The sequence below is a fragment of the Candidatus Paraluminiphilus aquimaris genome, from assembly GCF_026230195.1.
GTDB classification, from domain to species: domain Bacteria; phylum Pseudomonadota; class Gammaproteobacteria; order Pseudomonadales; family Halieaceae; genus Luminiphilus; species Luminiphilus aquimaris.
In genome coordinates, this window is the sequence record NZ_CP036501.1 from 1 (window position 1) to 57,671 (window position 57,671).

49 protein-coding genes and 1 pseudogene (1 of these 50 running past the window's edge) are annotated in these 57,671 nt (G+C 52.4%); 29 read left to right on the plus strand and 21 right to left on the minus strand.

Annotated elements, in window-relative coordinates; all coding sequences use genetic code 11:
• Nucleotides 1-1,007: 1,007 nt before the first annotated feature.
• The 5 genes and pseudogenes from E0F26_RS00005 to E0F26_RS00025 form a co-directional block, all read right to left on the minus strand.
• A pseudogene (locus tag E0F26_RS00005) lies at nt 1,008-1,316 on the minus strand (retention module-containing protein); the annotation flags it as partial.
• Nucleotides 1,317-1,422: 106 nt separating this feature from the next.
• Nucleotides 1,423-2,037, minus strand: coding sequence for a response regulator transcription factor (locus E0F26_RS00010; RefSeq protein ID WP_279241993.1), 615 nt, complete (start codon nt 2,035-2,037; stop codon nt 1,423-1,425).
• Entirely contained in the window at nt 2,037-3,362 is a 1,326-nt protein-coding gene (locus tag E0F26_RS00015) for an HlyD family type I secretion periplasmic adaptor subunit (RefSeq protein WP_279241994.1), read from the minus strand. Before E0F26_RS00015 ends, E0F26_RS00010 begins: the two co-directional genes overlap by 1 nt.
• Nucleotides 3,355-5,520 carry a type I secretion system permease/ATPase gene (locus tag E0F26_RS00020; protein WP_279241995.1) on the minus strand — a complete coding sequence of 722 codons (2,166 nt, stop codon included), beginning with the start codon at nt 5,518-5,520 and terminating at the stop codon, nt 3,355-3,357. Before E0F26_RS00020 ends, E0F26_RS00015 begins: the two co-directional genes overlap by 8 nt.
• A 351-nt stretch (nt 5,521-5,871) precedes the next feature.
• A complete protein-coding gene (locus E0F26_RS00025) occupies nt 5,872-6,912 on the minus strand; it encodes a COX15/CtaA family protein (RefSeq protein ID WP_279241996.1) in 1,041 nt (346 codons plus the stop codon).
• 93 nt (nt 6,913-7,005) lie between these two features.
• On the opposite strand from E0F26_RS00025, the gene E0F26_RS00030 reads away from it, so the two are divergent.
• The gene (locus E0F26_RS00030; RefSeq protein ID WP_279241997.1) at nt 7,006-8,910 is read left to right on the plus strand and encodes an ATP-binding cassette domain-containing protein; all 1,905 of its coding nucleotides are present in this window, start codon (nt 7,006-7,008) and stop codon (nt 8,908-8,910) included.
• Nucleotides 8,911-8,940: 30 nt separating this feature from the next.
• Here E0F26_RS00030 and E0F26_RS00035 read toward each other — a convergent pair whose 3' ends face one another.
• Complete coding sequence (locus tag E0F26_RS00035; protein WP_279241998.1) at nt 8,941-10,125, minus strand: amino acid aminotransferase; 1,185 nt, start codon at nt 10,123-10,125, stop codon at nt 8,941-8,943.
• Between the two features lie 114 nt (nt 10,126-10,239).
• Between E0F26_RS00035 and cmoA the strand changes: the two genes are divergently transcribed.
• Nucleotides 10,240-10,980, plus strand: a complete 741-nt coding sequence (gene cmoA / locus E0F26_RS00040; protein WP_279241999.1) for a carboxy-S-adenosyl-L-methionine synthase CmoA — start codon at nt 10,240-10,242, stop codon at nt 10,978-10,980.
• Nucleotides 10,981-10,986: 6 nt separating this feature from the next.
• Nucleotides 10,987-11,976, plus strand: a complete 990-nt coding sequence (gene cmoB / locus E0F26_RS00045; protein ID WP_279242000.1) for a tRNA 5-methoxyuridine(34)/uridine 5-oxyacetic acid(34) synthase CmoB — start codon at nt 10,987-10,989, stop codon at nt 11,974-11,976.
• Between the two features lie 2 nt (nt 11,977-11,978).
• On the opposite strand, the gene E0F26_RS00050 is transcribed toward cmoB, so the two are convergent.
• Nucleotides 11,979-12,320 (minus strand): DUF1820 family protein, encoded by a 342-nt coding sequence (locus E0F26_RS00050; protein ID WP_279242001.1) that lies wholly within the window; start codon nt 12,318-12,320, stop codon nt 11,979-11,981.
• 130 nt (nt 12,321-12,450) lie between these two features.
• Here E0F26_RS00050 and miaB point away from each other — a divergent pair, with 130 nt between their 5' ends.
• From miaB to holA, 8 genes are all read left to right on the plus strand, one after another.
• Nucleotides 12,451-13,791: a tRNA (N6-isopentenyl adenosine(37)-C2)-methylthiotransferase MiaB gene (gene miaB / locus E0F26_RS00055; RefSeq protein WP_279242002.1), complete on the plus strand. Its 1,341-nt coding sequence runs from the start codon at nt 12,451-12,453 to the stop codon at nt 13,789-13,791.
• A gap of 61 nt (nt 13,792-13,852) precedes the next feature.
• Complete coding sequence (locus E0F26_RS00060; protein WP_279242003.1) at nt 13,853-14,890, plus strand: PhoH family protein; 1,038 nt, start codon at nt 13,853-13,855, stop codon at nt 14,888-14,890.
• Nucleotides 14,890-15,369, plus strand: coding sequence for an rRNA maturation RNase YbeY (gene ybeY / locus E0F26_RS00065; protein ID WP_279242004.1), 480 nt, complete (start codon nt 14,890-14,892; stop codon nt 15,367-15,369). The genes E0F26_RS00060 and ybeY overlap by 1 nt, the downstream gene beginning before the upstream one ends.
• Nucleotides 15,369-16,217: an HlyC/CorC family transporter gene (locus tag E0F26_RS00070; RefSeq protein WP_279242005.1), complete on the plus strand. Its 849-nt coding sequence runs from the start codon at nt 15,369-15,371 to the stop codon at nt 16,215-16,217. Before ybeY ends, E0F26_RS00070 begins: the two co-directional genes overlap by 1 nt.
• Before the next feature lie 6 nt (nt 16,218-16,223).
• A complete protein-coding gene (lnt, locus tag E0F26_RS00075) occupies nt 16,224-17,738 on the plus strand; it encodes an apolipoprotein N-acyltransferase (protein ID WP_279242006.1) in 1,515 nt (504 codons plus the stop codon).
• A 60-nt stretch (nt 17,739-17,798) separates the two neighbouring features.
• A complete protein-coding gene (gene leuS / locus E0F26_RS00080) occupies nt 17,799-20,255 on the plus strand; it encodes a leucine--tRNA ligase (RefSeq protein ID WP_279242007.1) in 2,457 nt (818 codons plus the stop codon).
• Nucleotides 20,239-20,775, plus strand: coding sequence for an LPS-assembly lipoprotein LptE (locus E0F26_RS00085; RefSeq protein ID WP_279242008.1), 537 nt, complete (start codon nt 20,239-20,241; stop codon nt 20,773-20,775). The genes leuS and E0F26_RS00085 overlap by 17 nt, the downstream gene beginning before the upstream one ends.
• Nucleotides 20,759-21,790 carry a DNA polymerase III subunit delta gene (gene holA / locus E0F26_RS00090; RefSeq protein WP_279242009.1) on the plus strand — a complete coding sequence of 344 codons (1,032 nt, stop codon included), beginning with the start codon at nt 20,759-20,761 and terminating at the stop codon, nt 21,788-21,790. The genes E0F26_RS00085 and holA overlap by 17 nt, the downstream gene beginning before the upstream one ends.
• Here holA and E0F26_RS00095 read toward each other — a convergent pair.
• Nucleotides 21,721-22,980, minus strand: a complete 1,260-nt coding sequence (locus tag E0F26_RS00095) for an MFS transporter (protein WP_279242010.1) — start codon at nt 22,978-22,980, stop codon at nt 21,721-21,723. The two genes, holA and E0F26_RS00095, sit on opposite strands and share 70 nt — an antisense overlap.
• A 109-nt stretch (nt 22,981-23,089) precedes the next feature.
• Between E0F26_RS00095 and imuA the strand changes: the two genes are divergently transcribed.
• Together imuA and E0F26_RS00105 are read left to right on the plus strand one after the other, a co-directional pair.
• On the plus strand, nt 23,090-23,830 hold the full coding sequence (imuA, locus tag E0F26_RS00100) for a translesion DNA synthesis-associated protein ImuA (RefSeq protein ID WP_279242011.1): 741 nt from the start codon (nt 23,090-23,092) through the stop codon (nt 23,828-23,830).
• A 157-nt stretch (nt 23,831-23,987) separates the two neighbouring features.
• The gene (locus tag E0F26_RS00105) at nt 23,988-24,725 is read left to right on the plus strand and encodes a sulfite exporter TauE/SafE family protein (RefSeq protein ID WP_279242012.1); all 738 of its coding nucleotides are present in this window, start codon (nt 23,988-23,990) and stop codon (nt 24,723-24,725) included.
• Between the two features lie 39 nt (nt 24,726-24,764).
• Here E0F26_RS00105 and E0F26_RS00110 read toward each other — a convergent pair whose 3' ends face one another.
• Nucleotides 24,765-26,642, minus strand: a complete 1,878-nt coding sequence (locus E0F26_RS00110; protein WP_279242013.1) for a DUF885 domain-containing protein — start codon at nt 26,640-26,642, stop codon at nt 24,765-24,767.
• A gap of 131 nt (nt 26,643-26,773) precedes the next feature.
• Between E0F26_RS00110 and E0F26_RS00115 the strand changes: the two genes are divergently transcribed.
• The 3 genes from E0F26_RS00115 to E0F26_RS00125 all read left to right on the plus strand — a co-directional run bounded on the left by E0F26_RS00115 (nt 26,774) and on the right by E0F26_RS00125 (nt 30,371).
• Nucleotides 26,774-28,297, plus strand: a complete 1,524-nt coding sequence (locus E0F26_RS00115) for an acyl-CoA carboxylase subunit beta (protein WP_279242014.1) — start codon at nt 26,774-26,776, stop codon at nt 28,295-28,297.
• Between the two features lie 199 nt (nt 28,298-28,496).
• Nucleotides 28,497-29,879: a Y-family DNA polymerase gene (locus tag E0F26_RS00120; RefSeq protein ID WP_279242015.1), complete on the plus strand. Its 1,383-nt coding sequence runs from the start codon at nt 28,497-28,499 to the stop codon at nt 29,877-29,879.
• Nucleotides 29,880-30,014: 135 nt separating this feature from the next.
• The gene (locus E0F26_RS00125) at nt 30,015-30,371 is read left to right on the plus strand and encodes a hypothetical protein (protein WP_279242016.1); all 357 of its coding nucleotides are present in this window, start codon (nt 30,015-30,017) and stop codon (nt 30,369-30,371) included.
• 70 nt (nt 30,372-30,441) lie between these two features.
• On the opposite strand, the gene E0F26_RS00130 is transcribed toward E0F26_RS00125, so the two are convergent.
• Nucleotides 30,442-30,954: a lipocalin family protein gene (locus E0F26_RS00130; protein ID WP_279242017.1), complete on the minus strand. Its 513-nt coding sequence runs from the start codon at nt 30,952-30,954 to the stop codon at nt 30,442-30,444.
• Nucleotides 30,955-31,064: 110 nt separating this feature from the next.
• On the opposite strand from E0F26_RS00130, the gene E0F26_RS00135 reads away from it, so the two are divergent.
• A complete protein-coding gene (locus E0F26_RS00135) occupies nt 31,065-34,145 on the plus strand; it encodes an error-prone DNA polymerase (protein WP_279242018.1) in 3,081 nt (1,026 codons plus the stop codon).
• Nucleotides 34,146-34,184: 39 nt separating this feature from the next.
• Here E0F26_RS00135 and E0F26_RS00140 read toward each other — a convergent pair whose 3' ends face one another.
• The 4 genes from E0F26_RS00140 to E0F26_RS00155 all read right to left on the minus strand — a co-directional run bounded on the left by E0F26_RS00140 (nt 34,185) and on the right by E0F26_RS00155 (nt 37,746).
• Nucleotides 34,185-34,643, minus strand: a complete 459-nt coding sequence (locus E0F26_RS00140; RefSeq protein ID WP_279242019.1) for a cupin domain-containing protein — start codon at nt 34,641-34,643, stop codon at nt 34,185-34,187.
• Between the two features lie 119 nt (nt 34,644-34,762).
• Entirely contained in the window at nt 34,763-34,957 is a 195-nt protein-coding gene (locus E0F26_RS00145) for a CPXCG motif-containing cysteine-rich protein (protein WP_279242020.1), read from the minus strand.
• Nucleotides 34,958-34,962: 5 nt separating this feature from the next.
• Nucleotides 34,963-36,480 carry a flavin-containing monooxygenase gene (locus E0F26_RS00150; protein ID WP_279242021.1) on the minus strand — a complete coding sequence of 506 codons (1,518 nt, stop codon included), beginning with the start codon at nt 36,478-36,480 and terminating at the stop codon, nt 34,963-34,965.
• A 39-nt stretch (nt 36,481-36,519) separates the two neighbouring features.
• Complete coding sequence (locus tag E0F26_RS00155; protein ID WP_279242022.1) at nt 36,520-37,746, minus strand: argininosuccinate synthase; 1,227 nt, start codon at nt 37,744-37,746, stop codon at nt 36,520-36,522.
• A 100-nt stretch (nt 37,747-37,846) separates the two neighbouring features.
• Here E0F26_RS00155 and pyrC point away from each other — a divergent pair, with 100 nt between their 5' ends.
• Together pyrC and rnt are read left to right on the plus strand one after the other, a co-directional pair.
• Entirely contained in the window at nt 37,847-38,887 is a 1,041-nt protein-coding gene (gene pyrC, locus E0F26_RS00160) for a dihydroorotase (RefSeq protein WP_279242023.1), read from the plus strand.
• Entirely contained in the window at nt 38,884-39,537 is a 654-nt protein-coding gene (rnt, locus tag E0F26_RS00165) for a ribonuclease T (protein ID WP_279242024.1), read from the plus strand. The genes pyrC and rnt overlap by 4 nt, the downstream gene beginning before the upstream one ends.
• 1 nt (nt 39,538) lies before the next feature.
• On the opposite strand, the gene E0F26_RS00170 is transcribed toward rnt, so the two are convergent.
• From E0F26_RS00170 to mpl, 4 genes are read right to left on the minus strand one after another with little or no spacing between them, the layout of a single operon-like run.
• Nucleotides 39,539-40,129, minus strand: coding sequence for an LON peptidase substrate-binding domain-containing protein (locus tag E0F26_RS00170; protein ID WP_279242025.1), 591 nt, complete (start codon nt 40,127-40,129; stop codon nt 39,539-39,541).
• Complete coding sequence (locus E0F26_RS00175; protein WP_279242026.1) at nt 40,122-40,394, minus strand: YkgJ family cysteine cluster protein; 273 nt, start codon at nt 40,392-40,394, stop codon at nt 40,122-40,124. The genes E0F26_RS00170 and E0F26_RS00175 overlap by 8 nt, the downstream gene beginning before the upstream one ends.
• A 10-nt stretch (nt 40,395-40,404) precedes the next feature.
• Nucleotides 40,405-42,984: an efflux RND transporter permease subunit gene (locus E0F26_RS00180; RefSeq protein WP_279242027.1), complete on the minus strand. Its 2,580-nt coding sequence runs from the start codon at nt 42,982-42,984 to the stop codon at nt 40,405-40,407.
• On the minus strand, nt 42,984-44,357 hold the full coding sequence (mpl, locus tag E0F26_RS00185; protein WP_279242028.1) for a UDP-N-acetylmuramate:L-alanyl-gamma-D-glutamyl-meso-diaminopimelate ligase: 1,374 nt from the start codon (nt 44,355-44,357) through the stop codon (nt 42,984-42,986). Before mpl ends, E0F26_RS00180 begins: the two co-directional genes overlap by 1 nt.
• Before the next feature lie 73 nt (nt 44,358-44,430).
• Here mpl and E0F26_RS00190 point away from each other — a divergent pair, with 73 nt between their 5' ends.
• A complete protein-coding gene (locus E0F26_RS00190; protein ID WP_279242029.1) occupies nt 44,431-45,702 on the plus strand; it encodes a 6-phosphofructokinase in 1,272 nt (423 codons plus the stop codon).
• A 7-nt stretch (nt 45,703-45,709) separates the two neighbouring features.
• Here the strand turns inward: E0F26_RS00190 and E0F26_RS00195 are convergent, their stop codons facing one another.
• Nucleotides 45,710-46,405: a M15 family metallopeptidase gene (locus tag E0F26_RS00195; RefSeq protein ID WP_279242030.1), complete on the minus strand. Its 696-nt coding sequence runs from the start codon at nt 46,403-46,405 to the stop codon at nt 45,710-45,712.
• Nucleotides 46,406-46,852: 447 nt separating this feature from the next.
• Between E0F26_RS00195 and dksA the strand changes: the two genes are divergently transcribed.
• From dksA to panC, 8 genes are all read left to right on the plus strand, one after another.
• Nucleotides 46,853-47,278 carry an RNA polymerase-binding protein DksA gene (dksA, locus tag E0F26_RS00200; RefSeq protein WP_420887708.1) on the plus strand — a complete coding sequence of 142 codons (426 nt, stop codon included), beginning with the start codon at nt 46,853-46,855 and terminating at the stop codon, nt 47,276-47,278.
• A gap of 26 nt (nt 47,279-47,304) precedes the next feature.
• On the plus strand, nt 47,305-48,138 hold the full coding sequence (gene gluQRS / locus E0F26_RS00205; protein ID WP_279242031.1) for a tRNA glutamyl-Q(34) synthetase GluQRS: 834 nt from the start codon (nt 47,305-47,307) through the stop codon (nt 48,136-48,138).
• Between the two features lie 93 nt (nt 48,139-48,231).
• Nucleotides 48,232-49,614, plus strand: a complete 1,383-nt coding sequence (locus tag E0F26_RS00210; RefSeq protein ID WP_279242032.1) for a sigma-54-dependent transcriptional regulator — start codon at nt 48,232-48,234, stop codon at nt 49,612-49,614.
• A 295-nt stretch (nt 49,615-49,909) separates the two neighbouring features.
• A complete protein-coding gene (pcnB, locus tag E0F26_RS00215; protein ID WP_279242033.1) occupies nt 49,910-51,169 on the plus strand; it encodes a polynucleotide adenylyltransferase PcnB in 1,260 nt (419 codons plus the stop codon).
• Nucleotides 51,166-51,663, plus strand: a complete 498-nt coding sequence (gene folK / locus E0F26_RS00220) for a 2-amino-4-hydroxy-6-hydroxymethyldihydropteridine diphosphokinase (protein WP_279242034.1) — start codon at nt 51,166-51,168, stop codon at nt 51,661-51,663. The genes pcnB and folK overlap by 4 nt, the downstream gene beginning before the upstream one ends.
• Before the next feature lie 18 nt (nt 51,664-51,681).
• A complete protein-coding gene (locus E0F26_RS00225; RefSeq protein ID WP_279242035.1) occupies nt 51,682-52,362 on the plus strand; it encodes a deoxynucleoside kinase in 681 nt (226 codons plus the stop codon).
• A 36-nt stretch (nt 52,363-52,398) separates the two neighbouring features.
• Nucleotides 52,399-53,193: a 3-methyl-2-oxobutanoate hydroxymethyltransferase gene (gene panB / locus E0F26_RS00230; RefSeq protein ID WP_279242036.1), complete on the plus strand. Its 795-nt coding sequence runs from the start codon at nt 52,399-52,401 to the stop codon at nt 53,191-53,193.
• A complete protein-coding gene (panC, locus tag E0F26_RS00235; protein WP_279242037.1) occupies nt 53,194-54,042 on the plus strand; it encodes a pantoate--beta-alanine ligase in 849 nt (282 codons plus the stop codon).
• A gap of 22 nt (nt 54,043-54,064) precedes the next feature.
• On the opposite strand, the gene E0F26_RS00240 is transcribed toward panC, so the two are convergent.
• Nucleotides 54,065-55,786: a sodium:solute symporter family protein gene (locus tag E0F26_RS00240; protein ID WP_279242038.1), complete on the minus strand. Its 1,722-nt coding sequence runs from the start codon at nt 55,784-55,786 to the stop codon at nt 54,065-54,067.
• A complete protein-coding gene (locus E0F26_RS00245; protein WP_279242039.1) occupies nt 55,786-56,058 on the minus strand; it encodes a DUF4212 domain-containing protein in 273 nt (90 codons plus the stop codon). Before E0F26_RS00245 ends, E0F26_RS00240 begins: the two co-directional genes overlap by 1 nt.
• Nucleotides 56,059-56,181: 123 nt before the next feature.
• Here E0F26_RS00245 and acs point away from each other — a divergent pair, with 123 nt between their 5' ends.
• Nucleotides 56,182-57,671, plus strand: partial view of an acetate--CoA ligase gene (gene acs, locus E0F26_RS00250; RefSeq protein ID WP_279242040.1) — the 5' portion only. The gene runs 445 nt beyond the window's last position; the window shows 1,490 of its 1,935 coding nt (coding positions 1-1,490); it begins with the start codon at nt 56,182-56,184; the stop codon falls past the right edge of the window.

Here is a 57,671-nt window from a genome sequence, read left to right on the forward strand (position 1 = left end):
TCGGGTTCAGGCTCGGGCTCAGGTTCGGGCTCAGGCTCGGGCTCGGGTTCTGGCTCTGGCTCTGGCTCTGGTTCAGGCTCCGGCTCCGGCTCTGGTTCCGGCTCGGGCTCCGGTTCTGGCTCAGGTTCAGGCTCCGGCTCGGGTTCTGGCTCAGGCTCCGGCTCCGGTTCTGGCTCAGGTTCCGGCTCGGGTTCAGGTTCAGGTTCCGGCTCTGGCTCGGGCTCGGGTTCGGGCTCGGGCTCGGGCTCAGGCTCAGGTTCGGGCTCTGGTTCTGGCTCTGGCTCTGGCTCTGGTTCTGGTTCCGGTTCAGGCTCGGGTTCGGGCTCAGGCTCTGGCTCGGGCTCAGGCTCCGGTTCTGGCTCGGGCTCCGGTTCTGGTTCCGGCTCCGGTTCGGGCTCGGGCTCTGGCTCAGGCTCGGGCTCGGGCTCTGGCTCAGGCTCGGGCTCGGGCTCGGGCTCGGGTTCAGGCTCGGGCTCGGGCTCAGGCTCGGGTTCCGGTTCAGGCTCCGGCTCCGGCTCCGGCTCAGGCTCGGGCTCGGGCTCGGGCTCAGGCTCTGGTTCGGGCTCGGGTTCCGGCTCGGGTTCCGGCTCGGGTTCCGGTTCAGGCTCTGGCTCAGGTTCTGGCTCGGGCTCCGGTTCAGGCTCGGGCTCGGGTTCCGGCTCAGGCTCTGGCTCGGGCTCGGGCTCAGGTTCCGGCTCAGGCTCGGGTTCTGGTTCTGGCTCGGGCTCCGGTTCGGGCTCCGGTTCGGGCTCAGGTTCAGGTTCCGGCTCAGGTTCAGGCTCGGGTTCCGGTTCTGGCTCAGGTTCAGGCTCGGGTTCTGGCTCCGGCTCAGGCTCGGGTTCTGGTTCGGGTGCCAGGACCAAAGCCTCAAGAGCGTCTATTAACGGCTTAGGTTGTGTATCTGTAGCTTCACCCAATTCAAGGCCGCGCTCCTGAAGGTCAAACAAAATTCGACCTAACCGAACAAAGGTATGCCCATTATTTGCAATTGCCCCTGCTCCGGGCGCGTCGAGGCCTTCGAGTAAATCGCTACCGGCCTCAACGGCCTCGAGTAGTGTCGCAACCGTTGCGTCCAAGACCTCGGCTTCGGAGCCTGCGACCCCGACACCAAAAAGCTCGTCATTGATTAAAAATTCATTATTTTCAGGTACAGAAAATGAGGTATCACCGACGCTCTCGATTTCCACCGAGGAACCCGACGCCGTTATGACAATATCGCCTTGTTGAACTTCGTCGCCTTCCCTCAAGGTACGCGCAACCCCATCCTCCGAGAGGACAGTCGCCTTGCCTGTAAGCGATGTAACGATCCCAGTCATATAGCATGACCCAAGGTTGATTCATTTCCGCAGACATACGATCCCATAGCGACATAGTCGACAATAGAGACCAAAGGGCAGAGTTTTGGGGTCATCATGGGGAGGTTCACGCGACACCACCACGCAGTAACAAGGCCAATTGAACTCGATCACGCACACTAAGCTTCTGGAAAACGGAGGTAAGGCGGGCTTTAACAGTTCTTTCCGAGATACTTAGGCGGGCTGCAATTTCTCGATTACTCAATCCATCGGCAACGGCATTCGCCACTTGACGCTCCCGCTTGGTGAGCTCATCCAAGGACACCGCATTACTGGAAGAAATCTGCGCAACCAAACCATCAGCGCTGGCCATCACCCTGCGCATGAGCGATGCCGGCAACCAAAAGCCGCCGTTTTTTACAGTGTTAGCAACAAGACGTAACTGAGTCGGCGCGGCTGCAACGTGGCAATAGCCCCGCGCGCCTCGAGCTAAAAGTGCAAATGCATCCTCGTCCTTGGGGAATGAAACCATACACACGATGGGAACCGACTCATTGGTAGCCACGATGCGATCGATAAACGTCAATGCTTGATCAAAGTCTAGCGTCGAAAAGTCCAGCCAGTAGGTAACCGAGGGCGTAATGCGGAGACCTGCAATGGAAGACCGCAGCACGAGTGTGCCAAGCGCCTCAGTCCAGCGAGCAGCAGGCTTCTCTGCAAGAGTTAATATCGTATTTGACATTAACGCTCCGATAACGCGCGTTGCTGAGCTCGAAGCACCGGCTTCATGAGGTAGGAAAGAACGGTTTTTCGACCAGTGAGGATATCGACATCCACTGTCATACCGGGAATGATGGGCTGCTCGGGTCCAAAATCGACGTTCTTAGTTCTTACCGTGACCTCATAATAGGGTTGGTCACTACTGTCGATTAGCGTATCTGCGCCAATCTGTTCGATGGTGCCTTCCATACCCCCGTAAACCACAAAATCATAAGCGGTAAATTTCACATTCGCTTCCTGACCCGGCGCAATAAACGCGATATCACGAGGCTTAATTCGAACCTCGAGAAGCAGCGTATCGTCGGCGGGAACAAGCTCGATAATGTCTCGTCCCGCGAGAACAACGCCACCAACAGTGTTGTAGTGCAGTTGCTTTATCGTTCCAGATACCGGTGCGATGACTTCCGTTCGGTTCACCCGGTCAGTGAGGCCCTCACCTGCCTGAGTGAGCGCTGCAATCCGGGTGTAGGTTTCGGCGAGTTTTTCACGCGTGGCATTCAAAAACTCAAGTCGAACCGTCTCGATCTTATTCGAGGCCTCTTGAACTGCCTCCTCTAATCGCCGAATACCAGCTCGGACTTGCCTTAACTCGCCACTCGCGCGGTTCAACTCACGTTCGAGCCTGAGTATTTCAACTTGAGATGCGGCGCCAGAAGCAATCAATGGTCTTGTCACCTCCAGCTCACTTCTTGCCAGGGACACCTCGGTCACAAGCTGATCGCGCTTAGCAATTAGCTCCAATAGCTCTTGATCCCGCTGCCGCTTTTGACGCCGCGCAATTAATTCCTTTGTCTCTAGCTCTGTGCGACTTGTTTGGAAAAGCTCCAGCTCCTCAGCGACCACCTCGGGCGCGAGTTCACGCATTGATTCGTCAAAAACAAAATCTCGCTGAGAAACAAGGGCATCCAAGCGCATAGCCCGAATTTCCAGCCCCTGTAACTCCGCCTGATTTTCGCCTAACGAGGCCTGAGAGCGTGTTCTGTCTAATTGCAGGAGTACCTGCCCGCGTTCGACAAACTCCCCCTCTGAGACAAAAATTTGCTGCACCACGCCACCATCTTGTGAACCAATAATTTGAACTTGGCTCGACGGAATAACCTTACCGGTACCTCGAGTGACCGTATCTATGCCCGCAAATGCGCTCCACACTAGCAGGCACGTCAGTGCTATCAGCACACCGTAAAGAAGCCGACGGGCTGTCGTTGGCTCTTGCTCAAGAATCGCCTCGTCGGAAAGCTCGCTCCAGTTGCGATGAGCAACTAATTTTGCGGCATCTTGATCAGGCATCTGCTCTCCCAATCTTTCCTTCCCGAAGAGCTGAAATCACAGCATCGCGTTGCCCGTCAGCGACGACCTTTCCCGAATCGACAACTAATATTCGGTCCGCCAGGGCCAATAATGCGTTTCGGTGAGTCACTACAATTAGGGTCCGTCCCTCCATGTAGGTCTTCAAGTTCTCAATAATCACGCGCTCCGTACTCTGGTCGGTACCGCCAGTCGGCTCGTCTAAGATCAGAATTGCTGGCTCAGTTACGAGGGCGCGAGCAACTGAAATACATTTTCGCTGACCGCCAGAAACGGAGTCACCTCGCTCAGAGATAGGCATATCGAAGCCCAATGGATGTCGATTTACCCAGTCGGCAATACCCGCGCGCTCAGCAGCCTTGATCAGCTGTGCATCTGAAATGCCTGGCCTTGCAAGCGCTATATTGTCTCTCAATGTCCCAGTGAATAACGTGACGTCCTGAGGCACGTAACCTACCGAACCTCTGTATTCACGCGGGTCCAGTTGTCGAATATCAACGCCATCAATTCGGATCTCTCCGTCGGTGGCCTCAAACAACCCAAGCGCCAGCTTGGCTATGGTCGATTTACCAGAACCCACGCGTCCCAGTAAGGCTATGTGTTCACCGGCAGAAAATTTAAAGGATGCCTTTTGCAGAGAGTTCAACCCTGAATTTGGGTACTTAAAGCTGACATTCTTAAATTCGAATGTCCCTTGGAATGAGTCCCTAGAAATAAACGCCTTCTCGTCTTGGTACTCACTGGGTGTGTCGAATAGGGCGGTCAAGGACTTCATTGCCACTTGCGCATTTTGAAATTGCGCAAGGAGCGATCCCAGTTTGGCAAAGGGGCCAACTGCTCTTATTGAAAGAAGCATGCAAGCAATCAACCCACCAAGCGTAAGCTTGCCAGCAGCAATCATGTAGACACCTATAACAATGACTGAAAGCTGAACAATGCGCTGTACTGTCGAACTACTTTGCGTCAGCCGAAGATTAAGGTTCCGAGCACTCAGGTTTTGGCTGGCCAAAAATCGAGTGGCCTCCTCCCACTGCCGCTGCATAATTGACTCAGCGCCCATTGCCTTGAGTGTTTCCAATCCCGACAAAGTCTCGATCAACGTTGCGTTACGTTGTGCTCCGGCCGCATAGCTTGTCTCGGTTAACTTTTCTAAGCGCGGACGAACCACCATGGCAATCGCCAGTAGAAGCACAATGCCGAAAAGAACCGGCAACAACATGGTGGGAGAAATCCAAGCAATTACCGCGACAAAAATAAGCGCAAAGGGGATATCAATTAGACCCGTCAAGGTTGCAGAGGTCGTAAAGTCTCGCAGAAACTCAAATGATCTCAGGTTGGCAGCAAACGAGCCGACGGACGCAGGCTTGTGTTCAAGCCGCAGTCCGAGGGTTTTTTCCAAAATACTGGCCGACAATGAAATATCGATTCGCCTCGCTGCGTAATCCAGAAAATACCCTCTCGATATTCGAAGAATAAGGTCCGCAATCAGCGCAACCACAACGCCGATGGTCAGAACCCATAGCGTCTCAAATGCGGCATTGGGGACGACTCTGTCATACACGTTCATTGTGAAAATCGGGACCGCCAGCGCTAGCAGGTTTACAAAGAAGGACGCAAATAAAATGTCTCTGTAGAGCGTCCTATGCTCCGCCATAACAGACCAGAACCAATGGTCTCGATGTACGCCTATTGCACCCAAAGACGACTCAGCCAATCTAAATTTGGGTCGCGCAAATAGTACCTTGTTAGTGACCTCCGCTTTCAGTTTCTCCAAGGAGATCGTAACCCCTTCGTCGCCCAACTCTGGTCGAAAAATTAAGGCGGAACCGTCCTCATCCAGCGATTCAAGTACCGCGCATTTATCCCCTTTTAGCAGTAGCAATGCGGGCAAAGCGGATGCAGGAATGTCATCGATATCTACAGACTGTAAACGGGCTCTGAGTCCCGCACGTCTTGCTGCGCGCACCAATAAATCGGGCGTGAAATCAGTCAGCCGAGTCGGTAGGCCAGCGGTAAGGGACTGGAGTGTTGCCGGTGCTCTGTGATGATGCGCGATTCGCTGTAAACACGTTACAAGCGCCTCACCTCCGCTTCTCGCAGAGCCCACTACCTCCTCACTTGCTGCGGCATCGTTCGCCAATCTTCCTCCCCTCGCTCAACCGCGGGTTGCTCCGAACAGGGTGGTGTAGAGCAAATCGCGATAGCCAGACACTTTAGGTCCGCTGAAATGACCGCCTATAGTGACCATTCATGGCGCTAAGTGTCTGTAAGGTAGGTCACTTTTCATGACCGAAACTAGGAGAAATGTGAGCTACCTATCACTTTTTAGGCGTCAAACTGACTCATTTGCTCGCTTTTAGACGATTTGGTAACGCGATCTACAGCAAACACCATTTGACCGCCGACAGTTTTTTGACACGAAGGCTTGCTGTCTTAGTAACACGTCTTGGCGATCTGCCTGCCGTGAGGATCACGACTGGCCGCAATCAGCTCATGAAATAGCGGAGGTCCGGAAGGTCGTTCGGTAACAATGCACCCAAAACAACACGGTCGTAAGAAGTACCACAGCACCGCTTTGGTGACCTGCGGCAATCGCGACATCGACATGTGACAGCACCGTGCTGATGCCAAGTACAATCTGCAGTGTGATGGCTCCGAGCAGAAGTACACCCGCTCTGCGCAATCGAGCGTCTGAATCGGCAAGCCAAGTCCGCAGCCCGAGCACAACCAGCGTAATCCCCGTGACATAAGCCAACATACGGTGGTTGAAGTGTATCGTTGTGACCTGCTCAAAAGACGAGATCCAGCCCCCTGAATACAGAGCGGGCGGGATAAAACTATCCCCCATCAGTGGCCACGTTGGAAACGATAGTCCTGCGTTTGTACCCGCTACAAAACCGCCACTTAAAATCATGACGTAAACCAATGCCACCACCGAAAAGACACCCAGACTCGCATCTTTTGTCGGTTCGCGATCAGGCGAGAACAACCCAATCGTTAACCAGACAATGTAGGCGTAAATAGCGATGGCGAGACCTAGGTGTGCCGTCAACCGATACTGTGACACATCAGGTCGATCGACAAGCCCACTCTTTACCATGTACCAACCCATCAAACCCTGACAGGCCCCAAGAAACAGGAGAAAAAACAAGTGCGGCTTAATTTCAGGCTTAACCTTGCCCATCCACAAAAAGATCATAAATGGCACAAAAAACAGCAAACCGATGAACCTGCCGAGCATACGGTGCAAATATTCAAACCAGAAGATTTGCTTAAACTCATCTAGCCCCATGCCTTGATTGACAAGTTGGTACTCGGGGAACAATTTGTATTGATCGAACAAGTAGAGCCAATCGGCGTGAGACAGCGGTGGAACAACACCCATGATCGGCCGCCAATCAACCATAGACAAACCAGACTCGGTCAGACGCGTTACACCACCTAATAAGATCATGCCGAAAATCGTTACTGCGCAGATCGCCAACCAGCGGCCTACGATCATGTCGTTACGATGTGAAATCACTGCAGTCATTCAATCCCCCAAAACAGCCGCATTAGTTTAACAAACTCAAGACGTGAATCGGGTACTAAAGTAGACTCACCGCGACACCAAGGATCCTATTTAATGGCACTTTTACGCTTAAGTGACGCCGAGTTACATTTCGGTACTCACGTTCTCCTCGATAAATTGAACCTCACTATTTCGAAAGGTGAGCGCCTGGGCCTGCTCGGAAGAAATGGCGTCGGCAAAACAACGCTGTTTAAAGTGCTTACCGGGGAGCAGCAACTGGATGACGGGGAGCGATGGATCGACCCCGCGATCAAGCTCTCACGTCTTGAGCAAGAGCTGCCAATTGAAGGTATGACGTCCGTATTTGATTGGGTGGCAGGAGGCCTATTGGAGCTCGGCGATCTACTGGTCCAATACCGAAGTCTACTGTCCTCGGACAGCGCGACGGCGCTAGACGAGCTCGCGGCGGTGCAACTTGCGCTCGATGCGAGTGACGGCTGGAATGTTCAAAATCGTGTCGAAACGACGCTGTCACAACTGGGTTTAAATGGCGAAGACAAGTTGGCCGACTTATCCGGGGGATGGCGGCGCCGTGTCGCACTCGCGCGTGCACTCGTGTCGGAACCCGATCTATTGCTCCTTGATGAACCGACCAACCACCTCGATATACCGACAATTGTGTGGCTAGAACAACAGTTACAGTCCTTTCGCGGCGCCATTATTCTTATTACCCACGATCGTCGGTTTCTTCAAACGATTGCCAACAGAATTGGCGAGCTCGACCGGGGGCAATTAAGCGTTTGGCCCGGTAACTACCGCGACTTTTTAAAACACCGCGCGGAACAGCTGGCGGCAGAAGAGACCGCAAATGCCCTGTTTGACAAGAGACTCGCGCAAGAAGAAGTCTGGATACGCCAGGGCATCAAAGCGCGACGAACCCGCAACGAAGGCCGTGTACGACGCTTAGAAGCGATGAGAGAAGAACGCGCGGGACGGCGCCAGCAAACGGGCACCGCCAATATCAGCGTCGGTGCAGGTGCGCTATCAGGCAAACTCGTAGCCGAAGCCAAAGACGCAGGGGTCGCATACAATGGCGAAGCTGTCATTCAGAACGTCAATACAATCATTCAACGCGGCGATCGGGTCGGCATTGTCGGTCGCAATGGTGCGGGTAAAACGACACTCATAAAAATGTTACTTGGCGAACTCGCGCCCGACTCGGGCAGCGTTAAAATCGGCTCGAAATTAGAGATAGCTTACTCAGATCAACTCCGCGGTCATCTCGATCCTGAGGGAACATTGATAGACAACATTTGTGGTGGTCAAGAATTTATCGAGATTAACGGCAAAAGAAAGCACGCCATTGGCTATCTTGGTGACTTCTTATTTTCGCCTGACCGAGTGAGGGCGCCAACCAAGGTGCTCTCTGGTGGCGAGCGCAACCGCGCTATTTTGGCAAAGCTGTTTACTCAACCCGCCAACTTATTAGTGCTCGATGAGCCCACTAATGACCTCGATATTGAAACGTTAGAACTGCTAGAAGAGGTATTGCTCGAATTCAAAGGCACGGTTCTTTTAGTCAGTCACGACAGAGACTTCATGGATCGCGTCGTTACCAGTTTGATGGTAATCAACGACAATGGCGAGATTGAGGAGCAGGCGGGTAATTTTTCCGACTGGGAAAGTCGAGGTGGAAAACTCGTCAGTAGCGTCTCAGATGTACGTACTTCTGACAGGCGAGTTGCGCTCGAGAAGACGTCAAAACCTTCTGCGAAGAATCAGTCAGAGCCTAAGACAGTTTCAAGAAAACTCAGTTATAAAGAAAAGCGAGAGCTTGAAGATCTCCCAGATCGAATAGCCCGACTGGAAACAGAACAGGCGCTACTCGAAGCGAGAACCGCGGATCCCTCATTTTTTTCGGGTGACAGTAATGAAGTAGCAGAGGTTCTGGACCGTCTCAGCGAAGCGTCGAACCTGCTCGATGACGCGTTGGAGCGCCTTATCGAGCTAGAGGGTTAACCTTCTCTCTGCCACGCTGCATGTCTCGGCCTAGAGAACCGAGGCAACGGCATCGATTACGATATCCATGTTTTGTTGGTTAAGCGCCGCAACGTTGATCCGTGACGAGTCCAGCATATAAAGGCCCCGCTCTTTACGCAGTCCACGCGCCTGCTCCACCGACAGACCTAAGAAAGAAAACATGCCCTTCTCTTTCGAAATGAAAGAAAAATCCTGATTGGTTTTCTCTGAGAGCTTTGCAGATAACTGTGTCCGCAAATCGATCATTCGCGCACAAATCTCCTGGAGCTCGAGTTCCCAAGATGCGCGTAATGTCGGATCGCTCAAAACCCGACCAGCCAGCAGCGCGCCATGAGCTGGCGGCATAGAGTAAACTCGACGCGCAGCACCCAAACCATGACTGTGGGTCGCCTCTGCTACTTGGGCATTTCTCCCAAAGAACAGTGCTACGCCTGTTCGCTCACGGTATAAACCTAAATTTTTCGAACATGACGCGGCAACAATCAGCTCACCCAGTCGGTTCGCCAGTAAGCGAAGTCCAGCAACGTCTGCCTCCAAGTCGGTACCCATCCCTTGATAAGCGAGATCTACCAGTACCGTGAAGCCTTGTGTCAGCGCCATGTCGGCAATGTGCCCCCACTGCTCCAAGGTTAAATCGGCCCCTGAGGGGTTATGGCAACATCCGTGCAGAAGCACCACGTCACCTTTTTTCGCCCCTTTTAAGTCACTTGCCATGCCATCAAAGTCAACACCATGCGATACCGGGTCGTAATACCGATACGTCTTAAACTTCAGCCCAACCGATCCCATCAACGGAATGTGTACTGGCCACGTCGGGTTGCTAATCCATACGGTCGCATCAGGTGCAGCGGCAGCGAGTACTTCCGAGGCAATACGAAGCGCGCCGCAACCGCCTGGGGTTTGAATCGCTGTTATGTTGGCGCCGTCCCCAGCAAGCACTTCCCCAAAGACAAGTGACTTCATTGCACTCAAATACGCGGCATCTCCCGCCGCCGGCAAATAGGCTTTCGTTATCTCATCGGCAACAAGTTGCTCTTGCGCTTGACGCACAGCCTGAAAAACAGGGCATACACCCGCTTCGTCCATGTAAATACCGACGGTTAAATCAATTTTGTTCGGGTTAGGGTCGGCACGACACTCGGCAGCAAGTCCAAGGATCGGATCGGGCGACAAAACGGATAATTGCTCTAACATCAAAAACTCTTTCGGAAAAAAAATACGGCGCGAGTATACGATATGGGTGTGGCGGCATAAATGCCTGATATCATTTCACGCTGAAATCCTAACCGTCCGAAATCCAGATCTGCCATGGCCTCCCACAGACGCGACAATCTTTTCGCTGAATTAAGAGCGGATACAACCCTGTTTAGCTTCAACGACTCGGTTGTAGATGTGTTCCCCGATATGATTCAGCGCTCGGTACCCGGATACTCCACTGTCGTCAGGATGACCGGCGTCCTCTCCGAACAGTATGCTCAGCCAGGTACGTGTATTTACGACATCGGCTGCTCTTTAGGGGAGTCAATCCGGTCTGCAGAGCGTGCATTGGCCGATAATGCAGCCGCTAACAAAACGTGCCGTTTTATTGGCATCGACAGCTCATCCGCCATGATTACACGCGCACGAGAGCAATCCTTGCAGGGCTCAGCGATTGAATGGATTCAATCTGACGCGCTGCTCACGCAGTTCGAAACCACCAGCGTCGTCATTCTTAACTTTACCCTTCAGTTCATTCCCATTGATGAGCGGCTGAGACTGTTAAAAGCTATTCGGCGCGCAATGGTACCCGGAGGACTGCTCATCCTCTCTGAGAAGCTTACTATGGCTGATCCAGCCATGGACGCCCTAATGATCGACTTACATCACGACTTTAAGCGCAGCCAAGGCTACAGTGACCTCGAAATCGCGCAGAAACGTGACGCCATCGACAATGTTCTAATCCCTGAAACAGCGCAGATTCATACCGCGCGGCTGGCCGATGCGGGCTTTTCTCGATCGAGCATATGGTTTCAATGCTTGAATTTTGCCTCCTTTATTGCGATTGCCTGATTATCGATGGACGTGCCTAATGAGTTGCTCGCAGATATAAAAGCCTTCACGGCGCGCTGGGACGACCCTAAGTTGTGCGCCTGGCTACAGACGCTGCCCGAGCAACTTGCGCAGTCCATGTCAGAGAAGCGCTTTGGCGACCTGAAACGCTGGCGAGAAGCCCTTTCTTCTCTTCCTGATATTGCGCCAGAGACAGTCAGTCTCAACGCTAATCATGTCGGCGTATCAGGCAACCTATCCGAGCACACGCGAAAAGAGCTGGAGGGCGCGCTTCGTGGTTTACATCCCTGGCGAAAAGGCCCCTTCTCACTGTTTGGTGTCGACATCGATACCGAATGGCGTTCAGACTTCAAGTGGGCTCGCCTGACAGATGCCATAACACCGCTGGCAGGTCGCCGAGTACTGGATGTCGGGTGTGGCAGTGGTTACCACTGCTGGCGCATGCGAGGCGCGGGCGCATCGGAGGTTATTGGTATCGATCCAACGCCTCTCTTTGTACTGCAGTTCAAGGCGATTCAAAAATACATTAACGAGCCAGCTGTGCACGTTCTCCCGCTAACACTCGAGCAGCTGCCCACTAAACTACAAGCTTTCGACACCGTGTTTTCAATGGGCGTACTTTATCATCGCCGATCTCCGATCGATCACCTGACCGACCTTCGCGATACCCTCGTTTCCGGCGGAGAGTTAGTTCTTGAGACACTTGTGGTGGAAGGTGATGAGCACAGGGTGTTCGTTCCGCCCGGGCGCTATGCACGGATGGGCAACGTCTGGTTTCTACCGAGCCCTAAAGCCCTAATGACTTGGCTTTCAAAGGTGGGTTTCGCGGACACAAAACTCGTTGATGTCAGCGCAACATCACAGGACGAACAACGTTCTACGGATTGGATGACCTTCCACTCTTTAGCAAACTTCTTAGACCCAATGGATCACACTAAAACCATTGAAGGCCACCCAGCACCTCGCCGCGCCATTATTACGGCTCGGCTCCCCTAGTCTCAGTCGTCTGAAGCACCGCCCGATGTAATCGCTGGGCTCATGGGGAAAGTGGCGACTTTGCCTGACTCACCGCCCTCACTAATCTTTGCCGCACCCTGCTTTTCGACTTCGTCAATCCGGATAATAGACTGCATGGGAATATAACTGCGCTTGACCCCCGCGAATTCAGATTTGAGCTTCTCCTCGCCAGGGTCAACAAGGATCGCGGATCGCTCACCAAACAACATTTCCTCGATTTCTACAAAGCCCCACATATCACTCTGATAAATGTGCTTCGCAAAGACTTCGAAGATTTCCTTTCCATTGTGGAAAATAATTTTATACACAGGCTGATTCGACATGCTGTTTCAGGTGTTTAGTGTGAGGCGCGCGATGCTACCACTTTTGCCAAAATTCGAAAGGGCTAGCGCCACGCCATTTCACAGTTAGACAGGTATAATAGCTGATTACCGACACATCGAGCATAAGTCTGTGAGCACAACAACACGATCAAAAGTCTTTATCCAGACCCATGGTTGCCAAATGAACGAATACGACTCTGCGCGAATGAGCGACTTATTGCGCGAGAGCCACGGCATGGAGCGAACGGATAACGCAGAAGAGGCCGATGTGCTTTTGCTGAACACCTGCAGCATTCGTGAAAAAGCGCAGGAAAAAGTATTTCATCAACTCGGCCGCTGGAAATCGATAAAAGCCAAGCGCCCCGATGTGGTCATTGGTGTCGGCGGCTGCGTCGCGAGCCAGGAGGGCGAGGCCATTAGCGAGCGAGCGCCCTATGTCGACTTAATATTTGGCCCTCAGACACTCCATCGACTGCCTGAGATGCTCGAAACGCGCAATGAGAAAGACAGTGCCGTAGTCGATATTTCGTTCCCGGAGATAGAAAAGTTCGATCGGCTACCTCAGCCGTCAAGCGACAGCGCAACAGCGTTCGTATCGATTATGGAAGGATGCAGTAAGTACTGCACATTTTGCGTCGTCCCTTACACACGAGGCGAAGAGGTATCGCGTCCAGTGGATGATGTCATTGCCGAGATTGCACACCTCGCATCGTCTGGGGTGAAAGAGGTCAATCTCTTGGGTCAAAACGTTAATGCTTATCGCGGCGAGAACCATCTTGGAGAGATCGTGGACTTTGCCGAGCTACTTGGGCTGGTTAATTTAGTCCCCGGTGTGGAGCGCATTCGGTATACCACGTCCCACCCCGTGGAATTTAGCGACGCGTTAATAGAAGCTTACCGCGATATTCCCGCGCTGGTTGACCATCTTCACCTGCCCGTGCAAAGCGGCTCAGATCGCATTTTAATGGCGATGAAGCGAGGCCATACCGCGATAGAATACAAGTCTAAGATACGCGCACTGCGGAAGATTCGTCCTAACATATCGTTATCTTCAGACTTCATCATTGGGTTCCCAGGGGAGACGGAGCAAGATTTCCACGCCACGATGAAGCTCATAGAAGAAGTGGGGTTCGATACATCCTTCAGCTTTATATACAGTGCAAGACCCGGTACTCCAGCGTCTGATCTGCAGGACGAGACACCGGAGGACGTTAAAAAGAAACGATTGCATCTCCTACAAAGCCGTATCAATCAGCAAGCGATGGAAATAAGTCGGCGTATGGTCGGAACGACTCAACGGATTCTCGTGACCGGCGTATCGAAGAAAGATCCTGGCCGGCTAGCTGGACGAACTGAAAACAACCGTGTGGTCAACTTTACCAGCCTTGACCACGATTTAATCGGCGAGTTCGCGACAGTCGATATTGTCGACGCGCTGCCAAACTCGCTTCACGGCGTGCTTGTGAGTTGACATGCGTCGCAAGCTCTGTATCTTCACTCAGCCATACGTTATATGAGCGGCCAAACAGTCCTTGGACATTGACCCGATACCTCCCGAGCCCGACAGTCGGGAGGACATAGTATCCTCCTCTTTCACGCTTGAACCTGAGAACGCGAAGCATGTTGCACTGCTTTGCGGGCACCTCAACACCCATTTCAAACTGATCGAAGATCGTCTTCGCGTTTCGATTAGCAATCGCGGAAACCAGATAAAGATCGGCGGCCCTGCTGCTGCGTGCGAGTCTGGGGAACGCCTCATTAGAAAACTCTACGTCGATGTCACTAAGGGTATTCGCTTGAGCCCAGAGGCCATTCACCTGCAGTTACAACAGGCTGATCTCGAGTTGCTAAAAGGTCAGGAAGAGACCAATGAGTCTGTTCTGATAAAAAGCATAAAGACCAAGCGCGGCACGGTTAAGCCGCGCGGTCACAGTCAGATCAGTTACGTTAAAGACATACAGCGCTACGATTTGAATTTCGGTGTCGGTCCTGCAGGAACAGGTAAAACATACCTAGCTGTAGCTTGTGCCGTGCAGGCGCTTCTTGATGAAGACGTGAAGCGTATTCTGCTTGTTCGCCCCGCAGTGGAAGCAGGTGAACGTTTGGGCTTTTTACCCGGCGACCTGACGCAAAAGGTCGATCCCTACCTGCGACCGCTCTACGACGCACTCTACGAGATGCTCGGTTTCGAAACGGTCGGTAAGTACATCGAGCGAAATATTATCGAAGTGGCGCCACTGGCGTTTATGCGCGGCCGCACGCTCAACAACGCCTTTATCATTCTCGATGAGGCACAAAATACCACTCGCGAGCAAATGAAGATGTTTCTGACTCGCTTGGGTTTCGGGTCAACAGCGGTCATTACCGGAGACGCAACCCAAATTGATCTACCCCGCGGCCAACCCTCCGGCTTGGTTCATGCAACGCAGGTTCTAGATGGCGTCGATGGTGTCTCCTTTACCTGGTTCAATAAAAAAGATGTGGTCCGCCATCCCTTGGTTCAGCGCGTCGTTAACGCTTACGAAGAGCACGATGCAATCATGGGAAACAACGCTCAGGAGCAGCGCTAATGAAGCTCTCTGTACATCTCGACTGCAACCATAACGAGGCGCCAGAGCAACAAGCATTCGAAAAGTGGGTCGCTACCGCACTGTCGGGCGATCACGTTCATTGGCGATCTACAGAGGCAGCTGAAGTCAGTATTCAAGTGGTCGATACCGATGAGATGATCCGCTTTAATCACCAGTACCGGGGTAAAAATACAGACACTAACGTTCTGTCGTTTCCTGTTGATTCGGAAATGCAACAAAGAACAGGCTTACTCGGTGACCTGATTATTTGTGGTGAGGTTGTCGCTCGTGAAGCGCGCGAGCAGTCAAAGTTGACGCAGCATCATTGGGCGCACATGACGATTCATGGAACCCTCCACTTATTGGGCTACGACCACATCGCGGATGAAGACGCCGACGTGATGGAGGCGCTTGAAATAGGCTATCTGGCACAGCTATCAATTCCCAACCCCTACACCTCTTCTGAAACCAACATCTGATGAATAGTAACGACACACGTAATAACGAAACTGAAGAGCGCTCCTGGCTGGATCGATTGACTCAGATGGTCACGGGGACTCCCTACACGCGCGCTGACCTAGAAGGGTTGCTGCAATTAGCCGTGGACAACGAAGTTATCGATGATGATGCGCGAAATATTATGGAAGGCGCTCTCACTGTCGGGGAGATGCAAGCCCGAGACGCGATGATTCCGCGGGCACAAATGATTGTTATTCGCGAAGGTGCAACCCTCGATGAAGTGTTGCCACAAATTATTCATACGGGCCACTCACGCTACCCCGTAGTGGGTGAAGGAACCGACGATGTGCAGGGAATCCTCCTCGCCAAAGACTTATTACCGTTCGTACTAAACCCCAACACTGAGTTTGATATTGCGGCGCTGCTTCGCCCGGCCGTAATTGTTCCGGAGAGCAAGCGACTAAATGTACTGCTCAGAGAGTTTCGTCAGGCACGTAACCACATGGCCATCGTTATCGATGAATACGGTGGCGTCGCTGGGCTTGTCACCATTGAAGACGTGCTCGAAGAGATCGTTGGTGAAATTGAGGATGAGACCGACTCAGATGAAGAGGTTCAAATTCGCAAGCTCACTGAGGATAGTTTTTTTGTCCAAGCCTTAACCCCTGTAGAGGAGTTTAATGAGGCATTTGGTGTCGATTTCAGTGACGAGGAGTTCGACACTATTGGTGGCCTCGTTCTTCAAGCCTTTGGTCGCCTACCTACGCGCAACGAAACCGTAACCTTTGAAGGCCTTGAGTTTCGCGTCATTAACGCAGATCAGCGCAAACTGAACAGTCTGCGCGTGACCCTAATGAACGAGCGTTAACTTAGGGTGCGCTGGAGTAAAGTACAGCGCGCAACCTACAGCCTCACAGCGGGGCTGATTTTCACGTTGGGTCTTGCGCCCTTTGACCTCAAAATAGCTTCCCTGCTCAGCCTCGCCATGCTTTACGGGGCCCTGGTTAATCAAACGGCCAAGGAAGGCGCATTAATGGGGTGGCTGTACGGCGCTGGGTTCTTTGGTGCGGGCGTGTCTTGGGTTTTTGTAAGCATTCATGTTTACGGCGGTGCACCGACCTCACTCGCCTTACTACTGACCTTTATCTTCTGCGGCGGACTCGCCGTACTACCAGCCGTACAGGCTGCTATTTTCTGCCACTTACAGCCGAAGAACGTCGTTCAACGAGGTCTCTTTTTTGCCGGCTTATGGGTTACCTTTGAGTGGATCAGAACCTGGCTCTTAACCGGCTTTCCTTGGCTATTTGCTGGCTATGCCAGCATCGATACGCCACTCGCAGGATGGGCTCCTGTTGTAGGTGTATTGGGTGTTTCCTTACTCATTGCGCTCAGTGCTGCAGGCTTAGCCGAAATCTATTTAACGCAGGCTCGACGCACAGCCTTCATCTGGCTTTCTTGGTCTTTCTCGCTCTTGCTCGTTGGCGCGCTACTTGAGCAAATAAACTGGACAACCCGTACTGGCAATAAGGCGGAGGCTGTCGTTTACCAGCCTAACACCTCACTATCCGATAAGTGGGACCCCAACAATACTCAGGCAATTCTCGAGGATTACCTGACACATGCCCAACTTCACACTCCCGACACAGATTTACTTATTTGGCCAGAAGGCGCGTTGCCCTTCTACTTGGATCAAGCGCCGAATTACATCGCTCGTCTGAATCAGCTCGGTGAAATCAATGACGCGTCCATTGTTCTGGGCGTTGCAACCCGTGAGGGATCGCAGCGCTTTAACAGCATCGTGACGCTTGGCAATGCGGCGGATGAATATCGAAAGCAAAAACTCGTCCCATTTGGTGAGTTTGTGCCCCTCGAATCCCAACTGAGAGGGCTTATCGACTTTTTTGATCTACCAATGTCTAATTTTTCACGTGGCAGCAAAGACCAAGGTAGTCTGATGACGGGCATCGGTGAACTCGCGCCCTTTATCTGTTACGAAGTGGTCTATCCTGACTTTGTTGCAAAGCGGTCGAGGACCAGTCAAATACTTGTCACCATCTCCAACGACGCTTGGTTTGGAACCAGCCATGGACCTCATCAACATTTTCAAATGGTCCGCTTCCGCTCACTTGAGCTGCAGAAACCAACAATACGCGGTGCCAACAACGGAATCACTGCCGTCGTCTTGCCCTCGGGCGAAGTAGATAAGGCACTCCCACAGTTCGAGAAAGGCAATCTGATTCTGAGCGTTGAGCCGCACGAGGGCCTTACCCCGTTTGCTCGCTGGGGGAGCGGTCCTGTAATCCTATTAAGTCTTTTGCTTTTACTGCCTAGCATCACGAGTGTCGCAGCAAGCGTTGCCAGAAAAATTGGCATAAAAGCTCAGCGCTAATCGCCTCTATCCTGATAGACTACGGTCGCAATCATAATCACCAACGTCTGCGTCAAATTAATGAATCCAAGCGAATACCAACCAGAGATCCTCGAGACCGAGATTCAGTCATCGTGGCTGACCGAAAAAGCCTTTTCAGTAGACGTCGACACGAGTCGTGACAAGTTTTACTGCTTAGCTATGTTTCCCTACCCCAGTGGGAAACTCCACATGGGGCACGTACGCAATTACACGATTGCTGATGTAATTGCGCGCTATCAGCGCATGATGGGGAAGAACGTGCTGCAGCCCATGGGTTGGGATGCATTTGGACTGCCCGCCGAAAACGCAGCGATCCAAAAAAAGGTCGCACCGGCCGCCTGGACCAAGAGCAACATCGCAGAGATGCGACGGCAACTTCAGCGGCTGGGTTTCGCCTACGATTGGGACCGTGAATTAGCCACGTGTACGCCCGAATACTATCGGTGGGAACAATGGTTTTTCACACGACTTTATGAAAAGGGTCTCGTCTACAAGAAAATGGCCACGGTCAACTGGGATCCTGTCGATCAAACAGTGCTTGCAAACGAGCAAGTGATCGACGGTCGCGGATGGCGATCAGGCGCCGAGGTTGAGCGCAGAGAGATCCCCCAATGGTTTATTCGCATCACCGATTACGCTGAAGAATTATTGGATAACCTAGACAAGCTGGAGGGTTGGCCTGAGCCAGTTCGACTCATGCAACGCAACTGGATTGGCAAGAGTCGCGGGGTCGAGTTGAGCTTCGAGCTCGATACGCCCATTGCAGGGCTGGATAAGATCGACGTCTACACAACCCGCCCCGACACCCTCTTTGGCGTGAGTTATGTCAGCCTTGCAGCGGAGCACCCCATCAGCCTTGCGCTTGGTAAAGATAATCCGGCACTTGCGACCTTTATTGGTGACTGCAAGAAAGCCTCTGTTGCCGCAGCTGATATGGCGCGGGCAGAAAAGCTCGGTATGGATACGGGAATACGTGCGAGCCACCCTCTGACTGGGGAAGCGATCCCTGTCTGGATCGCAAACTATGTATTGATGGACTACGGCTCGGGCGCCGTCATGGCTGTTCCAGCGCATGATGAGCGAGACTGGGAATTCGCTCGGCAATACGCGTTACCGCTTATTAGCGTGATCAATGACGAGGGCGGACAACCTGCTGATGTAACGACCGCGGCCTATATTGAGCGCGGAACACTGACGAATTCGGGCACTTACGATGGCCTCGCCTTCGAAGACGCCTTCGAAAAAATAGCCAGCGCACTCGAAGAAAAGTCATTGGGCAAAGTGACCACACAATATCGTTTACGTGATTGGGGTGTGTCTCGACAACGTTATTGGGGCACGCCGATCCCCATGTTGAATCTCGAGGGCGGGGGTGAGGTACCCATTCCTGCGGACCGGCTGCCCTCGCTTCTCCCGGAGGATGTCGTCATGGATGGCGTGGCGTCACCCATAAAGACCGATCCCAACTGGCGTAAATTTGAGATCGACGGCGCCACATGCGAGCGTGAGACCGACACGTTCGATACCTTTATGCAGTCATCCTGGTACTACGCGCGATTTACCTGCCCTGACTATGATCAAGGAATGCTGGACTCGGACGCCGCGAATTACTGGCTTCCCGTCGATCAGTATGTCGGCGGTATTGAGCACGCGATATTGCACCTTCTTTACGCTCGCTTCTTCCACAAGCTTATGCGCGATGAAGGGCTGCTCAGCTCTGACGAGCCCTTCGAGCGTTTGTTAACACAAGGCATGGTGCTCAAAGACGGCGCGAAGATGTCAAAATCAAAGGGAAACACCGTCGATCCCCAAGAGCTCATAGATCGCTACGGTGCAGATACCGTCAGACTATTTAGCATGTTTGCGGCGCCACCCGAGCAGTCGCTTGAGTGGTCGGATGCTGGTGTGGACGGCTCTCATCGCTTTCTCAAGCGATTATGGCGCTTAGTGCAAGAAGCAGAGTCTGGCGCCGCCCAAACTCTGGAAGCGGCGACGCTCGATAAGGCACAGAAAGCCCTGCGTCGAAAAACACACGAAACGATTGCTAAAGTCAGCGATGACTACGGACGACGACAAACGTTTAATACGGCTGTCGCTGCAGTGATGGAGCTCTGTAACGAAGTGAGCCGACACGATGGACGATCTGCCGAAGACGCGATAGTGATCCACGAGGCGTTATCTTCGGCCGTCCTGTTGTTGGCGCCGATTGTTCCGCACATTAGCCAAGCGCTTTATCAGACATTAACAGGTGAGCACCTACTTGATGCGACGTGGCCAGTGGTTGATGAGTCGGCACTGACTCGAGATGAAATAGACATCGTGGTGCAGGTGAATGGTAAGGTCAGAGCCAAAATCGCTGTTGCCGCCGATGCAGACAAAGACGCGGTGCAGGAAATAGCGTTAGCTCATGAGAATGTCCAACGCTTCATTGAGGGCGTTAGCATCAGGAAAATCATTGTTGTTCCGGGAAAGCTTGTCAATGTGGTTGCTAACTAGGTTACCTCTGCGCGGTAGAGCGCTAGCAGGTATGCTGCTTGCGCTCGTGCTGACAAGCTGTGGCTTCGAGCTACGCGGCCAAAATGCGCGCGCTGAGACCCTTGGGCTGTATCCTATTTCTGTTGTCAGCTCCGCACCAAATAGTGAATTTGCATCGCAGCTACGTACATCACTACTTAGGTTAGGCGCGCGCGTCGTCGGCCCATCTGAGGCGACGCTCATTTTGCAGGTGGGCACAGAGCGCTTTGAACAAAGAAACCTGTCACTGACCGCAAGAGCACGGGCCGCAGAGCTCGAAATTAGAGCAAGCGTTACATTTTCGCTGCAGCTGGGCGAGCGCTGGCTAGTCGAAGGTGAAACCCTCACGGTGGTGGATCAAATGCTAAACGATCCTCTCAATGTGGTCGGTAAGACGGAGGAGCTAAGACTTCTGCAGGCTGAGCTTCGGACGACCTTGGTTGAGGCGCTGACGCGCCGCATTGATTACAGACTCGCGGCCGATAATGCAGATAAGGCCTGAGCAACTCGACCAATTCTTAAAGCAAGGCTTATCGTCTTGTTACCTCGTCACAGGTGCCGAACCCCTGATCGTCCAAGAGTGCGCAGACGCCATTCGCGTTGCGGCAAGAGGCCAAGGCTGTATCGACCGTGAGCGCTTCGATACAACCGATAAAGCTGCTTGGCAAAATCTATTGCAAAGTGCGAGCGCCATGTCGCTATTCTCGGACCGTAAATTAATCGAGGTTCAAGTTGAGAGCGGCAAGCCGGGTACCGAGGGCAGTAAAGCCATTCAGGAATATCTCACGATGGAGTCTGATGATGTCCTACTCATCGTCGCCGGAAAAATTGATAAGCAATCCCAACGCGCTAAATGGTATACCGCGTTAGATCAGCGTGGAGCCATTATTACCGTATGGCCCGTGGGACGGCGTGAAATGCCGTCATGGATTCAGGCGCGACTCAAGCTACGCGGTATGTCGGCCGATCGCGACGCAGTCGCCCTATTGTCCGAACGAGTCGAGGGAAATCTACTCGCAGCTGCACAGGAAATCGAAAAGCTGAGCCTCCTTGCCAGTGACGATCACTTATCGGTTGAACACGTTGCTGAATCGGTGGGCGATAGCGCTCGCTACAATACATTTGGCATGGTCGATACGGCGCTCTCTGGCGATGCACGCGGCGCCCTAAGAGCACTGCGAGGACTGCAAGCCGAGGGCAACGCCGCACCTGTCATCTTATGGCCAGTCTCGAAAGAGTTAAGGCTACTAATCGATGCGGAATCTGCCGTGCGAAAAGGAACCTCACCCGCCAATGCCCTCGACCGTTTAGGCGTCTGGCGCAGTCGAATAAATCTATTGCAGTCAGCGCTAGCAAGGCACAACAGAGAGTCGCTTGAAGTCTGTTTATCACTCAACTTTGCCGCGGATGGAAGCGCCAAAGGCTATATGCCCGGTAACTGCTGGGACTACCTTGAGTCGCTCATTGTAACCTTAGCTACCGGCGCATCTTCGGTCATGCCCCGACGCCGCCGATAGAGTCCTATAAGACTCAAAACTCCGAAAAAAGCGGCAAAGGCAAAAGCGACAACAAAACCCAGCCACTCCGCCACAGCACCGTGAATTGCTGCACCCACAGCAGGGGCTGCCATCATGGTCATCGACCATAAGCTCATGACGCGGCCATGATACGGCGGATCGATCACGAGTTGCGCTAGAGTCTGACACGCAGTTCCCGCCAGAGTTGTCGATAAACTGAGCAAACCCACTAAAACAAATAGACTTGATAGATCCGTTATCCAGAAAAGATTAGAGAGCAAACCCGCTGCAAAAAGCATGGCCATGACGCTCATATTATATAAGTACCGAATATCAGCCCTCAGACGGCTCATGAGAAAGCCACCCAAAACAGCCCCACCTCCCGCGGCCGCGGTCAGCCAAGCCAGCTCCGCAGCACCGCCGGCGATGAGGCGCCCAGATACCGCGGGTAAGAGTTCGATAAAACTGCGCCCTAGAAACCCATTGATCGATGTCAGCGCGAGAATAATGACAAGGGGGGCAGCGCTGAAGACATAGCGGAGTCCGTCGACAAACTCGCTGTTTACACTGCCATGTGCTCGTTTTTGGCGTGTCCCCACGCCGCCTAGGGATTTTAGGATAAAACCCGAGGCTGCAAATATGAGGACAGGCGTTGACCACGCCCACGTAGCACCGGCACGGGCAATAATTGTCGCGCAAATAGCCGGACCTAAAATACGGGCAATGTTAAATGACATGGCGGTCAGCCCGACTGCACTGGGAAGTGCCTCGCGCGGCACTAACAGCGGTACCAGAGCGAGACGCATAGGGCTGTGCATTGCCGATACGGAGCCCAGTGCCGTAGCAAGAATCAGTAGCACCGATAAGTTGAGCATCCCGAAATAGGTGGCCAGCGCACCACTCATAGCAATCGCTCCATGAATGAGCATTGACCATATCAAGCCGTATCTGGGGTTTATGCGATCTGACTGAACACCGAAATAAGGCGATAGCAGGAGCGCCGGCGCAAGCATGAGGGCGCTTACAATTCCCACCCACAGTGCCGACTGTGTCAGCTCCCAAGCGTTCCATCCCAGGAGGAAACGCAACATCCAACTACCCAAGCCTGAACACCAACTGGCTGGGTAATAGCGTCTAAAGCGCGGTGCATTTAACGCAGAATGCTTCACCTGTCGCTTTTCACGACACACAAATGGCGCCTCTCTTGCTTTTCAGCCGCAATGGAACTACTGTTTATTTATACAGTATTTTTACTGGTGCTTTTCCGAAAAGCATCACATCTACTTTGCGGAGCTCATCATGACCTATTCCATCGAACAGATCATTAATCGTCCTGACACCTGGCAGGGCATCGACAACCACACAAACTCCCGCGTTATCTTAACCACCAAACCTACCAATACAGATTGGCATAATAGGCAGAGTGTACCAACGGGTTTTGCATCTCTCGATGAAGAATTACAACTAAACGGCTGGCCAAAGCATGGCGCTGTCGAGGTCTTAAGCGATCACGACGGCACTGAGTGCATGGGGTTATTTCTGCCAACCATGGAGCGACTTTCCAGTGAAAAACGCTGGCAAGCATTTATTAATTCGCCACACACACCGTATGCACCCTTGTTACGCGCGCACAACATTCCCTCAGAACAGATACTGATGGTGCACCCCAAACACCGGGATGAAACGTTGTGGGCAGCAGAGCAAGCTGTTCGAAGTACAACTTGCAGCACCGTTTTTGTGTGGTTAGGGAGCACTCACTATCGTTATGCTGAAATACGAAAGCTACAACTCGCAGCTGCGAGTACCGATACGCTGCTGTTCTTATTTAGGTCAAGTGATGCGCTAACCGATGCCACACCCGTCTCACTTAGACTGCATATCAATGCGTATCGTGAAGTCACCGTCGTTAAGCAACGTGGCGGCAAGCGCGAAGTTGAAATACAGCTACCTGAAAACCACCTTCTAAAGATCAAGACAGTGCAATCTCATAGCAAAGCCGTAGCGACTAAGACCGGCACATTCCTAACCCCTGTCGCTTAGGGTATCCCTTTACTTTCCCCTCCCCGGGCTCGGCTCCCCTCCGAGCTTCCGGGGCAACCTTCTTCTGATATCACCGCGATAGGCGGATACTCTTTTACGACATCAAAACAGTCATCGCCTGCGTTATGCTTGATGCATACCTTAACGTAGCAATCTAATGCCGGACTTACCTATCAGCCTAGACGTTCTGTATGTCCTGATCACAACCAGCTTTATTGCGTCGTTATTGACCGCATCGTTGGGTATCGGGGGTGGCACACTCGTTTTGGCCGTACTGGTCGTTACCGTTCCCATTACAGCGGTCGTACCCCTGCATAGTGTCGTTCAGCTTGGATCAAACTCCGGCAGAACGGTCATGACACGACATCACATATCAAGACAACTTTTCTGGCCACTGGTTATTGGCGCTTTTATTGGCACCCTGCTCGCCGCACCACTTTCCGCCTTCTGGTTAACGGATATGCAGTTAACGCTGCTCCTCGCCACCTTTACCCTTGTTGTTACCTGGGTCCCGATCCCTGCCGTAAAAACACATAGCACGCGCCGCAACTTGGTTTTTAGTACGACGGTAAGCTTCGTGGGTGTTTTTGTGAGCGCCACCGGCCCCTTGATCGCTGCATTTCTTAGGCATCAAGCAGCCAATCGAAAAGAACTTGTGGCGACCATGGCGGCCAGTGTATCTACCATGAACTTTCTTCGGATCGTTCTCTTTAGCACCCTGGGATTCATCTGGAGCGAGTGGCTACTCCCCCTCGCTCTAATGATTGCTGCGGGCTTTGGTGGAACGCTCATAGGCCTGCAGCTTCTTGGTCGACTCCCCGAGCAGTTATTTCAAACTCTTCTTAAACTTCTTTTGACCGTGCTGGCTCTATTGATGATTGTTCGAGTTCTTTAATCCGACCCAAGAACAGTGCCTGTTTGAACACAGGGAGTGCTATATCTCTGTCAGTTGGGAAGCCACCATTGCATCGATATTATCCGCCAACTTACTCAGTGGCACCGGTCCGCTCCCCAATACGGTGTCATGAAACAATCGTATATCGAATTGATCACCGAGACGCTCTTTGGCACCCTCGCGCAGTTCAACAATACGCAGCTTCCCAATCATATAAGCCGTGGCCTGACCCGGCATCGCAATGTAGCGCTCGATCGCTTTTATGCAGTCATACTCAGCGTTCGGCGTATTCTCGACCAGATAGTCGATGGCCTCTTCACGGCTCCAACGCTTGCTATGTATACCTGTATCCACCACCAGTCGCGCGGCGCGCCATAGCTCCATAGCGAGCTGCCCAAACCGTGAATAGGGGTCCTCATAGAACCCCATCTCATAGGCGAGCTGCTCCGTGTACAGACCCCAACCTTCAGAAAATGCGGTGAAGCTCAAGTAACGCTGAATATCTGGAACACCTTTGAGCTCAGCCGTAATAGCCCGTTGCAGGTGGTGTCCGGGCAAACCTTCATGAAACGCCAATGCCTCTAGATCTGTTTTTGGCATGGCGCTCATGTCGTAAAGATTGGCGTAAAAGATACCCGGCCGAGAACCATCGGGTGGTGGGCTTTGATAAAACGCTTTCCCCGCATTTCGCTCGCGGAACGGCTCGACACGCTTAACGATCAACTCAGCTTTTGGTAGCACACCGAAATAATCAGGTAGCTTCTTCTCCATTCGAGAGAGTGCATCACGCGCACTCGTTAAGTAAGCCTCTCTCCCTTCATCGGTATTCGGAAAACGCAGCGACTGATTCTCGCGTACAAAGACGAAAAACGCTGGCAGACTGCCCTCGAAGTTGACTTGCGCCATGATCTCCCGCATTTGATCGTGGATACGCGCAATATTATTGAGACCAAGCTGATGCACCTCATCCGCTGTAAGGTCTGTTGTTGTATACCACTGTAGCAGCCGCTGATAGAACGCATCGCCATCAGGTAGACGCCATACCCCATCGTTGGATGAGGCTGATTCACTTTGCTTCTCGATCACACTGATGAACCGTTGGTAGGCTGGTTTGAAGGCATCAATGAGCGCAGCTCTGCCAGCATTAACAAGTCGAGCAGTTTCATCTTCCGGCAAATCGAGTGCCGTTACTTTCTTTTGAAAATCTGCCCAAACGGGTGACACCGCTGCGAAATCATCAAACGGCTGACCGCTAATCACATTGTTGGAGGACTCCAGAATCGCCGGATACATCCAGTCAACCAGATAAAACCCTTTCTCGGCACGCAACTCCAGCTGCTCAATGACCTCCCCTAAGTAACCCTCCACGTTCTCAATGCGATCGATGTAGGCCTCAGCATCGCTCAAGTCAGTAACTCGATGAATGTTGATAAGCGAGCTCGGAATTCGGGTATGCGCACCGCTAAATTGGTGCAGCGCGTAGCGGTGATGGCGAAAATCATCCATCGCCAGCGAGCGCTCCAATGACATACGGTAGAGGTCGAGGGACAGCTGCCCCGCATTGGGTAACGCAGCCCTGTCAAACCTCGCGAGATCAAGTAACCCCTGCTCCATCCGCAAGCGCTCTTCGTCGTTAAATGCTTCCGACTGAGGATTCCACTCACCGTGACGATCCTTGATACCCAAATAGCTAGCGGTAAACGGCTGCCGCGAGAGATTTTCGGCAAAGACGTCAGCGAGATAGGCATTTAACTGCTCATGCTCCGAAAATTCCGCATCGGCTTCGTTGCCCGTGCTGTTCTGATCGATCTGCGAAACAGAAACCTCTTTCGATTGCACAGAGCCCGTCTCGCCGCAGCCCGCCAACGAAATATTAAAAACGCTAGCAATGATGAAGAGCGGAATAGTTCGATTCATTAGGATTATCCCTATGAGAAAAACAAAGCGCGATGATAGCCCAGTTAATACCGCAACTCGGAGCTTCGTTTGTGCTTGCCTGAACAAAGCACGAACCTTAAGGTCTACCCACAAGACGTGGAGAATAGATTGTGTCGCAGGGACCCCTATCAACCGATGCACAGATGCATCTTGACCAGATCAAAGCAGAGACACTTGATGCCGCTCGCACGCGTGCAAAAGAAAAGCGTCACAGTAAAGGTTACCGAACAGCAAGAGAGAATTTGCTGGACCTGGTCGATGACAGTAGCTTCATTGAGTACGGCCAGCTAGCCGTTGCTGCGCAGCGCGATCGTCGCGATCCGTCCACCCTTCGTGTTGATACCGCCGCTGACGGCGTCATAACAGGCACCGCCACGATTAACGCGACACTTTTGCCTGATGAGCGCGCTGACGTAGCCGTCGCAATTTACGACTACAGCGTACTTGCCGGAACACAAGGCTTCTTTCACCACAACAAGCTGGACCGCATTTTTGAAATTGCCGAGCGAGAGCGGCTGCCGTTTGTGATGTATACCGAGGGGGGCGGTGGACGCCCGGGTGACACTGACGTAAAGGTAAATATTGCTGGCCTCAACAGCACATCCTTCAGCCGTTGGGCCGGCCTTACTGGAAAAGTACCGCGCATCACCGTCAACAATGGCTATTGCTTCGCAGGTAATGCGGCTCTCTTTGGCGCAGGTGATGTTCGCATTGCCACAAAGAGCTCATCCATCGGTATGGCCGGACCTGCCATGATTGAGGGTGGTGGTCTTGGCGTATTTCATCCTGATGAAATCGGCCCAGTGAATACGCTGTGCAATGTGGGCGCCATCGACCTACTGGCGGAAGATGAGGCCCATGCAACTGCGCTCGCTAAGTGGACATTAAGTTATGCTCAGGGAGTCACCTCGCCAGGAGCCGTGGCAGATCAAACCACGCTGAGAACGTGCCTTCCCGAGAACCGGCGGATGGCCTATGACGTCCGGAAAGTAATGGATGTCTTATTCGATCAGCAATCGGTTCTTGAGTTACGTCCCGTCTATGGTCGTGCAGTGGTAACAGCACTTGCACGCATCGAAGGACATCCGGTGGTTGTTATTGCCAGCGACTGCCGACACCTCGGTGGTGCCATTGATGTCGATGCTGCGCGTAAAGCGAGTGACATGATGGAGTTGGCGAAGCGCTGGCAGTTACCGATCGTCTCACTTGTTGACACACCCGGCTTCATGGTTGGTCCAGAAAGTGAGGCCATGGGCGCAGCAAAGGTCATGCCTGAGCTCTTTAATACGGCAGCCAGTGTCACGACACCGTGGGTGGGTCTATTCCTCCGACGCGGTTATGGCTTAGGCGCAATGGCCCTCGTTGGCGGCTCCTTCGAATTCCCAACGCTTACGGCGAGCTGGCCACAAGGTGAGTTTGGTGGCATGGGCCTTGAAGGTGCTGTTCGACTGGGCTTTAAGAAGGAGCTCGAAGCAACACCCGCTGGTGAAGCCCGCGATGCACTGTATGAAAAGCTCGTCGCAGAGATGTATCAAAAAGGTCGTGCCACTGAAGCGGCGGCCTACCTCGAGATCGATATGGTCATAGACCCTGCGGAAAGTCGTTCCGTGATCTTGCGAGGCCTTGGCTTGTAAGGTCCTGGTTTACAAGGCCTTGCTTTTGAACGGTGGGTAAAGCCTCAATTCGCTCAAAACACCAATAAGCGTAATACCGCACTTGCTCAGGGGCGCTCATCATAATACTGTATAAATAAACAGTATTATGATGACTTAAGTGCTCTGGCTTTGCTTACACTTCCCAAAACTCCCTCTTGAAGCATTGGCCTCAAAGCCAGTGTGTAACGACGATATTTTACGTGTTGTCATTGAGGGACAGCGCGCCATTACCTGCGACGATGAGGTTGAGGCACTCGGTGTGACACCGGGACTCAAACAATCCACTGTAAGCGGCTTGCTCAGTGGTCACCCCCTGAAACTTTTATCCAGGGCACCGGAGGAGGAACTCAAAGTACTCAAGCGCCTTCGACAATGGGCTTATTCAATCACTCCAACCCTAACACTGTGGCGAGATGACTGCCTTCAGTTAGAAATCGGCCGCTGTTTATTAGTCCATGGCGGTTTAGAGCGCTTAATCGAAAAAATAACCGTCGAGCTCGACCGACGTGGCTTCACCACGCACATTGGAGTCGGTCCAAGTCAGGAAAGCGCTTGGCTATTCAGTCAAACGAGCCGCAGCCCCCAAACAGCGCAGCCAGCTGATGGTGCACCCCTCGAGGCGCAACTTGCGCCCATAGCACTTCACCGACTAGATGAGTTCGCAAAAGACGTTGCAGCACTCAATAAAGCGGGTGTTCGTCGTTTCGGCGAACTCCTAGCTCTCCCACAAGATGGCTTAAGACGACGCTGCAGTCAGGCGTTCTGTAACTGGATAGATCGACTTCTGTGCCGGGTCGAAGTTGCCATAGAAGACTTCCATCCAGAACCTGAGTACGGCGATATCGCCTGGCTGGGCTACGGGTCTACAAATAATCAGGAGCTCATTCAGCCGATGGCGCAGTTACTTCAGGACTTCTCGCAGTTTTTGAGAAATACCCAACTGCAGACACAGCATATACGCTGGGATTTCATCGCAGCACAAGGTGAAAGCCCTCAGCTACACGTACATAGCAGTGAGTGTCATAACGACCCAAACCGGTGGTTAGAGCAGTCACGTCTAAAACTGGAGCGACTTCAGTTCGATGATCTCATCGAGGGTATTTCACTCACAGCCTGCGAGCTCAGCTTGGCGCAACTCACAACGCAGGACCTGTTTCTAGAGTCCAAACACCAGGAGCCTTTATCGCAACTCATTGACCGCCTTCGTAGCCGGCTGGGTTTCCAAGCAGTGTCACACGTTTATGAGCGCGCCGAGCACTTACCTGAGTACTGCTCATTTATCGATGCCAATCAACTCAGCGCACCGGCAACCAAGGAAAAAAACCTGCGTCGACCTTTTTGGTTACTCGGGTCACCGCAACCCATTAGCCAGCGCGGCAACCAACTTTACTGGCTGGATGCTCTGGAGATTATTAGTGGGCCTGAGCGCCTTGAGGACTGCTGGTGGAGCCAACCCACAAGTCGAGATTATTACATCGCAAAAACAGGTGCAGGCCAGCCCGTCTGGATATTCCAGGACCGGCACAATCGCTGTTGGTTCCTACAGGGAATCTTCGAATAGTGGAATGTTTCACTAATGTGACTCTTTTATTTCACAAATATTTCAGTTAAGTTACAAGACGAATAGGAAATAGGTGTGGAAAAGCCACGCAACGCTGTGAAGCGATAGCACGCCGTGAGGCGTAAGGAGACCAGAATGAAAACGATGAAGAACTTAGCAATAAGCCTCTGCGTTTTAGGAGGCATGTATACCTCAGGCGCATCCGCCGAGGTTGTTCAAGACTGCGTACTGAGCGGTGAAGTGGTCAGTATTAATCAGCAGTCCTCTGAAAAAATGCGCGTCCGGTTCCACAAGATGGAACACGGCGAGCTTGCAAACTGTAATTTAAAAGGCCGAGCCAAGCGCGGTCGAGTCGATGCAGATATTACGATGGCAGGTCTTGAGCTACCGAAAGGTACAAAAGTTACCTATGCCTTCCAGCAGACACGATCAGAAGCCAATTGGCAGCTGCTGAGTGTTCAGCGCCCTGTTTTGCTGACGTCAAAAGACTAGTCGCAAACAATCATTACAGCGCCACCTGGATCTTTTCCACGTGGCGCTTTTTATTGCCTATCTAACGACATTATTGCGTCGCCGGCCAAATCAACTCAGACGTAGCGAAACCAAGCTGCTCGCTTCTCATCAAAAACGCCTCTCGCACCGGCGCACTCACCTCGGGCTCGCGTGATAACAACCATAGGTAATCGGTGTTATAGCCCGCGACAAACGCGTAACTGTAATCTTCAGCCAATTCAAAGACCGCGTAGGTTCCATAAAACGGGCCAAAAAATGAGACCTTTAAGTGAGCGACATCTTCAGCCCCCATCGGCTTAGCAACGCCCTCGGCCTGGCGCCATTCGCCCTGCTCTGTGTTAAACCCTTTGTTCAGCACCGAAATCGATCCATCCTCGTTCGCGGCATAGGTTGCCGTCACACGCTCGAGATTACGCTCGAAACTATGGTCCAAGCGCGCAATTTCGTGCCAAGTCCCTAGATAGCGATTGGAATCAAAGTCGGTAACTGGAGTCACCCCCTCGGGCAAGCCAGTACAAGCACTGAGAAAAAAAAGCGATAGCACGCCAAGTCGCTTGAGCATGTGATGACCTCCTTTTGGTAAATCACTGACAGAGTATGAACGACTACTCGTATTGATATGAGGTTTATTTCAAAAAGCCGTATACTGTATAAAAAAACAGTACTTTTAAGATGTCATACGCTGAACTTCACTGCTTGAGTAATTACAGCTTCTTACGAGGAGCTTCGCACCCCCAAGAGCTTGTCGAGCAAGCGGCCCACCTCGGCTACTCAGCACTTGCGATTACGGATGAATGCTCACTGGCTGGGGTTGTTAAAGCGCATGTGACAGCTAAAGAGCTCGATTTCAAACTTATTATTGGTAGCGAATTTACCATCAGCGAAGGCTTGAAACTGGTTGCCATCGCGCCCTCGCGCGCAGCCTATGGCGAGCTGTCCAGCCTCATCAGTCGATCCAGACGGCGTAGTGAAAAAGGTCAATACCTCACCCATTTACGCGATATTTACTTCCACTTAAAGCGCTGCTTTATCATTTGGCTACCGAGTGATGTCAACCAGGAACGCCATCATGCAGAGGCGCTTGCACGACGCTGCCCTGATCGGTTTTGGATCGGTATCCGCCAACTCTTAAGCCATGACGACCTACTTAGACTTGAGGAGATACAGTCTCTCGCTGACGAAATAAGTGTCCCGACTCTCGCATGTGGCAGTGTTGAAATGCATTCTGCCAGTCGGAAAATGCTGCACGACGTCATCACAGCCATACGCCATAACACTGCAATACAAGACTTAGGACCGCTCCGACTACCTAATAGTCAGCAACACCTACGACGGCTAGACAAACTCATACCGCTCTACCCTCAGACGCTTATCGGCGAAACCTTGCGCTTGGCTCAGCAGTGCAATTTCAGTCTTGACGAATTGCGGTATGAATACCCTGAAGAAGTGGTTCCCAAAGGCCATACCGCAAACAGCTATTTGCGCGACTGCGTATCGCACGGCGCCGCAAAACGTTGGCCAAACGGCGTGCCTACCGCCATCCACGAACGTATAGAGCGCGAACTCGCCTTAATCACTGAGCTTAATTATGAGTACTACTTCCTGACGGTGTACGACATTGTCAATTTCGCACGCACGCGCGACATCTTATGTCAGGGACGAGGGTCTGCAGCCAACTCGGTTGTCTGTTACTGCCTCCACATCACAGAAGTCTCACCCGAGCAGGTCTCACTGCTATTTGAGCGTTTTATCTCTCGTGAACGCGATGAACCACCCGATATCGATGTTGATTTTGAACACGAACGACGTGAAGAAGTTATTCAGTATATCTATCAAAAATACACGCGGCGCCGAGCAGCACTTGCTGCAACCGTCATTACCTACCGCTCGCGAAGTGCTGTCCGTGACGTTGGTAAGGCGCTTGGTATGGATGCTGTATTTGTTGAAGACCTGGCGAAGTCGCTCGCTTGGTGGAATAGGGAGCGGGAACTCACGGCCAAATTTAAAGAGCAGGGCATACAAGCTAGCAGTCAGCAGGCCGATATCTTCTTACGCATGACACAACAAATATTAGGATTCCCGCGTCATTTATCCCAACACGTTGGCGGATTTGTTATCAGTCGTGGCCCCATTTCAAACTTGGTCCCCGTTGAAAATGCCAGCATGCCCGACAGGACCGTTATTCAATGGGACAAAGAGGATATTGAATCACTAGGGTTGTTGAAGGTGGATATCTTGGCACTGGGAATGCTCTCGGCCATCAAGAAATCATTGGCTCTCGTCCAGCGAAAAAACCCCTCCATCAAATGTATTCAAGACATCCCTAACGATGATCAGGCAACGTTCCGGATGCTTCAAACAGGTGACTCATTAGGTGTCTTCCAAATCGAATCACGTGCTCAAATGTCGATGTTACCAAGGCTGAAGCCCAACTGTTTTTATGATCTCGTCATCGAGATAGCGATTGTGCGGCCAGGTCCGATTCAAGGTGACATGGTGCACCCCTACCTTCGCAGACGCGCGGGTCTCGAACCGATTACCTATCCAGATCCAGCCATCAAGTCTGTATTAGAGAGCACCCTAGGTGTGCCTATCTTTCAGGAGCAGGTGATTCGACTCGCCATGGTTGCTGCAGGCTTTAGTGGCGGAGAGGCGGATGCACTTCGTCGGGCCATCACAAACTGGGGACGCAACAGTAAGCTTCTGACTTTTGAGAATAAGCTCAAGGCCGGCATGTTGAAACGGGGCTATAGCCCCGACTTTGCCGATCAGCTGTTTAACCAAATCAAAGGTTTTGGTGGCTATGGATTTCCCGAGTCACACTCAGCAAGTTTTGCCCTATTAGCCTATGTCTCAGCGTGGTTGAAACGCCACTACCCCGGTGCGTTTTATGTTGGTCTTCTGAACAGCCAGCCTATGGGCTTTTACACTCCTTCGCAGCTTGTCCAAGATGCCACGCGGCACGGCGTTAATAGTCTGCCCGTCGACGTCAACGCCAGCGATTGGGACCACCGTCTAGTGGATGGCGGTCCTCACCAAAGTGATGTGATACAGCTCGGACTAAGATTGATAAAAGGACTGAGCAAACGCGGTGCAGAGCAGCTGCTTGATGCGCGTCGAAACGGTCATTTCGCATCCATTCTCGACGTAAAACGTCGCGGAAAACTCGATAAAGACGACCTAGAAGCGCTCTCAGCAGCCGATGCATTAAGGACGCTGACAGGCAATCGCCACAAGACGCACTGGGCCATTATGGCAGCAAAAGATTCACGTCCTTTACTACCCGAGACTCATACGCCTGACCCAAATGACTCAACCGTCATTAAAGCACCGTCAGTCACTGAAAACGTTATCTTCGATTATCAGAGCACGGGCTTGACTCTGCGTTCGCATCCCTTGGCACTGCTTCGCCAGCAAAAACCGTTTAGCCAGTGTCGTAAGCAATCGGAACTTATAACCATACAGAGTCAACGTTTTGTAAGAACCGCAGGTCTTGTGACCTGCCGTCAGCGCCCTGGGACAGCATCGGGTGTTGTCTTTCTGACTCTGGAAGACGAGACCGGCAACATCAATGTTGTGGTATGGCCCAAAGTTCAGGAGCGCTTTAGGGCTGCCCTCATGACGGCACGACTGCTTTTAATTAAAGGAACCGTAGAATCACGCGACGGTGTCACACACGTCATTGCCAGTGGACTCTACGACCACAGCAGTGCGCTAAGCGAGCTCGCGGTTAAATCGCGAGATTTTCACTAATACGCGACCCCTTGTAACCACGCCAAAATACAATCGGCATTACGAATCAGGCGTCGACAGAGGCACTGTGACAGGCTCGCCTTCTATTCCCGCATAGACCGCCAAGATAACCGCATCCTCCTCGCCTATATTGGCGCCGCCGTGCGCTTGGTTAATCAGCTCGACGACAGCATCACCTGCTTGCGCTATATGCGTATCACCTGAATCGGTGCGAACTTCAATCGTGCCTTGAAGAACAACCCCGGCCGTCATGAAAGGGTGCTCGTGCAGTGGAAGTGCCATACCCTTGGGTATGGTTATTCTAGCGACTGTCACCTCGGGTTGCCCCTCACTGTAAGCGGGTAGCAAAACACCTCGCCAATCCGTGATTGATTTGGCAAGCACTTCGGTCTCAATTTTTCGCTCTTGCGCACTCACCTTCAGGGAAAGTCCGACCAACGTCACACCGAAGATAATAATGGGCACCCAGCGACGACGCCCAACGATTTTGCTCATCATGGCTCTATCCACCCCTCGTATTGGCGACTTATGACGGCTGCCGCTCACGTTCAGTAACTATCGAAGGTAAACCTATTTGATGTGTAACGACTGGATGGATGCTTGAAATGACCTCGATCTCAATAATCATCGCTCGAAACACTGGCGTGTAATTCGCCCATCCCTGTTTGCTGAACCACGAACTCGATAGGTCTACAGCAAACCTGACAATCCTCAATGTACTCCTGCCCAACATCCTCCGGGTTTAAGAGCACACAAATTGACTCCCAGCAATAAGGACAGTCAACCCATGTTTCCTGAAGAGCACGATCCAAAGCGATTAACCAGCCGCCCTCAAGCTCTCACCCCCAACCTCTCGAGAGGTGAAAATGAGTGCGCCGTCTGCAATCGAACTACCACGGAACATTTTTTTGTCCTTCCGATAATTCTGCGGATTCACCCAAGGCATTTGAGTACCCTGACGCGGCATCTTAGGCAACATACGTTGCATGTACCCAGCAGAGAAGTCGTGAATCCAATAGCGTTTCTCCATGGTTCGCGCGAGGATTTCCGGAATGCGAGGCGTGGCCTGATCGTAACCAAATTCGTCCATGTGATTGAGCACTCTGCACACCCACTCGGCCGTAAGATCTGCCCGAAGTGTCCATGATGCATTGATGTAACCAAACGTTTGAACCATGTTGGGAATGTTGGAGCACATAACCCCTTTGTAGGTCCACTCATCAGCAAAGTTAATAGACTTCCCGTCTACGATGAAATCTGCTCCGCCTAAGTTGAGTAATTCAATGCCCGTAGCTGACACGATAATGTCAGCCTCCACGTGCTCCCCCGAGCCCGTAACAAGACCCGTCTCATCAATATGAGAAATCGTATCGGTCACAACATCCGCCTTGCCTGAACGAAGCGCCGTAAAAAGATCGTCGTCCGGCACCAAGCACAAACGCTGATCCCAGGGGTTATAGGTAGGCGTGAAGTGCTTTTTCACATCCAACACATCGCCGACCGCCTTTTCAACATCATCGAGCAAAGTCTGTGTCACGCGTTCTGGATTAGTGCGCGTCTGGTTGTAGATAAGTTGCTGCCAAACAGTGTTACGGAACCTGACGAGACCGTAAGCCCAACTCGCAGGTAACATCGCTCTGAGGAAGTTTGCGAATTTATCTACTGACGGTCGAGATACCACGTAAGTAGGCGACCGCTGCACCATGGTGACTTTTTCTGCCGTTGTCGCCATGTTAGGCACTAGGGTCATAGCGGTCGCACCAGAACCAATCACCACAACCTTCTTACCCGTGTAATCGAGCTGTTCGGGCCAGAACTGCGGATGCACCCACGTGCCTTTGAAGTTCTCGCGCCTGTCAAACTCGGGCTGATGACCTGCGTCGTAGTTGTAGTATCCCGAGCACATCAACAAGAAATGAGATGTGAAATAAACCGTTTCACCACCCGCGTCTACCGTTAGCAACCACGTTGCAGACTCTGAAGACCAAGACGCAGAAACGAGTTTGTGCCCAAACCGTACCTGATCACGAATGCCATGTTCATCCGCCGTTTCGTTCACGTAATCCCAAATTGCGGGCCCGTCAGCAATCGCTTTCTCCGCTTTCCATGGCTTAAAATTATAGCCAAGAGTATGCATGTCAGAGTCAGACCGTATTCCCGGATAGCGGAATAAATCCCACGTACCGCCAATCGCTTCACGTCGTTCAATGAGCATATAATCGCGGTCAGGACAGCTTTTTTGAAGATGGACTGCAGCGCCGATACCGGACAGTCCAGCACCCACGATCATGACGTTGGTATGGGTAGCCGTTTCCGGCGACGTATTGTTATTCATATGTAAATTCTCCCATCTCACGGTCCGATGCGCTTGGGATTAATCGCCCAGTGCGGATCGACCTCTCTCAGCAGCGATACGAAGACGCAACGCATTCAGCTTAATAAAGCCCTCAGCATCTGCTTGATCGTATTTCCCTGCATCGTCCTCAAAGGTTGCGATAGCGTCGTCAAATAGCGTATCCGCTGACCGTCTGCCTGTTACTGTCACATTACCTTTGTAGAGTCTTACTCTGACATCACCGTTGACCACCGACTGTGATTCATCGATCGCGGTCTGCAGCATAAGACGCTCGGGTGCCCACCAGTACCCGTTATAGATCAATTTCGCGTAGCGTGGCATCAGCTCGTCTTTTAAATGCGCTACCTCCCGGTCGAGTGTAATGGACTCAATAGCACGGTGCGCGCGCAGTAATATGGTTCCACCGGGCGTCTCATAACAACCGCGGGACTTCATGCCGACGTATCGATTTTCGACAATATCTAAACGACCCACTCCGTGAGCACCACCCACCTGATTCAAATAAGCGAGTACCGTTGCCGGTGACATCGCCTCACCGTCAATTGCTACAACGTCTCCACGCTCAAAGGTCAATGTGAGCTCATGACCCAACTCGGGTGCTTCCTCTGGAGACACCGACCAGCGCCACATTGATTCCTCTGGTGGACACCAGGGATCTTCAAGAACCCCACCCTCGTAAGAAATGTGCAGTAAATTGGCGTCCATCGAGTAAGGCGACTTCTTAGAAGCATTCGAGAAATCGACAGGGATATCGCGCTCAGCGCAATAAGCCATTAACGACTCTCGCGAATTGAGGTCCCATTCGCGCCAGGGAGCAATCACTTGGATTCCCGGTTTCAACGCATAGGCGCCCAATTCGAAACGAATTTGATCATTACCTTTTCCGGTTGCACCGTGAGAAATCGCGTCAGCGCCTGTTTCGTTAGCAATTTCCACCAGTCTCTTCGCAATTAAAGGACGCGCAATCGATGTGCCCAATAAATACTCACCCTCATAAATCGTATTTGCACGGAACATGGGAAATACGAAGTCGCGAACAAACTCTTCTTTCAGGTCATCGATGTAAATCTCTCTTACGCCAAGCGCCTCTGCCTTTGCCCGAGCAGGCTCAACCTCCTCCCCTTGGCCAATGTCGGCGGTAAAAGTGACGACCTCGCAGTCATATGTGTCTTGCAGCCATCTGACGATAACTGAGGTATCAAGGCCGCCCGAATAGGCCAATACGACCTTATTAACATTACTCATTGGTTACTCCCGTTCAAGGCAGTGAAGTTTACGCTCGCAAGTCTGCGATGGACAGCCGATCACTGCTAAACTAGGCTGGCTATCCGCAAAAGGGCGTAAAATGTCTCGAATTACCCTCACCAAACCCGATGACTGGCATATTCATCTCAGAGATGGTGCGATGCTTAATCGAACCGTTAACGACGTAGCGGCTTGGGCAAATCGTGCCGTTGTCATGCCCAATCTGACGCCACCGGTCAAAACGCTGGACGACGCGACGGCTTATCGCGAGCGCATTATGTCCGCCTTCACCGGCAGCAGTAATTTTGAGCCCCTGATGACGTTGTACCTCACTGACTCAACCACACCTGCGATAATCGAGGAAGCGGCCAAGTCACCGTTTGTCTGTGGGGTAAAATTGTACCCGGCGGGGGCAACCACCAATTCAGCTGCCGGCGTTACGGGCCTAGAGTCTTTAAAACCTACGCTGGCGGCGATGGAAGCTTGCGGTCTTCCACTGTTGGTGCACGGTGAAGTAACGGACCATGACATCGACATCTTTGACCGAGAGGCCGTTTTTATTGAACGAATACTCGCCCCCTTGGTCGATGAATTTCCAAAACTGCGCGTAATTTTGGAACACATTACAACTAAAGATTCGGTGGACTTTGTCGAGTCAGCGAGAAACGGTGTTGCGGCGACGATTACACCTCAACACTTACTCTTCGACCGCAATGACATGTTAGTGGGTGGAATTCGCCCTCACTTATTTTGCCTACCCATCCTCAAGCGCAACCTGCACAAAGAGGCGCTTCGCGCCGCAGCGATTTCGGGTAATCCAAAGTTTTTTCTGGGAACTGACTCTGCCCCGCATACGCTCGAAACCAAGGAGTCCGCATGTGGCTGCGCTGGCTGTTACACGGCGCATGCTGCTCTCCCATTTTACGCTGAGGTCTTCGACGAAGAAGGCGCGCTCGATAAACTCGAGGGCTTTGCAAGCCACTTTGGTCCTGACTTCTATGGCAAAGCGCGTAATTCGGAGCAGGTAACGCTGGTAAAAGAGGATAATCCGTCGCCCTTAAGTCTGAGTTTTGGTGAGAGCACCGTTGCACCGCTTCGGGCGGGTGAGACCCTCAGTTGGCGCTTGGAATCCACTGAATGAGCGAACCCACTGAAAAGCAGATGAAACATCGATTTAGAGGGTTTCTACCGGTCGTCATCGATATCGAGACAGGTGGATTTAATGCCGCTACCGATGCCGTACTTGAGATAGCTGCGACCTTTTTCACGCTCACTGAGCACGGCCACTTAGCGGTCAGTCACTCCATCGCTAGGAACGTAGACCCCTTCGAGGGAGCCAATCTGGAGCCATCTGCTTTGGAATTCACCGGAATCGACCCCGAGAATCCACTTCGAGAGGCAGTCCCCGAAGCAATCGCATTAGGGGATATTTTTTCTGAGGTCAGACGCGAGGTGAAAGACAAGGGCTGCACGCGCGCCATCCTGGTGGGGCACAATGCGCACTTCGATGCCGGATTTCTGAACGCCGCCGCCGAGCGCTGCGACATAAAACGAAACCCGTTCCACCCCTTTTCACACTTTGATACCTCGACACTTGCCGGTCTTGCCTACGGTCACACCGTGTTGGCTCAAGCCTGCAAACGTGCGGAGATCGAATTTAGCAATAGTGAAGCGCACTCAGCCGATTACGATGCACAAAAAACCGCCGAATTGTTCGCTGGCATTGTAAATCGCTGGCAGGATTTAGGGGGATGGACATGGCCTGCAATCGCCCCCACCGAAGCCGACTAGCTCAGCCCGACAACTCGCTGAGTATTTCATCGAGCGCTTCTACTAGCTCGTCAATATCATTGAGCTCAAGCAACTGATACTTCGTTGCGCTATCGACCGGTAGCAGCTGCAAGAGCGCAAAACACACTTGCCATGCGTTACCCGTATCAACGGTCATTCCCAACTTCTTGACCTCTGGATGCCGCTGAAGCCCCGCCAATACATCGATCATCGAGCGTCCACCTTCAGGGAGCGGTGTAGCGGGAGGAATGGGATCGATTGCAACGGTGGCCATGTTTAAACCCGAGTCCTCACGCCACGTATTTTCTACGTGAAAACGTGCCTCCCCTTCAATGGTAATGCCCAAAAGCCCGTTAGGCAGTTGATCCCAGTCAACGATGTTCGCCACTGTGCCATAGGCGCCAAAATCCAGGTTGGTTTTTGACGCCTGAGCTACTTCAGATCCTTTCTTTATCCAGACAACACCAAAGCTGGTTCCCTCACGCATACATTTGGAAATCATATCGATGTAGCGCCGCTCAAAGATTTGTAGCGGTAATCGACCGTGAGGAAGCAGCAGCGTACCAAGGGGGAAAAGGGGTAGATCAATCACGCTTATCTCCTTGCGGGTCGCTCATCGCTTCGAGGTCGGTCAACAACAGTAACGCTTCCTCGCGCGAATTCCCGCAAAACTCAAACTCTGCCTTAAATTGGCTACAACATTCAGGACGACGCGGGTCATCAAAGATCGCGCACAGCCCATCGCTGTCGTGATGAACACACCGCTCGCCCTTAGCCTTTCCTTTGGGCATGCCAAAAAACGGCGTGTGGATCGCGGGCACAATGCAACATGCACCACAACCTGCTCTGCACTCCATTACCACTCCATCAACCGCGCTCGGGGCCTAATGGCTCAAACGCGATTATCAGCTTCGGAAGCAATAGAAGTGCCCCCATAACGGCTGCGAGCATCGCCATGACGGTCAATACGCCAAAGTAAATACTCGGAGTGAAGTTTGAGAGGGTCAGCATCGAAAAGCCGACAACAACGGTGAGGGTTGTGTAGTACATCGCGCGGCCAATACTCGAATGACTGCGGTACATGGCCTCACGATAACTTCCATCAAGCTCGAACTCACGCCTAAATCGATGAATGTAATGAATACAGTTATCGACACCCATGCCAACGACGATGGCCGCAATAGTGATCGTCATAATGTCCAGTGGGATGCCGGCCAAACCCATTACGCCCAACACCAGACCCGCAGCGAGAATGTTTGGCGCAAGACCGAGTAAAGCCAAAGACACAGATCGAAACAGCGCCAAGAACATTATGCCTATTGCGACGAATACGGCGCCCAGTGTCAGAATTTGCGACGCGTAAAGGCTTTGAAGCACATTGTTATACAACACGAGTAAACCCGTAAATTTTACCCGTGTCTCATCAAGCCCTGTTTCAGCGAGTATCTGTGCGTAGAGCGACTCAAGGTACTCTGCACGGCGCAAGGTTTTGCTGGTTTCCATGGCTCTAACCGTAATGCGAGCTTGCTGCTCAATGGGATCGTAGTAAGGTGCAATCAGCACCTCAGCCACGTCAGCTGGCAAGCTGCGCTCTACTAAAGCGAGTTCGACGCCCCCTAACTTATCATCGTAAAGTCGATCCATGACGGAGAAACCGGTCGACAAAGACAACACTTTTCCGGACTCGGGTCTTGCGTCAACAATGCCATGAATCTGATCAACAAGGTCACGACCTTCCAGCGTAAACCAATAGCCAATTTCGGCTGAATTCTCGTCAGCAAACGATACGTCCTCACCGAAGGAGTCGTCATCCCATAGCCCGTCTTCGTCATCACCAAAGTCGCCTTCAAACCCAGAGTCATCACCGGTAACGACGTCACTCGTTGTGCGCTCATCTGCGAACGACTGGTTACCTGATGCCAGCGCATCAACGGGCTGGATACTCTCTGAGGGGGGGTAGAGAATAATATCGAGCGGTATGGTTCCACCTAGACGGGAGTCAAGCAGTTCCATACCTTGATAAATCTCAGTCGTATCCTTGAAATAGTCGATGAACCGATTCTCAACCTGTAACCGCGACAACCCGAGCACCACGAGCAAGATCAATAATCCGGTAACGGCAAAGACGAGACCACCAAAGCGCTCGACGACCGTGGCGAAACGGCGCGTCATGCTCAACGAATCGTTTGCCCCCGTAGCGCCTTTGTCAGGCAGAATCGCAATTAGGGCCGGCACGAGCGAGAAACTGACAACGAATGCTACGACGATTCCCGCGGTCATCATCCAGCCAAAATCAATGACCGGCTTTATCCCCGCGACAACAAGCGAAGTAAAGGCAACCATGGTGGTGACCGCTGTGTAAAAGCAAGGGATAAACATAAGGCGCGCTGCCATGACCGCCCGCTCCGCTCTGGGCATATCGGGTTCTTTTACCTCCAACTCCCGGTATCGAACAACGAGGTGAATCGCAAGTGCTAGCGCCACAACAAGCAGTACAGCAACAAAATTTGAGGATATGACCGTCATGCGCCAATCGGTGAAGCCAAGAATCCCAAGCATTAAGGTTGCAGAGAGCGTGCAAACAGAAATTGGGATGAGGACCCACCGGTAGTCGCGAAAGATCAGTGCCAACATCGCAACCATCACAAGAATAATGGAGGTCCCGAAGGTCACTAAATCATCTTGAACAAAGTCCAACATGTCCGCCGCAATCATAGGAACACCGCCAACAAAAATACGGCTTTGATCACGATATTTTTCAGCGACCTCACGGACATTCGCAACCAGCGCTGCGCGATCTGCGTTAACGGTGCGGGTGGCCTCATCGTAGGCAAGTTCAACTGCGGACAACTCGCGTTGAACCTCAATATCACCGCCCTCGGCAACCAACTTTCTGAGCGACTTGCGTAAACCACCCAGCCGGTCTACCTCTTTATTTGGCTCAATCGTGACCTGCACAGCCGTCAAGTCGCCGGCCTCACTAACAACTAAATTTTTGTAAAGCTGACTGGATGTGAACTCACGTAGCGCAAGTGCTCGGTCCACCTGTGGGTCTCTAAGGCTGGGTATCGAATCCAAGTCAGAGAGATCGGTCAATGAGATTGGCGGGCTCTCTAGAAGTGGCACATCAAGTGCCGAGGTCACAGAGCGAACGCCCGGCACGCTCTTGAGATCAGAAACCATTGCCGATAAGCCCGATAGAGAAGCCTCACTCAGTAATGGGCTCTCTGGCTCCCACGTCATGATCAAAAATTCATAACTTTCGTAACGCTCTGTCGCCTCCTCAAAGAAAGCAAGGTCGGGATCACCCTGCAACAACAAGCTGTCAGAAGAGGCATCGAGCCTCACTTTCTCCAGCTGCGACAAGGCACCACCCGCAAGAACCAACGCGATGAAGATAATTGCGCTGGCGTAGCGCGTAATGAAAAGGTGGTAAGCAGACGACATTAATACTCCGTGTTTGACGCGCTATCGGTCAGCGATTGTAGCAATTGTTGATGCAACCCCGAGAAACTCCCATTGCTCATAATGACAACGTGATCACCCGCTTGGAGTTCAGCAATCAACGCATCGTGCAGAGCGCCCACCGTATTAAAAACATGATGTCTTGAATCGTTCTGAGTGTTGTCCCTTAGCGACCACTGAGCACCCTCTGGCTGAAACCAAAATACGGTATTGGCAGACTCCGTAGCCGGAATCAGTGCTGAGCGATGGGTACCATCTTTCATCGTATTCGAACGTAACTCTACGACAGCAATGACTCGCGCTTCTTCAACCAAACTTCGAACGCCCAGTAAAGTTGAAGCAATAGCCGTTGGGTGATGGGCGAAGTCGTCGTAAACACTGACTCCCGCCGGCTCTCCTAGTAATTCCAGTCGGCGCTTGACGCCCTGAAATTGTGAAAGCGCTTCGCAGGAAACGTGCACTGGAACGCCAACATCAAATGCGGCGGCGATGGCCGAGAGCGCATTTTCCGCATTGTGTCGCCCGATCAGTGACCAGGCGAATTCGCAACACTCTCCATCAGGTGCTTGGATACTCAGTTGACTGTAGCTCTTAGTCAGGGCGTCGACTGACCACGTATTCTTATCGCTCGATCCCATGCGCTCTACTGGCGTCCAGACGCCCCGCCTCAGAACACCGTCTATTGCCTCTCCCTCACCAGCAACGATCTTCCCGCTAGAGGGAACACAGCGAATTAAGTGATGAAACTGCGTTTGTATTGCAGCCAGATCGTCGAAGATATCCGCGTGATCAAATTCGAGGTTATTAATCACCAACGTTTTTGGCCTGTAGTGCACAAACTTGGAACGTTTGTCGAAAAAGGCAGAATCATATTCATCGGCCTCAACAACAAAGGGACCTGATCCCAATCGGGCAGAACCCTCAAAGCCAAACGGAACGCCGCCTACCAAGAACCCGGGATTTTCTCCAGCGCACTGCAGTATCCACGTCAGCATTGATGAAGTCGTCGTCTTTCCATGCGTTCCCGATACGGCCATTACCCAGCGATCAGTTAGCAACTCCCCAAGCCACTGCGGACCTGAAATGTAGGGAATTTTCTGGTTGAGCACATACTCGACACAGGCATTGCCTCGCGATAACGCGTTACCGATGACAACCAGATCAGGTGCCGGTACTAAGTGCTCGGGCGAGTAGCCCTCGGAAATTTCAATGCCTGCGTCCTCGAGCATGGAGCTCATAGGCGGATAAACATTGGTGTCAGAACCCGAGACGCGATAACCCAGCTCACGTGCCAGCAGTGCAACGCCACCCATAAAGGTCCCACAAATACCGAGTATGTGAACGCGCTCCGACATCTACCGCTCCAAATTGGTTCGGTAAGCGTATCATGCCTACTATGGTCTTAAGTCAGCTGCATTAGGAGAAATTATGCCTGCGGATCCGGCGCCTAACGCCTTTTATGCTCAGTCTGGAGGTGTCACCGCCGTTATCAATGCAAGTGCGGCAGGTGTCATCAATACCGCCGCCTTATTTCCCGAAAAAATCGGTCAGGTTTATGCTGGTCAGAATGGCATCCTCGGGGCATTACGTGAGGAGCTCATTGATATTTCTCGAGAGTCAGAGGCATCCATTCAAGGGCTGATGACAACACCGTCAGGGGCCTTTGGCTCCTGCCGTTATAAGCTAAAAGGCATCGATGAAAATCGCGCCGAATACGAGCGACTCATCGAAGTGTTTAAAGCGCACAATATCCGCTATTTCTTCTATAACGGAGGCGGCGATTCAGCAGACACCTGTCAAAAAGTCTCTGAGATCGGAGAGCGATTAGGCTTTCCTTTACAGGCCATTCATGTGCCTAAGACTATCGACAACGACCTTCCGTTCACAGACAACTGCCCAGGCTTTGGATCGGTCGCCAAATACGTGGCGCTATCGACGAGAGAAGCCGCATTTGATATTGCCTCGATGTGCGCCACGTCTACCAAAGTGTTCATTCTTGAGGTTATGGGGCGTCATGCGGGCTGGATAGCCGGCGCCGCTGGACTTGCATCTCGATCTGAAGCAGAAGCGCCGCATATTATTTTGTTCCCGGAAATTGCCTTCGAAGAAGAGCGATTTTTGGCCAAAGTAAAGGAAACTGTCGAGAAATTTGGCTTCTGCGTGATCGTTGCCTCTGAGGGAACGCAAACCGCCGATGGGCAATTGCTGTCTGGCTCAACATCTCGCGATGCCTTCGGTCACGTACAACTTGGTGGGCTTGCACCCAAACTCGCAAATATTATTAAGCAGGCCCACGGATACAAATATCACTGGGCCGTCGCCGATTACCTTCAGCGCGCAGCCCGTCATATTGCCAGCCAGACCGACTTAGAACAGGCCTACTCGCTTGGTGAAGCCGCAGTGAATCTTGCTATGGCGGGAAAAAATGCGCTCATGCCCACGATCGTTCGTGTGAGTGATGAGCCTTACGAATGGAAAGTTGGTACGGCACCGCTCGATGAAGTCGCTAACCAGGAAAAAATGATGCCTCGCTCTTTCTTTTCTGACGATGGCTACGGGATAACCGAAGAGGCTCGTCGTTATTTTCAGCCCCTTATCATGGGTGAGGCCTACCCAAACTACCAAGACGGACTGCCTCACTATGTGACCCTAGACCGGCACTTAGCACCCAAAAAACTTCCGCCCGATAATCGATGGTAATGGTCGTTCAGACGACGTAACGCGCCATGAGCTCGTCAAGCTGATCAACAAGAACAGCGTGAGCATGTGGTCTTGAGCTCGCCTCACGCAACCACAAATCGCGCAAGCTATTGGCCGTCTGAGCCGCCCTAAACTCTGATGCGATCGGGGCATAGCTTAGATGCCAAGGCTCCTCTGAAACACCCCCCCTATCTTTGTCGTAAGGTCGGTAAAAACCCTCACAGTCATCATTGGCTATCAGCTCGTCCAGCCATAGCGACAAATCTGAGAACCTTCCGCCGTTACGGTACTCGCTCGGCGTCAGCGCTAGTGACTCCCCGGGTGGAATCAAAGACGGGTCAAAAACATCCACATCGGTCCCCCAGTGATGCCGGGAGGTACCGGGCAATGCGGAAAAGCGAAGGATCCGGTGTAGCCACGCCTCATCGGAGTGCTCCTCGCGCGACAGACGAATATTGTTATCGTCGAGCACCGGCCGCTCACCGCGCCACTTCGCGTTGAAAATCGCAAGCTGTCGCTCGTAAGACCGAAAACTTGAAGCGATCGACAGTTGAAAGCCGGCATCCTGCGCGCGCGTTTGAAGCGCGAAAAAAGATCGTGCAGCAACCGCTTGCATCATCGCCCCACACGCTGTTTCAACGACGTGTTCGGTCGTTAAACCTAAGGCAATCAGGACTTCCTGGCTCACACCAAATCTAGACACATGTTTAACCACAATAAGGATCCAACATTCAGTTTAGCGCTCACCGGCGTAAACAAGTAAAAAAGCTGCTAGCAAACAATACACAATTCTGATAGCTTCCCGTGCCCAATTACGCAGGTCAACTGCCAAACACCTCCACTTGGCGTAACGGACACCAATATGGCGACGAAGAAATCCTCCGACACCCCGGACGAGACTGCAGCAAAAGCGCCTGCAAAGGCGAAGGCGCCCGCAAAGAAAAAGGCAGCAGCAAAAGCTGCGCCCAAGGCAAAAGCTGCGCCCAAGGCAAAAGCTGCGCCCAAAGCGAAAGCTGCGCCCAAAGCGAAAGCAGAGCCCAAGGCAAAAGCAGAGCCCAAAGCGAAGCCGGCCGCGAAAGCCAAGGCCGCACCTAAAGCGAAAGCCAAGGCGAGTCCAAAAGCGAAGGCTAATTCCAAAGTGGCAAGAGCTGTGGGTGAAGTCCAAAACTTTGACGACTTTAAGCCATACAAGCCATCGCGTGGCGAAAGCTACATGAACGATGAACAGCTGGAGCACTTTCGGCAGCTGCTGCTAAGTTGGCGGTCAGACTTGGTAAACGAAGTCACCAAAACTGTCGGTCACATGAAAGATGAGGCAGCTAACTTCCCTGATCCAGCTGACAGGGCTACTCAGGAAGAAGAGTTTAGTCTTGAGCTCCGGGCGCGAGATCGCGAGCGTAAGCTCATCAAGAAAATCGACGGCACGCTTGAGCGAATTTCGATTGATGACTACGGTTATTGTGATGCCTGCGGCATTGAGATTGGGGTTAAGCGACTCGAAGCGAGACCAACTGCCACCTTGTGTATCGACTGTAAAACACTGGCTGAGATCAAGGAGCGCCAGGAGCTCGGCTAAATTGGGCTTCTGAATGCGTCTTATCGATGTATAAAGGCCGGTTCGCTCCTTCACCAACCGGTCCACTCCATTTCGGCTCTCTAGTCGCCGCCCTCGCAAGCTTCCTCGATGCGCGATATAACCAGGGCACGTGGCAGGTGAGACTCGATGATATCGATCCACCCCGACACGATCGATCAAGCTTCCAAACGATTCCCGATTGCCTCGAACAGCATGGCTTGTTCTGGGACAATGATCTACTTCTGCAGAGTCGCCGGAAAGAAACGCACGAGTTCTACATCAGTAAACTGCGACGTGCAGGGCGCATATTCACTTGCACCTGCACTCGCACAACGCTGGGCCCCTTAGGGCAGTGCCAATCCGATTGCCCCGAAAAGCGACATGGACAAGGAAGTATTCGGCTTCACTTGAGCGATGCCACTGAACCGGGCTTCACCGATCTTGTTCTCGGGCCCCAAATACCGACCGTGATGCCCAAAAATTTTGTTATGAAGCGCAGGGACGGGTTGATTGCCTACCAGCTTGCTACGGCTGTTGATGACATCGACGAAGGTTATACCCACATCATACGAGGCAGCGATTTACTGGACTCCACATTTCGACAAATGGCGATTCATGAGGCGCTTGGCAAATTATCGCCACGTTATGGCCATTTACCGCTCGTGACTGATTCCCTCGGTAACAAGTTAAGCAAGCAAGCTGGTGCACAGGCTGTCGATGAAACGCGCCCGGTCGCTAACTTACGATTAGCGCTCGACTTTCTAAACCAAACAAGCCCGCCCAGCGCTGCCAAATCTGTTGGTGACGTACTCAATTTTGCGACCGAACACTGGCGTCTGAATCAACTGAACCAAGGATAAATGTAACTTTTCGCCACGAACAATGTTACCTCAGTGACAAAATCCCCTAAGTTCGTGTTAGCCTCATCTCCCCGCAAGGAAATGAGACTCGCGATGCTGACTGTGCTTCTGCTGGACGATGATTCTATTAGCGCCACACATACCGCTGACGACTTAACTGCTGAAGGCTTAAAAGTTATCAAGGCGTCCCCATTCTCGGCCGTAGGGGCAATCAAGTCGGCGGAGAAAGTTGATGTCGCTATTCTCGACCCCGGTCGAAACGAAACCGGTGCAAGTCAGCTCATAAAGGATCTCTCACCCGTACCCGTGCTCATTCATGCGAAACACGCTTCGCTACGGACGGCTGTCGATCTCATGAAAGCCGGAGCAAAGGACTACTGGGCAAAGCCTGCATCCATTCGGGAAATGCTACCGGCCATCCGTCGATGTGCTGAGAGTAAAGCCGCAGTCGACACAACGCCACAAGCCGTCGAGGCCTTCGTGGGAAAGTCAAAGGGCATGCGTGCCCTCATGAGTCGGGCGAACAAAGCCGCGCAAGCGAGTTCTACGGTTTTAATCATTGGGGAGACAGGTACGGGAAAAGAGTTGGTTGCCCGTCACATACATCAATCTAGCAAGCGAACGAATAAACCCCTCATCTCTGTGAACTGTGCAGCCATCCCGGAAACGCTCATTGAGTCAGAGTTATTCGGTTACGAAAAAGGGGCTTTCACCGGCGCTAACGCCCAGCGTGTTGGCCTCATTGAAGCGGCGGACGGCGGCACCCTTTTTCTCGATGAAATTGGTGAATTGCCGGCCTCAGCCCAAGCACGTTTGTTACGTTTTATTCAGGAGGGCGAAATTCGTCGCATAGGCTCCGTTGAGAGCTCGAGCGTTAATGTTCGCCTCATTTGTGCCACGCATAGAAATCTCATTGAACTTGAGAACACCGACGCATTTCGTCGCGATCTTTTTCACCGAATTAACGTATTACGGCTCGAGCTACCGCCGTTGCGAGAGCGTGGAGATGACATTCAAGGGTTAACAAACTGGTTGATACGACGGGTGGCCTCTCGCCTTGAGTACGCAGAAAAGTCGCTTTCTGACGAAGCACGCAGCGCCCTGAACGCGCATGATTGGCCTGGCAATGTGCGAGAACTAGAGCACACAATTGAGAGGGCGCTCGTTATGTCAGAGGGCGAGGAAATATCACTTGAGGATCTCAGCTTACCCATTACAAGCAAACGAAACAGCGCAATGAGCGCAGCCGGAATTCAGCCGGTACCGGTCATCACACCTGACACGAGTCACACGCCCCATGAACCGGGCGCAGAAGAGTTGTCGCTCGAAGATTACTTCCAGCGCTTTGTCCTTGAAAATCAAGATGCCATGAATGAAACCGAACTTGCACAGAAGTTAGGCATCAGTAGGAAGTGCTTGTGGGAGCGACGCCAGCGGTTTGACCTGCCACGTAAACGCAAGCGGGGCGCGGCGTAGCAAAGAGTGGTCCCATAGGTAACAGTTTTTGGTTGATATCAGTAACACTTCTGTAATATTTGCCATCGCCAGACCGCACAAAATTGTACAAATCATTGTTTTTGCTAATTATTTTTTCGCTGGCATAGCAAATGCAACAATTGGGACAGAGCCAAAATAAAAATAAGCGGCCGAATAAAAATAATATGTGTCACTACGGACCTGGGCGGGGAAGGCAACTTCCCCCAGTTTCTTTATTTCCCTCTTGAGCACTTCGCTTGGTAAACTGCCACCTTCACTGCTGGGATGAAGCACGTTGCACCAAATCGACGCTCAAAGTCTTATAGACCCCACTGCGCTATCAAAGTCTGCCGTCGCCGTCGTCGCGCGTCTGTGTGAGAACAATCACAGCGCATTCATTGTCGGTGGCGCAGTCCGAGATTTATTGCTGGGTAAGCGGCCCAAAGATTTTGATGTAGCCACCGACGCGACTCCCGAGCAAATCGTGGCCCTTTTCAGAGGCGCGCGAATTATCGGAAGACGGTTCCAAATCGTGCATGTCCGGATGGGTCGCGAGATAATTGAAGTCACGACCTTTCGGGGGCATCACGGGGGGGACACCTCTAAGATTGCTGCTAAAAGCAATAAAGGCCTACTCCTTCGCGACAACGTCTACGGCACGCTCGATCAAGACGCGGCGCGCAGGGATCTCACAATAAACGCACTTTACTTGGATCCTTTGCAGCACCTTATTCTTGACGACCTCAATGGGATTGAGGACATCAAGAAACGCACCATCCGAATCATCGGTGACCCTGCAGGTCGCTACCGCGAAGATCCAGTTCGTATGTTGAGGGTGGCGCGATTTGCTGCAAAACTCGGATTCAGCGTCGACCCAGCAACGCAAGAAGCCATCGGTGAATGCCGCCACCTTTTAGCGGATATCCCCTCGGCACGCCTGTTTGACGAAGCTATTAAACTGTTCATGTCGGGTCACGCAGCCGAGACGTTTGAGCAATTGCGTCGTCATGATCTACTCGAGACTCTGTTCCCAGAAGCTGTGGATGCTTTAGATCTCGAAGGAGCACAAGAGCTAATTACTCAAGCCATGAAGAACACTGACGGCAGAATTGCTCGCGACAAGCCCGTCACGCCAGCATTTCTTTTCGCAGCCCTATTGTGGCCTGCCGTTGCTCTGCGAAGTGATGAAATTGTCCGCGCGGGCAACGCCGATGGATCACCCGTTAATGCTGCTGGACAAGAAATACTTGCTCGTTCACTTCAGCGCGTATCCATTCCAAAACGCTTTTCGATTCCAATGCGGGAAATCTGGGAACTCCAGCCACGATTAGATAAGTGTTCACCGAAACGAGCCAAATCTATTTTGGCGCTGCGACGTTTTCGAGCGGCCTTTGATCTGCTGCTATTGCGTCGTGACCAAGACGAGGAGCTCAGTGGCGCGGTCAAATTCTGGGAGGAACAACAACAGTTGTTTCCAGAAATAGTCGGCAGCCAACCACCCACTGAGATACCCAAAAAACGGCGACGACCGCGCAGACGAAAACCCGAGCAATGACCCTAGCTGTGATTGCCCTAGGCGCAAATATCGATGCGCCCATCGAGCGACTCGCCGAAGCCTACGCGCATGTGTCGAAAATGGCTGATTTCAGCGTCCTTGATGTATCGCCCATTTATCAATCTCCGCCTATGGGCCCCGAGGATCAACCGCCCTACTTCAATGCTGTTCTCTCAGGTGAGTACACAGGCGAGCCTCTACCCCTACTGAGGGCACTGCAAAAAATCGAGGCCTCGATGGGCCGCGTTAAGACACGCCATTGGGGGGAGCGTTGTATCGATCTAGACGTTATTCAACTCGGGGATTGTGTTGTTCATTTACCAAGCCTTCAGATTCCGCATCCGGGCCTTAGAAGTCGCTTATTCGTCGTACAACCCATGATCGATATTCTGGGCGCTGATCATAGGGTGCCGGGCCTCCCCGAACTTGGTACCCTGCGCGAAGCATTGAGCGATGACACACTCACATTGTGTCCCAATACAGCCCTTGGCTAAGGTAACGGCGGAGGTAAAGTGACAGAAACAACCACAGCGCCCGTCGATCTACGAGGAAGGCTGCCGCAGCCATACATCGCTGTTGAAGGCCCGATCGGCGTCGGTAAAACCACCTTGGCGAAGAGGTTAGCTGAGTTATTCGATTATCAATTGTTACTCGAAGACGCCCACGAAAACCCGTTCCTTGATAAGTTTTATGAAAATCGTCGGCAAAATGCGCTCGCCACTCAACTCTTCTTTTTGTTTCAGCGGGTCCAAAAAATGGACGATTTGAAGCAACAGGATATGTTTAAGCCGCTTCGGATTGCTGACTTCCTCATCGATAAAGATCCGATCTTTGCCGAGGTCAACTTAGATCCAGACGAGTTTGAGCTTTACCGCAAGGTATACGGCCAAATGACTGTCGATGCGCCAACCCCCGACCTGGTTATCTATTTGCAGGCCTCGGTCGACAGACTCCTAGAGCGGATTGACCGCCGAGGAATCGCTTCGGAGCGGACGATCAGTCGTCAGTACCTCGAGGAGCTGAATGAGGTGTACAGCGAGTTCTTTCTTTACTACGATGCCGCGCCTTTACTCATAGTGAACGCTAATCAGCTCGATTTAGTGAGTCGACAAGAGGACTTTGCCCAGCTAGTCGATTATGCTCTCGACATTAAGGCAGGGCGACACTACTTCAACCCGACCTCGATCGACTAACGCAAGTACGAGAAGCACCAGGGAGCTCCGACATCGATGTCCGAACGAATTACCACTAGCAAGCTGGAAGCCATGAAAACCGCAGGCGAAAAGTTTGTGATGGTCACCGCCTACGATGCGACCTTTGCCCGCCTGGTTAGTGAAGCGGGTGCGGAATGCATTCTTGTAGGTGACTCCCTCGGTATGGTCTTACAAGGCCACGACACGACCGTGCCTGTGTCGCTCGAAGCAATGGTCTATCACACCGAATGTGTTGCTCGAGCCCGCCCCCATTCTCTGATTGTGTCAGATCTCCCCTTTATGACGTACTCGTCACCCGATGTTGCTCTTACGGCCAGTATGGAACTGATGCAAAAAGGGGCACAAATGGTAAAGCTTGAAGGGGGTACCTGGCTAAGCGAAACCATTCATCAATTGGTCCAGCGCGGCATCCCCGTCTGTGCTCACCTCGGCTTAACCCCGCAATCGGTCAACGTCTTTGGCGGCTATCGTGTTATGGGGCGAACACCGAAGGAAGCGAAATCGATACTCGCTGACGCTGTAGAAATTCAAGATGCAGGCGCAAGTATCGTTTTGCTTGAATGCGTGCCTGAAGACCTTGCGGCGGATATCTCATCTAAGCTCGATATACCGGTGATTGGTATTGGCGCCGGTGCGGGCACAGACGCACAAGTGTTGGTTCTACACGACTTGCTTGGGCTCACCGAGAAACCCGCAAAGTTCGTCGAAAACTTCATGACGAACGCCGACACCGTGCAAGATGCGATTTCCGCCTTTGTAAACGCGGTGAAGGACGGATCCTACCCGCAGGCACAACACACCTATCGCTAAATGGAAATTATCAGCAGCATCAGCGCTATGCAGGCCTGGCGCTCGTCTCTCCCACAGGGTTTTCGCGTCGGCTTCGCACCGACAATGGGTAATCTCCACGCGGGACATCTATCACTTGTTGAGAAGGCGAAATCGCTAAGCGACGTCACTGTCGCCTCGATATTCGTTAACCCCATGCAGTTTGGAGAAAGTGAAGACCTCGATGCCTATCCGCGCACCTTGGCGCGCGATTTGGAAAGTCTGAGAGAGGCTGGCGCGGCTGCCGTGTTTACACCGTCAGTCGTCGATATTTATCCTGAGGGTGTCGAGCACCATACAGCGGTGGAAGTTCCGGGATTAACTGACGTACTTTGCGGCGCCTCGCGCGCCGGTCACTTCAAGGGTGTAACAACCGTCGTCAGCAAGCTTTTTGGGGCAGTACGACCCGATGTCGCGGCATTCGGTGCTAAGGATCTACAACAAGTTCTTGTCATAAAAAAAATGGTTCGCGACCTCCTAATGAATACCGAGGTGATAACTGTTCCGACAATGCGAGAAGCCGACGGCCTTGCCATGAGCTCTCGAAACGGCTACCTGACAAAGACTGAACGACAACTTGCACCTCGCTTTCCAAGCGTACTCACTGACTTTGTTACCGCCGTCAAAAGCAGATCAAGCACGATCGAGGATGCTCTGGAGACCGCGCGTAAAGCTCTCATCAAGCACGGATTTCATATCGACTATCTCGAGGCACGAAAGACCTTTGATCTCACCCCGGCAACCTCGCTAGATACAGAAGTTGCCATATTTGGCGCGGTCTTTGTGGGTAAAACGCGGCTTATTGATAACCACGTCATACCCACGCTTTAAATCGCCCTAACACCGCAGCTACTCACTGCGCCTCCCCCGGCTCGTGGAGAAAGTCGAGTAGCTCCTGCACCTCACGGGGCGGGGGTGAGGTGACGCGACTTATAATAAAGGCGGTTGCGAAATTAACGATCGCTCCAACAACACCAAACGCATTTGGCTCGATACCGAAGAACCAATTGGGTGGCATATCACCTAGGAAGCTCGTTCCCGGAATAAACATAATTCCCTTGTGCTGGAAGACATAAAGCAGCGTCACGGATATTCCCGCCAACATTCCAGTCACCGCACCCTCTCGACTAATACCACGCGCGAAGATGCCCATGAGTAACGCCGGGAAAAGCGAAGATGCCGCAAGACCAAAGGCGAGCGCGACGGTACCGGCCGCGAAACCCGGCGGGTTCAGACCCAAATATCCAGCCCCCAGCACAGCGACTGCCATCGCAATCCGAGAGGCTCTAAGCTCGGCGCGCTCGGAAATGGACGGCATATAGGTACTCTTGAGCAGATCATGAGAAATGGCGCTCGAAATCGCCAACAAAAGACCTGCAGCTGTTGAGAGAGCGGCGGCCAAACCACCGGCCGCCACAAGGGCGATTACCCAGTTAGGCAACCGCGCTATTTCTGGGTTAGCTAACACCAAAATATCATTATCTAATTTTGTTAACTCGTTAGTTTCAGGGTCAGCCGTATACTCGATGCGCCCGTCCCCATTCAGGTCTTCGACTTTGAGTAGGCCTGTTTGCTCCCAATTTTCAAACCACGCTGGCTTTTCCTCAATGAGCAATGCCTGCCCGTCTGAAGCCTGCATGGTATCCACAATATTCAGTCTCGCCATGGCAGCGATGGCTGGCGCTGTCGTGTAGAGAATGGCAATGAATACCAGAGCCCACCCTGCAGACCGTCGGGCCGCTGCAACGCTTGGCACGGTAAAAAACCGAATAATGACGTGAGGCAGTCCGGCCGTTCCAATCATGAGCGATGCAGTGAACGCCAGCATATTAAGCGTGCTACCACGAAGCGTTGTGGTGTACTCCTGGAAACCAAGATCAACCAAGATAAGGTCGAGCTTATCGAGGAGATACATATCGCTACCAGACAGTGTGGAGCCCAAGCCTAGTTGCGGTATCGGGTTCCCCGTAAGCTGGAGACTGATAAAGATGGCGGGAATCGTATAAGCCGTAATCAGCACGACATATTGGGCGATTTGCGTATAGGTAATGCCCTTCATACCCCCCAAAACGGCGTAGAAAAAAACGATCAACATTCCGATACCAAGGCCTGTTTCGTAGTCGGTTTCCAGGAAGCGTGAAAACGCGACCCCCACGCCTTTCATTTGACCTATCACGTAAGTAACGGAGCACAGAATGAGGCAAATGACGGCGACTACACGCGCCGTATCTGAGTAATAGCGCTCACCTATGAAATCAGGGACGGTGTACTTACCGTATTTCCGAAGGTACGGAGCAATCAACAGGGCTAAAAGCACATAGCCCCCGGTCCAGCCCATGAGGAAGACTGACCCACCATAACCGTTGTATGAGAGTGCGATGAGGCCTGCCATAGAAATGAAAGAGGCCGCAGACATCCAGTCAGCAGCAGTCGCCATGCCGTTAGCGACCGGGTGGACGCCACCATCTGCGACATAAAAATCTTTGGTTGAAGAGGCTCTCGTAGCGACCGCAATACCGATGTACAACGCAAAGGTGAAGCCAACAACCAGATAAGTCAGTAGCGTTAGACTCATTATTCAGAGCCCTCTTTGTATTCGCGCTCTAACCGACTCATCGTCGCCGCAAAATAGAAAATTAACGCGATAAAAACAAAGATTGAACCCTGTTGGGCGAACCAAAAACCCATCTTGTAGCCGCCCAATCGAATTTCATTGAGGGGCTCAACCATCAGAATGCCGAAACCAAAGCTCACAACAAACCAAATCACCAGAAGCTTCAGCATAAGTCCTCGAACTTGTGCCGAAAATTGCGCTCTGCGCGCGTTTTTATTATCGAACTCAGCCATTCGTTGGATATCTCCTTTTTCCAAACGCATTTTGTTCCACTGCAAGAACACATACGGCATTATTGATTAGGTAGTTGCTTTATTCGGCAGCCGCGCACAGATAAAACCATAAGGATCCATTGCATGTCTAACGAGGCGATTTATCCCGTTCCGGCAAACTTTGCGGACGCACACATCACCCCTGAAAAATATCAGGAGATGTACCGGCAGTCGCTAGATGATCCAGATAGCTTCTGGAGCAGTCAGGCGACCGAGTTCTTATCGTGGGACAAGCCTTGGGACACCGTCTGCGACAGCGACCTGTCCACAGGCCACGCTCGGTGGTTCGATGGCGGCAAGCTGAACGCCAGTGTTAACTGCATCGACCGCCATTTGCCGGCTCGAGCGGATCAAACCGCCATCCTATGGGAAGGAGACAACCCCGCAGAGCACAAGCGCATCACCTACCAGGCGCTCAAAGACGAGGTCTGCCGTCTCGCCAATGTCATGCATGACCGTGGCGTTCGCGCAGGCGACCGTGTCTGTATATATATGCCTATGGTGCCTGAAGCAGCCTATGCCATGCTTGCCTGCACGCGAATTGGCGCCATTCATTCAGTCGTGTTCGGTGGATTTTCTCCGGAGGCACTCAAAGATCGCATCAATGACGCGAGTTGCCGCATGGTAATTACGGCCGACGAAGGGTTGCGCGGTGGTAAAACCGTGCCCCTGAAAGCCAATGTCGACGCCGCTTTAACTAACTGTCCATCCGTGGATACCGTTATCGTCCTTGAGCGAACAGGCAGTGACATTCACTGGGAGGAAGGGCGCGATATTGCTTACGGCGCGAGCACATCGACTGCCGATACCGAATTCACGCCCGCCTCGATGGACAGTGAGGCACCGCTTTTCATCCTGTACACATCCGGCTCAACGGGCAAACCAAAAGGTGTATTGCACACAACGGGCGGCTATCTATTACAAGCAGCCAGCACGTTCAAATATGTTTTTGACTACCGTGAAGGCGAGGTCTTCTGGTGTACAGCAGACGTGGGATGGGTGACTGGACACTCGTATATCGTATACGGCCCGCTCGCCAACGGCGCAACAACCGTCATGTTCGAAGGTGTTCCCACCTATCCCGACGGTGGACGTTGTTGGGAGGTGATCGACAAACACCAAATTAATACATTTTTTACCGCACCGACCGCTATCCGAGCCCTTCATGCTCTCGGCGACGATTTCGTAACGAGGCACTCACGGCGCAGTCTCAGAATCATTGGCTCGGTAGGGGAACCCATTAACCCTGAGGCTTGGGAGTGGTACCACCGCGTTGTGGGAGACAGCCGCTGCCCCATTGTGGACAGCTGGTGGCAGACTGAGACCGGCGCCATGATGATTACGCCCATGCCATCTGCCCACGCGATGAAGCCTGGCTACGCAAGTTTCCCCTACTTCGGTGTCGAACCTGCCCTGCTCGATGAGCAGGGACAAGAGATTGAAGGGGAGGGTTCAGGGTATCTTGTGATTAAACGATCATGGCCTGGCCAGATTCGAACCGTCTACGGTGATCACCAGCGCCTCATTGATACTTACTTCTCTACTTATGAGGGCTACTATTTTACCGGCGACGG

Excerpts from the sequence above, each read along its gene's own strand:
- E0F26_RS00085 (WP_279242008.1), top strand. The coding sequence starts at position 20,239 with ATGTGGTTGCTAACTAGGTTACCTCTGCGCGGTAGAGCGCTAGCAGGT.
- cmoA (WP_279241999.1), top strand. The coding sequence starts at position 10,240 with ATGGCCTCCCACAGACGCGACAATCTTTTCGCTGAATTAAGAGCGGAT.
- E0F26_RS00010 (WP_279241993.1), bottom strand. The coding sequence starts at position 2,037 with ATGTCAAATACGATATTAACTCTTGCAGAGAAGCCTGCTGCTCGCTGG.
- E0F26_RS00180 (WP_279242027.1), bottom strand. The coding sequence starts at position 42,984 with ATGTCGTCTGCTTACCACCTTTTCATTACGCGCTACGCCAGCGCAATT.
- folK (WP_279242034.1), top strand. The coding sequence starts at position 51,166 with ATGACCCTAGCTGTGATTGCCCTAGGCGCAAATATCGATGCGCCCATC.
- panC (WP_279242037.1), top strand. The coding sequence starts at position 53,194 with ATGGAAATTATCAGCAGCATCAGCGCTATGCAGGCCTGGCGCTCGTCT.
- E0F26_RS00210 (WP_279242032.1), top strand. The coding sequence starts at position 48,232 with ATGCTGACTGTGCTTCTGCTGGACGATGATTCTATTAGCGCCACACAT.
- E0F26_RS00025 (WP_279241996.1), bottom strand. The coding sequence starts at position 6,912 with ATGACTGCAGTGATTTCACATCGTAACGACATGATCGTAGGCCGCTGG.
- E0F26_RS00190 (WP_279242029.1), top strand. The coding sequence starts at position 44,431 with ATGCCTGCGGATCCGGCGCCTAACGCCTTTTATGCTCAGTCTGGAGGT.
- E0F26_RS00110 (WP_279242013.1), bottom strand. The coding sequence starts at position 26,642 with ATGAATCGAACTATTCCGCTCTTCATCATTGCTAGCGTTTTTAATATT.
- leuS (WP_279242007.1), top strand. The coding sequence starts at position 17,799 with ATGAATCCAAGCGAATACCAACCAGAGATCCTCGAGACCGAGATTCAG.
- E0F26_RS00135 (WP_279242018.1), top strand. The coding sequence starts at position 31,065 with ATGTCATACGCTGAACTTCACTGCTTGAGTAATTACAGCTTCTTACGA.
- E0F26_RS00140 (WP_279242019.1), bottom strand. The coding sequence starts at position 34,643 with ATGATGAGCAAAATCGTTGGGCGTCGTCGCTGGGTGCCCATTATTATC.
- E0F26_RS00015 (WP_279241994.1), bottom strand. The coding sequence starts at position 3,362 with ATGCCTGATCAAGATGCCGCAAAATTAGTTGCTCATCGCAACTGGAGC.
- E0F26_RS00035 (WP_279241998.1), bottom strand. The coding sequence starts at position 10,125 with ATGTTAGAGCAATTATCCGTTTTGTCGCCCGATCCGATCCTTGGACTT.
- E0F26_RS00105 (WP_279242012.1), top strand. The coding sequence starts at position 23,988 with ATGCCGGACTTACCTATCAGCCTAGACGTTCTGTATGTCCTGATCACA.
- E0F26_RS00155 (WP_279242022.1), bottom strand. The coding sequence starts at position 37,746 with ATGAGTAATGTTAATAAGGTCGTATTGGCCTATTCGGGCGGCCTTGAT.
- mpl (WP_279242028.1), bottom strand. The coding sequence starts at position 44,357 with ATGTCGGAGCGCGTTCACATACTCGGTATTTGTGGGACCTTTATGGGT.
- E0F26_RS00240 (WP_279242038.1), bottom strand. The coding sequence starts at position 55,786 with ATGAGTCTAACGCTACTGACTTATCTGGTTGTTGGCTTCACCTTTGCG.
- gluQRS (WP_279242031.1), top strand. The coding sequence starts at position 47,305 with ATGTATAAAGGCCGGTTCGCTCCTTCACCAACCGGTCCACTCCATTTC.
- imuA (WP_279242011.1), top strand. The coding sequence starts at position 23,090 with ATGACCTATTCCATCGAACAGATCATTAATCGTCCTGACACCTGGCAG.
- E0F26_RS00130 (WP_279242017.1), bottom strand. The coding sequence starts at position 30,954 with ATGCTCAAGCGACTTGGCGTGCTATCGCTTTTTTTTCTCAGTGCTTGT.
- ybeY (WP_279242004.1), top strand. The coding sequence starts at position 14,890 with ATGAAGCTCTCTGTACATCTCGACTGCAACCATAACGAGGCGCCAGAG.
- cmoB (WP_279242000.1), top strand. The coding sequence starts at position 10,987 with ATGGACGTGCCTAATGAGTTGCTCGCAGATATAAAAGCCTTCACGGCG.
- E0F26_RS00175 (WP_279242026.1), bottom strand. The coding sequence starts at position 40,394 with ATGGAGTGCAGAGCAGGTTGTGGTGCATGTTGCATTGTGCCCGCGATC.
- E0F26_RS00150 (WP_279242021.1), bottom strand. The coding sequence starts at position 36,480 with ATGAATAACAATACGTCGCCGGAAACGGCTACCCATACCAACGTCATG.
- pyrC (WP_279242023.1), top strand. The coding sequence starts at position 37,847 with ATGTCTCGAATTACCCTCACCAAACCCGATGACTGGCATATTCATCTC.
- E0F26_RS00070 (WP_279242005.1), top strand. The coding sequence starts at position 15,369 with ATGAATAGTAACGACACACGTAATAACGAAACTGAAGAGCGCTCCTGG.
- E0F26_RS00245 (WP_279242039.1), bottom strand. The coding sequence starts at position 56,058 with ATGGCTGAGTTCGATAATAAAAACGCGCGCAGAGCGCAATTTTCGGCA.
- rnt (WP_279242024.1), top strand. The coding sequence starts at position 38,884 with ATGAGCGAACCCACTGAAAAGCAGATGAAACATCGATTTAGAGGGTTT.
- E0F26_RS00030 (WP_279241997.1), top strand. The coding sequence starts at position 7,006 with ATGGCACTTTTACGCTTAAGTGACGCCGAGTTACATTTCGGTACTCAC.
- panB (WP_279242036.1), top strand. The coding sequence starts at position 52,399 with ATGTCCGAACGAATTACCACTAGCAAGCTGGAAGCCATGAAAACCGCA.
- holA (WP_279242009.1), top strand. The coding sequence starts at position 20,759 with ATGCAGATAAGGCCTGAGCAACTCGACCAATTCTTAAAGCAAGGCTTA.
- E0F26_RS00050 (WP_279242001.1), bottom strand. The coding sequence starts at position 12,320 with ATGTCGAATCAGCCTGTGTATAAAATTATTTTCCACAATGGAAAGGAA.
- E0F26_RS00125 (WP_279242016.1), top strand. The coding sequence starts at position 30,015 with ATGAAAACGATGAAGAACTTAGCAATAAGCCTCTGCGTTTTAGGAGGC.